The organism is Pseudovibrio ascidiaceicola, assembly GCF_900114245.1.
In the GTDB taxonomy this organism is placed as follows: domain Bacteria; phylum Pseudomonadota; class Alphaproteobacteria; order Rhizobiales; family Stappiaceae; genus Pseudovibrio; species Pseudovibrio ascidiaceicola.
In genome coordinates, this window is record NZ_FOSK01000002.1 from 1 (window position 1) to 56827 (window position 56827).

Here is a 56827-nt window from a genome sequence, read left to right on the forward strand (position 1 = left end):
AACTGACCGTTCGGATCATATTGGAATTTGCCATCAATAAGAGACACTTCACCTGTCGTGCCACTGGCATCAAACGTGATGGTGGCTGTATCGGATGCATCCGGGTCGATATAAGCGGGCCCGATCAGAACACTGTCATCTTCCGAGGTGGAAGCAGCAATATCAGAGACGACCGGAGCATCGTTGGTGCCGACGATAGTGACTGTTACCGGCCGGCTCGCAATCCCACCATTGCCGTCATCCAATGTCACAGTGAATGCAAGCTCAACCTGCTCACCTGCTGCCAGATAATCGAACACGGTGGAAGCAGCAGAGAAGGTCAGATCAATAGAGCCTTCCACACTTGAAGCCGAAGACGTAACTCCTGTAACGCTCAGCAGAGCTTTAAGATCATCGTCACTCAAGGATGACAGGCCGGAAGTGACACCGGTTGTGCTGACATCTGTGATGCTGGCGGTGTGAGCATCATCAGATACATCCACATCCGTAAAGATCAACTGAAGGCTCTGGGTAATCGGGGAAGTATCGGTGGTCTCCCACAACGCCAGTTCATTTGCAGGATGGGTGTAGTTGCCCAATGCATCGGGCTTGAACACATAGACGGACCCGGAGTTATAACCCTGGTCATCATCTCCTGGGGCACCAACCAGCACTGTACCATCCGAACTGATGGCAACGTGACTGCCAAAGGCATCTGTTGCAACACCATCAGGCGCAACAAGCTTGGTTTGGGTATAACCACCCTGCCCATCTGGCACATAAACATAGACAGAGCCTGCACCATAGGCCACCGCATCATCATTGCTGGCGCCGACAACGATCACACCAGCTTCATTCATGGCAATAGCATTGCCGAAACCATCCTGAGCGGACGCATCTGAGGCTGTCAGAGTGATCGGAGCTGCATATGCTCCTTCTGGAGTTGGTGCATAGATATAAACCGCTCCGGCATCACCATCGGCGCTATCAGCTCCCTTTGCACCAACAACGATGAGACCTGCTGCATTTACAGTAATAGAGCTGCCGAACTGATCGTAAGTCACCCCTTGCGGCAATGTCAGTTTGACCGGTACACCATAGTCTCCTGAAACATCTGGTTGGTAGACATAGACAGATCCACTCTGGGAGCCAAGATCATCATCACCAGGCGTTCCGACCACAACCAGTCCCGCGTCGTTTACCGAGACATGAGCACCAAACATTGCACCTGGGACACCATCAGGGGCACTCAAGGTCACATTGTCATAACTGCCGTCGTCATTGGGAATGAATACTTGCACAGCGCCTGTAACCGGCACACCATTCGCAGTGCTCTGAGGGGCGCCGCTGACAATCACTCCACTCTCGCTGATGGCAACAGAACTACCCAGCAGTTGCCCTGCAGCTCCTTCCGATGCAATCAACTTAACAGGCTCAGAGTAACCACCAGAACCATCAGGACGATAAACATAGATGGAACCTGAGTGAGATCCATTATCGTCATCAGCGGCAGCACCGACCACAATCACACCAGCTTCATTTATGCTGACAGACTTGCCAAACTGACCTGCATTGACACCATCTGGAGCGGTCAGCTTGAGTTCAGTAACACCGCCAGCTCCATCTGGCTGACGCACGACAACGGAACCGCTCGCATACAATGTGCCTTCAGTATCTCCAGGAACACCAACAACAACCGTCCCAGCTCCATTCACCGCAACACTGGAGCCATAACCATCCACTGCAGCACCCTGCGCATCAACAACATGAGTGACAGAGGAAACAACCTCGGAGGAAATAATAACAGGGGCAGTATTGGAAGTGTTTGTTGGAGCTTGGTCAGACATAGCGGCCTCAAAATGACGACAAATAATCAGGCCAAACTATGAGTGCATTAATCATGCAAAACAATTTAAAGTTTAATCAATTATATATATGCAACCTATTTTAGATTTTTCGATCTCCTCATACGTTAATTTCACTCAGCAACGCATCTATTAGATGAAAAAATGAAGAAGAACAAAAATACAAGAACCCTTAGCTTTGATTAGCGTCAAAATCTAATTAAGTTTAGTTTTTTATATCATCATATTTTAGTTGAAAACTTGCACTCAACATTTCTTTCGAACCGTATAGGACCGCTGAGCGACTTAGAATGCTCTCAATGACATTGCTTAGGCCGTTGCAAGCAAACCTTTTATCTGGTGTCACCAGAGAGTTTCTGCTTAGTGCCGTGTTTGAGGCATGTTGTTGAGACTGTAATCGTATGCTGGATCTAGATTTGGTAGTTCTTAACCAGCAACATAAAGCGTTCAACCAAAGGATTGAGGGTCTTCTTTCGCCAGAAGATGGTCATTTTCATCTCTGGCAATGGGGGCGTTGTGGGAATTGAGCAAACATCCGGTGTAAGCTCCATAGTACCAGGAACAATCATGCAAGCACCTGCACCAGACGCAGCTAGGCCGATTTGACCGCTAACGTTTGTCACTGCTGAGGGATAGATCTGCGGGATAGCTCCTAATTCCTTTAGAGCATCAATCTGAAAGGAATATTGGCGCGGGTGCGCACTTACCGGCAGCAGAATTAATGGAAGATCAGAGACATTCTGAGCGGTTAGCACCGATTTGTTGGCCATTTTGTGAGACTTCGCCAAGCATAACTCATAGTGGGCAGACCAAAAAACCAACTGTTTCAGGTTCTTGGGAAGCTCCAGAGGGGTCGGTTGTGACATGAATGCGATGTCAATCTTGTTCGATGCCAACGCTTCACACATCTCGACTGCTGTTAACTCAATCAGATGGGTGAAGATGCTCGGATAAGCCACCCTAAAACCTCTAAGCAACTCATCAATCTGTCTGAAATTCTGGTAGCTTGGAATACCAACTCGCAACTCCTGCTGTTGCGCCTTGCTGTGAATGTTCTCCAGCTCTTCGCTACAATCGTTGAGCAGAGATTGAAACAATCGCAGGCATTGCTGACCCTCAGCTGTAACTTGAAAGCCTGTCGTTGATCTGGAAAGCAGGGACAGTTCGAGATTTTCCTCCAATTGAGAGATCTGCTGGCTAAGGGTTGGCTGGCTTACTCCTAAACTCTCTGCTGCCTTGCGAAAGTTCATAAAATGGCAAAGCTCGCAGAAATAGAGAAGCTGGCGAAAACTGAGGCGCCTCAGCATCGCTGTCCATTTTGGCTGTATCTGGTTCAAGGGCCGAGAGTCCTGCATGATGCACTCAGTCTATTAAGATCTATCAGCGCAGTAGGTCATAGAAAATTTCTATGAGCAATAACTTACTCATATTATTCGTCGTTTCCCAAACAGTTTAGCCTTCTCACTATGAAAACCAATACGAGCATTGTTGTCGGAATAATGGGAGGCATCATTGCCATATAATACAAGCACAGTACTTGCAGAATGTTCATACGACATAGCGGATGTAAGCCTGGCACCAGAAGGCACCAAACGCATTCAATGGGCGAAGGCTCATATGCCTATTATGAACAGTATCATTGAACGCATGGAGCAGCAGAAACCTTTCAAAGACCTGACGATTGGTGTGTGCCTTCATGTTGAGGCGAAAACCGGTGTCTGGATGGAGGCACTTACCAAAGGTGGTGCAACGGTTGCCCTCACAGGCTCTCCCGGATCAACTCAGGATGAGACAGCAGCGGCCTTGGTGAAAGATTTCGGGGTTCATGTTTTTTCTCAAAGGAATGAGACCTTTGAAGATCATATGGAGTACTGCAAGCAAATCCTGCGCTTTAAACCAGACATCATTGCAGACAATGGCGCGGATTTGCATGAGCTAATTTTTACCGGTAACGAATTTGCAGATCTGCAATCAACTCTTCTGGGGGCAACAGAGGAAACAACGACAGGTGCAAACCGGCTCCGCGAGGACTTCAACTCCGACAAGTGGAGCACGCTCATCATCAACGACACCCAATCTAAGCGGATCATCGAAAACCGTTTTGGCGTGGGATCCTCTGTCGTTGACGGCATTATGCGGGCCACCAATGTGATGCTGCACGGTAAGAAAATTGTCGTTATTGGCTATGGATACTGTGGAGCAGGTACAGCACAGCGACTTCGAGGCATGGGCGCCCATGTCACGGTTGTTGAGAGTAACTCTCTTGTTCGTCTCGAAGCACATATGGAAGGCTTCTACACTTCCAAATTAGAAGCAGCTCTGCCTGATGCTGATATAGTTGTGACCGTAACAGGCCGTGATAACGTGCTTCGCAAGGAACATTTCCAGCTGATGCGCGATAAAACCATTATTGCGAATGCAGGACATTTCCAGCGTGAGATTGATGTACGAGCTCTGGCTGAGCTTAGCTCTTCTCACCAGCAAATCCGGCCACACATCACCGCCTATCAGATCCCAGATGGTGACAAGGAGCTGTTCCTTTTGTCGGACGCCAATCTGGTTAATCTATCAGCGGGTGATGGCAATCCAATCGAGATTATGGATCTGGGGCTGGCGTTGCAGACGCTGAGCATTGAGCGCATTGCAACAGCTGCTTCAACGTTGAGCAACACCCCACAACCAGTACCCTACGACATTGAGATGAAAGTAGCTGAACTGGCCTGCAAGTACTGGATCAACCATTAAATCCAGCAACTTAGCTCAATAATATCATGAAGAAATTAGGAATTTGAACATACTGCATATGCTTAGCTTGCTTGGTATTGGGTGCATCATTTCCATGAACCCAAAAGCATCAAGCTCAGGTAATCCTCGGTGCAATTCTCATTCAGTTTCTCCGTGGATGGCATTACCTTTCCATTTGGCGGTCGAGGTTTTGCCATGATGGGTACGAATGAGAATTACCAGAACGCAATCTCGTTTACGGCCGCTACTAGCTATTTGCATTGTGCTAGAGTTCAGGTTCTGGAGAAAACCAAACTCACGTACCAATTGTGTTGACTGGTATCTGCACCAACCTACATTAGACGCCTCACAAACAGAGTATCAGCTAACCATGCCTCAAATCCCCTCCCTAAAAAGCATACAGGCATTTGAAGTGGTTGTGCGGCGTTTGAGTTTTAAGGATGCGGCGGAGGAGCTACATGTAACGCCGACGGCAATCAGTCATCAGATTAAGAACCTTGAAGAGCATTTTGGGGTGGCGTTGTTCCATCGTCTGCCGCGGTCGCTTCGCTTAACGAAAGAAGGTGAGATCTACGCGCCTTTTATCCGGGACGCTTTTGAGAAGTTGAATGCCGGGTCTGCGGCTCTCTTGAATGATGACCTTGATGGCACACTGACGATAACCACCACCAACTCCTTTGCCTCAAACTGGCTGGTACCGCGGCTCAAGCGATTTTCAGAGCAGAACCCTTTGATTGCTGTGAAAGTTCTGGGCTCCGATGAGTTACTTACCTTTCCAAAAGACAACATCGACTTGGCAATCCGATATGGCGAGCCCGATCATGTTGACTTACACGCTGCCTGGATATTGGATGATTATGTTTCAGCTGTGTGTGCTCCAGATTATCTGCCTACTTCGCCAGAGCTATCAATGCTTCAGAAAGGCCAGTTGATACAATATGAGTGGACAGGATTTTCAGACAAAGACCCGAGCTGGGAAGGGTGGTTCCAAAATCAAGGTTTTGGGTTTGCTCCGCAAAAACCGGTCAATACGTTTTCCGAAGAGCATATGTGCATCTCAGCGGCCAGAGATGGGCATGGGGTTGCTTTGGTTAGTCTGATCGCAGCTGCACGCGACCTTGAAGAAAAACGCTTGGTTGCGCCATTCGATTATTCTGTCAAAAACAAAAGCTATTACTTGGTTTGTCCCAAGTCTTCAGCCAACAGGGCAAAAGTCCAGGTGTTTCAGGATTGGCTGCTGGATGAAGCAGATTTGTTTCGCGACAGCGTAATTGGTCAGCGTTTCTTTGAGAAGTAAATGATGCCCTGAATCTCATTCAGCCGTCAGCTGAAATCTCTGATGTTGTTCTCTGTTTTGTACTCAAGGTAGGACTGTGCCTGACCTTCTGATCTCTATGAGAGAGATACAGAGCCAATGGCAGAGGCAGTCCCATGCGGTCGCAAGATCAAATTCAAAAGCTAATCAATCAATACAGTTTTACTCTGGATTCCGGAGATCTGAAAGGGTTTGCCGCCTTGTTTAAAGAGGCAAGTTGGCACTTTGACAGCTCGGATCCAGTTCATGGCAGCAAGGACCTGTATGATCAAGTTCTAACGCGAGTAATCTTGTACAAAGACGGAACACCCCGCACCCGTCATATGTCCACGAACTTGGACATACGAGTTGATGAAGAAGCTGGGAAAGCTGAGTGCCAACGATATGTCGTCGTTGTTCAGCAAGCCGATGACTTTCCATTGCAGGTTATCTACTCAGGTGAGTATTTTGATGAGTTTATCCGCCAGCAAAACGGAGATTGGCGATACTCTAAGCTCACAATCCGCAAGCCGCTCTTTGGCGATTTAAGCCGCCATCTTCTGTCTCGGTTGAGTTAGGAGGATGACAGCTATGCAGTACAGTGATCATGATCAGATCCTGGAACTTCTCAATCGCTATAGCTTCACTTTGGATGGTGGAGACCTGGAAGGGTTTGCCGAACTCTTCACTGATGGCGAATGGGGCATGGAGGGCAGCATGCATCAAGGAAAAGAGGCCTTATTAGCAGGTGTCCTATCTACTGTTTTACTCCAGCCGGACGGGACACCTAAGACCCGTCACATCTCTACCAACATCCAGCTTGAGATTGATATGGAGGCCTGCATTGCAACCTGCAAGCGCTATGGCCTTGTAATACAGCAGACAGCTGATCTTCCCTTAAAGCCAATCTTCTCGGCGGATTACTTCGATACTTTTTCTAAAGTGGATGATGTCTGGTGCTTCAAGAAATGCGAGCTCAAGCGCGCATTTGTCGGAGACCTTTCGCACTTGTTCTCGCAGCAACTCGCATAACTTCCGGTGCACTCACGATCCAGAAAAGCAAACACAAGGAGACGTCTCTGATGACAACGCTTTTACAAATTGACGCCAGTATTCGGGGAAGCGAGAGCATTGTTCCAGAGTACAACTCCATCTCCCGCAGCATCTCAGCAACCTTCATGAAGGAATGGCAACAGCACAAACCAAATGACACAGTGATTTGCCGCGATGTTGGTATGCATCCACCAGATCATATAACTCAGGATTGGATCGCAGCGGTTTTCACTGCCCCAGAAAGCCGGAGTGACACACAAAATGCACTGCTTGCTCAGTCAGACAGTCTAATTGCTGAATTGGAGCAAGCCGACATCATAGTCCTGTCAACGCCGATGTACAATTATGGCATGCCAGCTGGTCTAAAGGCTTGGTTCGATCAGGTGATCCGTATCAACAAGACCTTCAGCTTCGATCTTAAACGTGGTGATTATCCGCTGGAACCAATTTTATTTGGCAAGAAGTTGGTTGCGATCACCTCTTCAGGAGAGTTCGGATTTGGGCCTGGTGGCATTCGTGAAAGCTGGAACCATCTCATGCCGCATATCAGAACCCTGAAAGGGTATCTTGGGGTTGACGAACTGTTTGAAGTCACAGCTGAATACCAAGAATTTAATGACAAACGACATAAGACCTCCGTGCAAGATGCGCATGCAAAAGCGAGAGATTTGGCCGCAAAGCTTGCTTTACTGGACTAGAGGTTCAGTCTAAGCAACAGCCAAAACTAAACCCACCATCTGGTGGGTTTAGAGCTGTCAGTTCCAGAAAAGATCGTGTTTGCTCTTCACTCAGACCCCACATGCTGGATGTGAAAAGTGTCTTTGAGCTCCTCACCTTCTTTCAAGGCGCTACCAAGCGTGTGCAGGTAACCATAGTTGACGTAAAGCTTGCCTTTCGCGACAACTCCAGTGGTTGGGTAAACATCACCCGTTTTGAATGTCTGCCCTATTGATGCAGAGCTCCAGTCATCATCAGAAACGAGCTGGAACACCGTGTTGGAGACAACTCCAGAAGCACGATTGGTGATTGCGATAAGCTCATCAGGGCCATTCAAGACGAGGCCATCGGTTCCAATGAGTGGCTGAGGCAATGCTACTTCAGTGAAGGCTGATGGATCATTTAGAGGGACTTTGAAAAGCGAACCATCACTTTTCATGGCCACAAGAAGATACCCATTCTTATGATACTGAATACCGTTCAAATTAAATCCATCACCACGAAACCTATCATGCGAAAGAAACACGCTGGCTTCGCCGGATGGCGTAACTTTGTAAATGGATGCAGCCAGGCTATCCGTGACGTAGACATTGCCATCCGCATCAACTGTTAGGTCATTTGCAAACTTTTTCTCAGCGGGCTTGAGATCTGACAAATCAATGAACTTTAGAGGGGCGCCTGTCGCTAAATCGTAGATCCCCAAGGCAACTGATGCGAACTTATCTGAGGGAGCGCTGCGCGTTGCTACGCCATAATCAGAACTGTTGACCAGCAATCGCCCTCTTTCTGCATCAACGCAAATTCCAACTACCGAACGAAGGCGTTCATCATCAACCAAACGAGTTGTAGTCCCATCCTTGTAAAGTGCGATAACTTCGCCTTTTCTTATTGAGCCAAGTAAAAATCGTTCACGCTTTGCATCATACTCCAGCCCTTCAGGATAAAGCGCTTTGCTTTTTACGGAAAGTCCATCACTCTCTTTTGCATCAAACTCCAAAGTCGTCTGCTGGGCTACCGCTGACGAAAACATTAAGAGAGACAGAACAGATGCTCTCCATAAAGTACGAACACAGTTACTCATAGATAATTACCTCATGTTGTTGCTCGTTTATGCTCATGAGGCTAAAGACGCAGGCTACTGCCCACAAACTCGTATAATTCATGCCGAAGCTGAAACTATCTTAGCTGAAACAACTCGTTGTGATGACTTCATGTAGTGGGAATGTGTGACCATTTGCGGACATTGGTGCGTAGTGTTGTTACGAAACGCCATGACTATTTTCAATTTCTGATTGCTTCTTTAGTCACTGTCTTTCTTGATGAGATGAGCGGCTTAAGCAAATGAGCGCAGTTCACTTGAGGCTACAGAGCGTGCTAAATCACCTACATATTTTTGACGCAGACAAATAGAAACATATTGCGTTTTTCGTTGTGGCTGCGGCAGAGTAGATCTTATGAAAAAACGGATTCTTCAACGTCAGCTGAGGTTCTGGGAAGGCCAAAAATCTTCCGTTGTCACCCTAGATTCTTTGAAAAGTGATAACCGATCACTGATCGTGCTTGGTGAAGCTGGTATGGGCAAATCTATGCTGCTCAAAAGCTTGGAATCTAAAAACAATATTGCTTATTGCACTGCCCGAGCATTTCTTAGAGCTCCTGATCCAAAACGCTTGATTGGTGATGCTAGTACGTTGGCGATTGATGCACTTGATGAAGTCCCAGCCTTGCACGATGGAGATGTGATCGACCGAGTTTTGGCCCGGTTAGTTGAACTGGGGTTACCGCAGTTCATTTTATCCTGCCGCGTCGCAGATTGGCGGAGCGCCACAGCCTTAGAAAGCATTCTCGAAGAATACGGTAGCGTACCTCTTGAGTTGCATCTGGAGCCTTTCTCAAGAGAAGACGCAGTCACTTTTTTATCAGATAAATTAAGCGACGAGGAGGCCGAGCTCACAGTCTGCCGTTTGGAGGAACTTGGGCTGAGCGGCTTATGGTGCAATCCTCAGACATTGGGCATGGTGAAAACAGTCGCCCAGCAAGGGAACCTGCCAAACTCTAAAGGAGATTTATTTTCTGAAGCAACCAAAATGCTGCGAAAAGAGCACCGTCAGGTAAAAGCTGATACTATTCTGGCAAACCTATCGGAAACGGAGGTTCTCGATGCTGCGGGAGCTGCTTTTGCCACATTAATTCTTACAGGTAAGGAAGCATTATCCCGCGATGTTGCCCCAAATGAGTTCGATATTCCTGTCGCAGAAATTTCTGTCTTGCCGGGCGCAGGCCAGATAAGAGATATTTTGGGCTCCCGCTTATTTGAAGCCCTTTCACCCAAGCGCTTTACATACACGCACCGTGCTGTTGCAGAGTTTCTGGGAGCCCGTTGGCTTGCAAAACAAGCAGATACTCCGCGTAAGAAACGAAGACTACTTCAGCTGTTTCACTGTCTGGCTTTAGTTCCAGCAAGCCTTCGAGGCCTTCATGCATGGTTGGCTTATCATTCAGGCGAACTGGCTAATCAAATCATTGCAGCAGATCCCATAGGCGTTTTGGAGTATGCGGATGCAAATTGGCTAGATGAATCAAAAAGCAGAGCACTACTAACTGCATTGCACAAACTTTCAGAAGAAAATCCTCGTTTTAAAGGCTGGTCAAAATATCGGGCTGATGGCTTGGTGCAACCAGGGTTGTTGCCCGAGATATGCAAGATCATCACAGATAGGTCGCATGAGTTTGGTTTCCGCTTGCTTATCTTGGAAGTTCTAAAGAGTTCTGACTTGGTACCAAAACTACAGAATAAGCTTTTGGGCTTATTGCGCGACGCAAACGAGGTGTATGCAATAAGGAGTGAAGCGGGAGATCGGTTAACAGAGCTCAATACTTCTATCGAATGGACCAGTATTGTTGCTGGATTGTTTAAAGAAGGTGGCGAAGACTGTGTGAGGCTTGGCGGTGAGCTGATGGACAGTGTTGGTTTCGAGCGCTTCAACGACACTGAAATCCTTGCTCTCGTTAAAGCTCACTATGTCCTTCCCGAGGACGGGGTCAACAATCTATTCAGTTTAGGCCGTAACCTCCCAGTTGACCGTATTCCAGCACTCCTTGACGGTATAGCGGGTATGCTAGCTGAAACTGATAGAAGTGAAGATCTTAAAGCAACGGGCGAACTTGCATTCGATGAACAAGGTGGCATTGAAGAGCTCACAGATTTAGTTTTTGAGTTAATTGCCAGATACCTTTTAAAGAAAGCGCCAACAGCTGAGAGACTTTGGCGTTGGCTGATGCCCTTTGACCCTGATCGTGGATTGCAGGACGCATCGAAAAAAGCCATTGCAGAAATTCTCCGCACCACGGATGATCTTCGCCGCGCCGTGCAACACTACGCGCTCTTGGAACTGAAAAGCGATCAGAACATCTGGCAGCGTGCTTGGCGAATGAGGGAATTCGGGCTTTATCCCAATGAAGACGATGTTCTTTGGCTGCTTAAGCAAATTAGGCATGGAGACCCGCGTTGGCGCGATTTGGTTCAGTTATCTCACCATGGCACAGAGGAAGGAAAGCCAATAAGAGATTTTGCTCTTCGGTTTGCTGGCGATAATGCGGAGGATAAAGCATGGCTTGATGAACTTGAGAGCCCCAAAGTCCCGCAATGGCAAATTGAACAAGAGCAGCGGAAGCAAACAGAAGCAGCTGAACGTGAAGAGACCCGCAAAAAAACACGCTCTGAATATGCAGATCGTATTGAAGAGGTGCGCAAGGGTGACTATGGCGGTATCGTTAATCCAGCGAAAGCCTATCTGAACTTATATAGAGATATTGGAGATGAAACCTCAAACGGGCCAGCGCGGGTTGAACAGTGGCTTGGGGCCGATCTACGCGAAGCAGTACTCGAAGGTTTTGAAACATTTCTGACCAAAGAAGAACCAAAACCAACTGCGACGGACATTGCTAGCAGTTATGCTGAAGGGCGAAGATGGGATGCAGCTTACATCATCGTTGCAGCTCTTGCTGAACGCTCACGCACTGGACGCGGGTTCGAGGGGCTTTCTGATGAGCGTTTAATGGCCGGCTACATTGAGCTTGAACAGCATCCAATTGCTGAAAAAGCTGGAATCTCAGGCCTTAATAGCAGGCTAGAGAATGAGTTACGCGCAATAAAGAGTTGGGAAGAGACACAACGGTTATTGATAGAGCCCAAACTCAAAGCCGGGCATCAACACGTCACTGGCCTTTATCACCTTATGCGTAGTGACGAAGATGTTGACTTGGCTGGTGAGCTTGGCTGCGAATGGCTTGAGAACATCTCAAATCTCTCAGAAGAAGCAGAAGCTGAGATTTTAGGCAGGCTCATAACGGTCCCAGCTGGCATTATGTTGGTCAAAAAACTAATGTCAGACCGTTTGCAAACGGCGATCAGTAACGAACTTCGTCGCACATGGGATGCTGCTGGCCTAATTGTAGATTTCGATGTAACACGAGAGAGGCTTGAGCGAAACCTCCCGATAGACCCAAAGTTACTATGGGAACTTCGTAAGCGGACTGGTCAATCAAACTTGTCATCACATCTTACTTCTGTGGGCTTGGAGCTACTAGCATGGACGTTTGCGACATTCAGAGCTGTTTTCCCGAAAACTGATTGGCCTCGGGGCATGACGCATGGAAATGAAAATCCATGGGATGCTTCAGATTACCTGATTTCTTTGATTAATCGTCTCGGAAACGATGTGTCTCCTGAAGCGACTGAGTTGCTGATAGAGCTCAAAGACTCCGTAGAGGATGGCTATACTGAATTCTTGCGTAATGTGCTTGCAGAGCAAAAGCGCAAACGAGTGGAGTCCGAATGGACTGCTCCTGACCTACCTACTGTTGTGAGCACTGTCACCGATAAAGCTCCTACAAAGGCTGAGCAGCTTCAAGAGGTAATGCTTGAAGAGCTGGTTGATGTGCAAAGAGCTGTTCATGGCAGCAGTTGCGACTGGTACAAAGATTTCTTTAATGGCAAGGAGCCCAAACAAGAGGATGAGTGTAGAGATACCATCCTGAAGATGTTTGACGGCAAACTTCCATTTGAAATTCTTGCGTCTCCGGAAGGCCATTTGGGAGATGATAAACGTTGCGATATTGAGTGTACACTTGCGAATTTAATGGTCCCAATAGAGCTTAAGGGACAATGGCACGAAGACCTCTGGACTGCAGCTGACCGGCAACTTGATCGCTTATACTCCAACGACAGGCGCGCAGGATACGGAATTTATGTCGTTCTGTGGTTTGGCGAGGATACTTCCAAAAAACTCCGTAAGCCGCCTAAAGGCATCGAAGTGCCGAAAACTGCTGAGGGACTTCGAAAAGCACTCATTGCGAACAGTGCTTCGGCACATGATGGACGGACTGCGATAGTTGTTCTCAATTTAACACGGCCATCATAGTGGAACGTGTTTACGCTCTCCAACAACTTGACGAGGCTGTTACGCGGAGCAAAGTTACGGTGGTTCAGGGGTTGCCTCGTGTTGGCCGTACATCCATTCTTGCTGAATGGAGACGTCAACGCCCTGATACCAAGCTTTGCCGTGAGATCGCAGACATCCTGTCAGGAACCGGCGTCTTTATTTTAGACCATGTAGATGCAAGATCGATTGACGCTATTAGCGCTAAGGTGCGCGAAGCCGACGAAGGTCGGCTACATGGACACTTAGTTGTTGCTCCAATTGACTTTGTCACTTCCGTGGGTTTGCGAAATGCATTGCCTGGCCTCGTGACAACGATTGATGTTAACCCTTTGCAGATTAACGAGACCACCGGTGAAGCAAGTGATTCATCTCTTTCAGCTGGACCGATAGATACCCCTCCCGAAGCATCAGCTCCAGTTAATGATCAAACGCCCGCACCTCATCAACATTGGCTTCGTGGCGGCTTCCCTGAAAGCCTTGAAGCGGAGACTGATGAACTTAGCATGAAATGGCGCGATGACATGTTGGGTATCCTCTTAGATCGTGATTACTCCTGTCTTGGGATTGCAAGAGGTCTCCCGTTAGATCAAATACTCCTTTGGCTAGCGAATAAAAATGGGTCTGAACTCAACGAGGATGGGTGTCCTCTTGTTACAAAACAGGAGTTTCGTGATGCGATTAGAGTATTTGTTCGGTTGGGTCTGGTGCGGCGCCTGCCTAGTTACCCTGCTCGCAGCAAGTTGAGCTTAACCCGAAATCAGAAGGTCTTTTTAAGGGATACTGGTATCCTACACACTCTGTTGGGTATCGAGACTTGGGAGCAATTGGATTTACAACCTGATACCGTTAAAGGGGCTAGCTTTGAGAGTTATGCAATTGAAGCTCTAATCCATGCTGCAAATGGTCGTTGTGAAGCTCAATTCTATCGCCACAAGAATGCCGAGATTGATCTTGTGCTTAACTTTCCAGCACAACGAAATCGGCTAGTTGCAATCGAGTGTAAAGTAAATTCTAGTCGCTCCTTGAAATCAGGTTTCTATACAGCGTGCGAAGCAATCAAAGTAGCTGATCAAGACCGGTTTATGGTTCATTCTGATGAAAGACCCTCCTATCACGGAGATGTCCCCAAACTAGACTTAAGAACAGCGATCAAACAAATCTCCAAGATCGCGCAAGAAAGGCAATAAATTCACTTGTTAAGTGAATAGCGTCTTCAACCCATGATGGAACCGCCCGAATGTCTGCTTCTGGCCCAAGTTTCTAGGCACTTCTGGCATGTAACAGCTATCTAACAGCGGACATTGACAGTCACCATCGTCGTCAGACGTTAACTCAAGGTTGAGCCCTTCCCAAATTCATCATTGATAATATCGCTAGTTTATCAACCCAAAGATCCAGCCCGCAGTCATGGAACCTGTTACGGCGAGGGTGAGGTAAAGGAGGAACGGTTTGATCTTCAGGACTGGGAAGATTGCCATTGCACCCCAGATGCTGACCACTCCGCCGGACACTAGAAATGCCATTGCTGCGCCAGAGGACATGCCGTGGTCCATGAGCGAGCGGGTTAACGGCAAGGCGGCGTAGCCATCCAGATAAGCCGGAGCACCAACAAACACTGCCAGTGGAATGGCCCACCAAACATCGCCGCCGACATATGCGGTCAGGGCTTCAGGTTCCAGCAGGCTTTGAAGCACGAACTCAGCGGCAAAGGCCGGGATCAGGCAGATCAGTACAAGTCGGGTGATTGCGATGAACTCCTCGCGAAAATGACGGCGATGTGCTGGTGAGCGCCAAATGGTCCATTGAACCTTTCCGGATTGACAGGTCTGGCCGAGGTTTCCGACGAGGGTGTTCTCACGCAGTACTGATTGAGCCCAGGGGCGTTTGCTGGCGAATGCGGTTATGGCCCCACCAAATAGGCCCAGTCCCATAGCGGCAATGGTTTTGCCAATGGCAAAGCTTATGCCCAGGGTGGCAGCCGTTGTGGCAAGCATTGCTGGGTCTGTGACAGGTGATGACAACCAGAAGGCCATAACCGGAGCGAGTGGCACACCGGCGGCCAGTAGACCGGCCATGAGCGGCCATGAGCGGCAAAACAGTGACACCACACACGGGTGTGACCGCGCCTATCAATGAGGCGGCCATAATGGTTTTCAGCAGATTGCCGTTAAAGACCTCAGCAATGTGGCGACTAGCACCGCTGGCGCTCACCCATGCGGCGATGAGTATGCCAGGAATAACCAGAGGTGAGACCTTAAGCAGGCTGATTGCAACAAATACGAGGGTTTCCTTGGCTTGGATAGGAAAAGCAATCGCGAGTGCTACCATGAGCATGAGTGCGATGGAGATCAGAATTTTCGTCTTTGAGATTGTGAGAGCGAGGGCGCTTTCGCTTGCCATGGAGCATCCTTTCTTAAGTTGCCGGCAAGGTAGCAACTTGAAAGAATTTAAAGAAACGAATAGCTTTAAATTCAGATATCAATGAAAGCGAAATCTTATCATGCCTCATCTGGATAGTGACTTGCTCAGAACGTTCCTTGCGGTCAGGGATACGGGCAGCATTTTGGCTGGTGCGGAGAGGATCCATCGCACCCAGTCTGCTGTCAGCGTGCAGATCCGAAAACTGGAAGAGCTGCTGGGCAAAGCTGTGTTTGTGCGCCATGGGCGCGGTGTGCGTCTTACAGCTGCGGGGGAACGGCTTGAGCCTGTCGCCCGAAAGGTTGTTAGGGAGCTCAACGACATTTTTGCTGAGCTCACCGGGGCAGAGCTTGCCGGGGTGTTGCGTATTGGAGTTCCTGATGATTATAGCTCCGAGCTGCTTTTGCAGATTATTGCCGAGTTTGCGCGGGATAACCCCAAGGTGGAGCTCAACGTTCAGCGTTCTTTGAGCACTGGATATTCGGCGGCTCTGGCCTCTGGGCAGATGGATATCGCGGTGCATGAGGTTGCTGAACTGGGGCTGAACATGGAGCCGTTAAAAAATGAGCAGGTCGTTTGGGCAGCCTCCCGCGCCCATGCAGTGCATGAAGCTGATCCTTTGCCCGTAGCGCTGTTTGATCGTGACTGTTGGTGGCGGGACATGGCGGTGAATGCGCTGAACGAGAGCGGGAAGACCTACCGGGTCGTCTATTCCAGCGAGAGCGCAACAGGTGTTGCGGCAGCAGTGCGCGCAGGTGTTGCTGTCGGAGTGCTGAGAGCAGGGATGTTAGGGGCTGACATCACGCCGCTTTCCGCTGAGCAGGGATTTCCGGCATTGCCCGCATCCAAGCTGGTGATTGAGTTTGGCTCGAACATCGACACCAAGACCTGCGGCGCGATGGCGGATGCTATTCGCAAAGCGTTTGCAGGCATGCGTTGACACATTTCATATTGAGGGCGGATGACTATCTTAATGATATCTACTTCGCAACGTACCCATTGCATTCAATGAGGATCGAGATTTAGTAGTCTCTGATCAGTAAAGAGTAATTGTAGAAGTTATCGGGCAAACCTCTCGCTGCCCATTGTAAAACACTTCAACGACTGCATATGGCGCCTCGGCGCTAGCTGATTGAGGTCACTCATTGGTACTCACGCGTGGTCCTAGATTAGTACCGTATATGATCAAATGTTGGATCTATCTACCTCAACATTCAATCTAACCACCAACTGTCTCGTCTCAGTTTATATGGCAATGTGCGGTCAATGCCTTTTTGCTTAAATAGGCGCTGATTTTGTCGCCAAAAATAACCGCTTTTGGTGAAGTTGATGTTCTCTAGCTTCTTGCGAAAACGTGTTAAAACCCCGGCTAAGACGATGAGCAGACTCGCAATGGCAACAAGATAAACTGCTCCAGAAGAATAGGAAGGATCAAACCAAGTTCGGACCAGCCAGAGGAAAGGCTCAAACGCCAGAATTGCTGAGGCCATACCAAACCAGAATGCCGCAAATTGATGGTGTGTAAGAATATGTTTCATGCAAATCGTTGTGCCACGCTATTTTGCAGAACCTATCCATCATCTGTGCAGATTTTCAGCATTTTGCGCAGGTGAGCTTAAGGCGCATGTTGTCGGGAATGAAACTGCTGCAGAAGGGTTGCTGCAAAAGCTGCAAAATGGCTTGCAATCTGAGGAGGTAAAAGCACAAAGCACTGTCTATCTAACCTGCAAATGGTCAGTTGAGCAATTCTGGTTCGTGAACTTGTTTATTTTAGAAGCCTTCGGCTGAGGATGTCTCAACCTCAGCTAGAACCACTCCAATGTCCGGTAATGGCCCCTCTGCTACTACATCAAAGCGTTTAATCCATCTCTTAAGCTTCTTCATAACTCCAAAGCATGACACTCCATATAAACCAGTAAGTTAGAAGATTCACTTTCGTTTCGCTTGACCCATTTAAATAAAATGGTACTCTCGACCCAATTCAAGAAGTGAGTCGAGCATGACTGGGAAGAGTGACACTTACAGCCGTACATATACGGCGTCCGAAGTTGCCAAGATCGTTGGGATGAATATCGAGACGTTGCGGGTCTGGAGGCGGCGGAAGCAATTGGTGCTTGAGGGCGAGCGCCAAGGCTGGACCCGATATACCTTTAATGATCTGATGGCCGTTGCCACCTACCACAACATGGTACGCTCTCATTGCACAAATACGATTGCAGAGCTGATTGCCGGGACTGTCTCACAGCAGCTCGCCAACAAATGGTCTGGTATTCTTGGCACAGAAAGTAGTGTTTTCTGCCTTTGCAACAATGCAATGGATGAGGAAAATATTCAGATAGAGATGCATCTCGGACTGGAAGAGCTTCTGGAGGCGATCACTCAGATTATGCGAAGCTCAAAACGTCAGCCTGCCTATCATATTGTCGATTGTGGCGCTTTGTTTTTGAAAGTGCTGGTGTCTTGCACAAAGGTTCGTGAGGAGAGCGAGTAATCGCTTTGGCTCATTAAATCACAGGCCCATGCTATCGGCATCAAAACTTCTATAGCCTGAAGATCGAGAGGGGATCGATATGGCGAGAGCGCAGTTGAACTTGAGTATCCAGCCGTATCGCATGCTGAAGAGAGCTGATGCGGCTTCCTATTGCGGACTAAGTGCAACCAGCTTCCTGGCCAATTGCCCGGTTCCCGCTGTTCTTCTTCCCGGAGGGCGCAAGGTCTGGGACGTCAAGGATCTGGATCGCTGGATTGAAGGCTTAAAGGAAGACAGCCGTCCATCGGATGATGATCTCCTCAATCAGCTGGGAGCCTGATATGACGATAATCCGGGTCAAAGGCTTTAAGATCTTCAATGACCAGCATGGCAAGCTGCGGTGTTATCATCGCAAGACTGGTGAGCCGATCAATCTGGAAAAAGCGCCAATTGGCAGTGCTGCCTTTCTGGCGGAATGCGAGCGACTGACAAGCTTGATGTCAATGGCTGATACCAGCAGGCCGGGCACGCTCGGCAATCTGATTGACAAGTATCGCGCCAGCTCTGCCTTTCTTGAGTTGGCTGAGCGCACCAAGTCGGACTACCAGAAGGTCTTTGATTATCTGGCGCCAATCAACAACACACCCCTCTCCCGCTTTACCTCACCCTTCATAGTCAAACTCAGAGATAAAGCAGAGGAACAGCGTAAGCGGCGCTTTGCTAACTATGTAAAACAAGTGCTCTCTGTTTTGTTTTCTTGGGGCAAAGAACGTGGGTTCGTCAAAGAAAACCCTGCTCTTGGGGTTAAATCCATTCGCAAACCTAAGAACGCTCCAATCGCCAACAGGCCCTGGACGGATGACGAGCGCAGGATCGTTTTAAAACACGCCCCTGCTCAGATGGTCCCTGCCCTTACCTTGATGATGTATACGGGACTTGGTCCGCAAGACGCGCTTACACTTGCCAAGCAACAATACCAAAATGGTTTCATCTCAACCCGGCGAGCCAAAACAGGGGCCCCAGTCTTTTGGCCTGTCATCGCACCTTTGAAAGCAGCTCTTGATGAAGCGCCAGATCACGAAGCGCCAACGCTTTGCGCAAACTCCAGAGGGCAATCATGGACTGTTTCGGGGTTCAGAGCATCATGGCGCAAACTACGCATCCAATTAGAAGACAAGAGCCTGATTGAGCCGGGCCTTACTCTTTATGGTCTGCGGCATACGGTGGCGACTATTTTACGGGAGATTGGGCTGAACGACAGAGACCTTGCCGCCGCACTGGGACATGAGACAGAAGCGATGGCACGGCTTTATGCCAAGGGAGCTGATTTGCGCAAAAGCATGTCGGATATTGCTGTCCGATTTGAGAAGGAAATCACTTTGCGCGGGGAAGAGTTCAGCAAGCGGTTGGAGCAAAAGTGTCAAACCATGCCGAAAAAAGTGTCAAACCTTGAGAAAGCTGAGCGAATGCTCGATTTATTATCTAGTAATTTCAAGGAGATAAGTGGTGCCCGGAGGCGGATTCGAACCACCGACACGCGGATTTTCAATCCGCTGCTCTACCAACTGAGCTATCCGGGCATTTCGCGTTGGGCAGTGTGCCCCGCTGAGGTGAGGGTCTTATAGGGTGCCAGATTTCTTCTGTCCAGCACCTCAATGAGTTTTCCCAAAGGCTTTTAGGGGGTTAAATCTTTTTTTTCGCAGAGTGTATTGCACGAAAGAAGTCAGGCCATAAAAAAGGGCGCTGTTCAAGCGCCCTTAATTCTCTCTCATTCTCAAAAACCTTAGACAGTGACCCAACTGGCCTGTTCGTGAGATTTGGCCATGGTCTGAACGAGACCCTCGATGAAGATACCGCGTTCGAAGTCGATAAGGTGACTGTCTTCACCCTGGAGGCTTTTCAGGATCTCGTTTACTTCAATAATCTTCAGATCGTTAAAGCCGAGACCGTGGCCCGGAGCCGGGATGAAGCGGTCGTATGGTGCATGGGCTGGCCCTGCCAGAACCGTGGTATAGCCCTGCCCTGCCACGTCACCTTCAGCTTTGTAGACGTGCATTTCGTTCATGCGTTCCTGATCATAAACGATAGACCCTTTTGAGCCGAAGATCTGCGCTGCAATACGGCCTTTACGGCCCCATGCAGAGCGGTTGAGCTGGAGGGTGCCGTTGCCGCCGTTTTCCAGTTCAAACAGCACGGTGGCTGCATCATAGGTCTCAACAGCTTTGTCGTTGCCTGCTGCGTCCTTACGGGTCGCATATGGTTTGGTCATGTGGCACATGACTTTTGAGATGCGCAGGTCCAGAGCCATGAGGAGAGACATGGTGTGCACGCCAAAGTCATCCAGTGCGCCAAAGCCGGAAGCTGCGCCGCTTTTGATGCCCCATTCATCATCCGGGTTGGCCATGAAGTCTTCGTCCATTTCCAGTCGGACTTGCAGCACTTCTCCGATTTCACCTGCATTCAACAGGTCACGGATGCGGCGCATCATGGGATTTTGGATGTAGTTGTACCCCAGGAAAGTTTTCTTGCCGGACTTTCGGGAGGCTTCCAGCATCTTCTGCGCGTCCGCGTAGGACGGAGCCATTGGCTTTTCGCAATAGACGTGCTTGCCAGCTTCCAGAGCTGCGATTGCCATTTCCGGGTGGAACTCATTCGGCGTGGTAATCGAGATAATGTGAATATCGGGATCTGCCAACATATCGCGCCAGTTGCCCGTTGACTTGGCAAAGCCGAAGTCTTTTGCACGTGCTGCTGCCAGCTCTTCATTCACCTCAGCAAGCGTCACCAATTCTGGCTTCAGCTCACCACCAAACACACCGGATACAGCATTCCATGCCAGAGCATGACATTTGCCCATGTATCCGGTTCCAATCAGACCTACGCCGATTTTTTCCATCTCAGTAATCCTGGAAGTGCCCCTAGAATAGAACGTGCTATGAGGCGGGGCATTGATAAAATGAAGGAGCGGCATGATCGGGCAATGCCGCTCCTCAGTGTCTCACTGAACATTCTGAATGTTGCGTATGCCTGACCCGAAAACCGATCTGCGATCTTCGGGAATACACATCAAACAGTGCCGCCCAGTGATGCCTCCAAACTGGCAAGCTCCTGCCCGCCAGCCATGAGATCTTGTAGTTCCTCAGCGGTGATTTCACCCTTCTTCGCAGTGCCGAGGGTTTTGCCCCTGTTCAGCACTGTGAAGCGGTCACCCACTGCCATGGCGTGGCGTACGTTGTGCGAAATGAACACGACGCCAACACCCTTTTTGCGGACTTTGTCCATAGTCGAGAGCACGTTTGAAGTCTGGCGTACGCCAAGAGCAGAGGTTGGCTCGTCGAGGATGAGGACCTTCGCGCCGAAGTAAACGGCTCGTGCGATTGCGACTGTCTGACGTTCCCCGCCGGACAGTGTGCCCACGGCCTGGTCTGGTTCACGCAGGTTGATACCCATCTTGGACATCTCTTCCATGGTCACTTCGTTTGCGTACTTGTGATCAAAGTAAGAGATTGGTCCGAACTTCTTAACCGGCTCGCGGCCAAGCCAGAAGTTGCGGGTGATGGACATGAGGGGGATCATCGCAAGGTCCTGATGCACCGTTGCAATGCCTGCATTCATGGCATCACGTGGGCTTTCAAAGACGTGCTTTTGACCATCCACGACGATCTCGCCCTTACTTGGCTTGTGCACGCCGGACATGGTTTTGATGAAGGTGGATTTACCTGCACCATTGTCACCAAGCAGACAATGCACTTCGCCGGGCATGACGGAGAACGAAACACCAGCCAAAGCAATGACAGAGCCAAAATGCTTTTCGATGTTCTTCATCTCAACAATAGGTGTCGTCATGATCAGCGCTCCCCTGTGACGCGCTTGCGGATCATGTTGTTAAACAACACCGCGATCAGCAGCATGGAACCGAGGAAGACCAGATACCAGTCCTGATCGATGTTGGTGTAGCTGAGGCCGATCAGCACCATTCCGAAGATGATGGAGCCGAAGAAAGCACCAATTGCGGAACCGTAACCGCCTGTCAGCAAACAGCCGCCGATCACCGCTGCAATGATTGCCTCAAACTCCTTCTGGAAGCCACGACGAGCATCTGTTGAGCCTGCATCCATAACAGTCAGGATTGCGACAAGAGCTGCACAGCATGCGGTGAACATGAACAGGTACATCTTGACCTTGCGCACTGGCACGCCGGAATTACTTGCTGCGTTGCTGTCACCACCCGCTGCAAAGATCCAGCTGCCAAATGGGGAGCGAAGCAGAACCCAAGTTGCCAGAAGTGCCAGCAGGACAAACCAGAGAATATCAACCGGGATGCCGTCTACTTTCGGCTTGCCGGACTTGAAGGTGTCGATCCAGCCAGCTTCGGCCAGCCAGTAGAAGAATGGTGTGAACGCTTCTCCACTGAAGAAGTCAGCAAGCCAGCTGCCTTCAAATTCTGCACGGATGCCGCGCAGCTGAGTTGAGCCGCCGGTTGCCGCTTTGAGGCCAACCAGAGACAGGCCGCGCAGGATAAACAGGAACGCAAGCGTTACAATGAAGGATGGCAGACCTGTGCGGATGACGATCTGTCCGTTTATGGCCCCCATCGCAGCAGCAGCCATGAAGGTGACGATGATCGCTGCATAGAGTGGCAGGTCAAAGGTGACCATTGCCGCGCCGAAAATCAGGCCTGTGAACGCAACCATGGAGCCAACGGAGAGGTCAAACTCACCGCCGATCATGAGAAGTGCCGCCCCAATTGCCAGAATGCCGAGTTGGGCAGCAGGCGTCATGAAGTTCAGGATCCCCGCGAGGGTGAACATCTTAGGGTCAGCAGTAAAAAGAAAGAAGATTGTTACGAGAGCAAGGCCAGCAATGGCGCCGAGTTCAGGACGCTTCATGAGCCGGGATATGAGCGAGACGTTTTTTACTCTTTCGTCCGCGCTCTCAACAGCAAGATCGGACATTTTATTTCCCTCAGTTTTGCATGAAATGAGAGGGATGCGTGCACCCCTCCCACAGCAAAGCTCCTTAGCGGATGCCTTGAGCGGACAGCTCTACAACCTGACCGGCTTTATCAGCGGTGATCAGGTTTGGACCGGATGGAACGTTGCCACCAGGGATAAGTCCGTACTCTGCATTGAGAGCCAGGAAGATAACGGGCAGGTAGCCCTGAAGGAACTGCTGCTGGTCGATTGCAAATGCTGCTTTACCGTCAGCGACTGACTGCAGGAAGCCTGCAGACATATCGAAGGTTGCAACATTAACTTCACCAGTGCGTCCAACTGCTTCAACAGCTGCCACTGCTGGCTCACCTACGAGAGATGCACCAAGACCCATGATGGTGTCGATGTCTTCGTTGGATTCCAGAGTTGCCTTGATCTTCGCTTCAACTTCAGCTGGATCGTTGTTGGTTGGAACAACAGTTACGTTGCCGCCAAAGCCAGCTGCAAAACCGTCACAACGCAGGTCAAGGGACACGTTGCCCACTTCCTGGTTTACGCAGATGCCGACTTTGCCGCCCATGTCAGCAAGCTTTTCGCCTGCTGCTTTACCAGCGTCATACTCATCCTGGCCCACGTGCAACAAAGCGCCAAAGCTTGCAGACACATCACTACCGGAGTTCATGGAGATGACAGGGATGCCAGCTTCTACTGCTTTGGTAATGGATGGGCCGAGCGCGTCACCATCTGGAATGGACACAACAATTCCGTCCGGCTCCTGAACGATCGCTGCATCGATCAGCTGGCTCATGGCCACCATGTCAAAAGTTTCTGGAGCACGGTAAGAAACGTTAGCGCCGCTGTCTTTTGCTGCTTTGTCTACACCGTTTTTAACAACAGACCAGAATGGGTCATTTGCCTGGCCGTGGCTCACAACAATGATGTCAGCAGCCATTACAGCAGGTGCAGTCATGATCGCAGCAGCAGCTACGAACGCGCGTAAAGTCATTTTCATATAAACCTCCCAAGATTGGCGTTTGCCAATTTTAAGTTAGGGTTTCCCCTAGAAGTCTGATGTTTATCTCGTCCACAAACACCAGAGTTCGAATGCGTTTCCGCACGAATTGTAGTGCTCAGCCGTCCCACGGGCAAAAGCACCCATCACCCCCCATTATATCAACGCAAGCCTGATTGCGGCAAATGCGTGCTGAATCAGCACTTTAAAAGGGTGATGGACAGAGCACGTGTAACCGGCCCTACAATCGTAGAATTCATCCAAATTTTAGCAATTCAGAAAATTCATTCCAAATTTATAGAACGTACATTGCGGTTTTTCAAGTTTTGGAATAGATTTTTTTCATGACACAGAATTTAGACGCAATTAGCCCAGACATTCCCTCGGATTACGAGAGCCTGAAAGCTCGAATAAGTACTCTTTCGGACAGCATGCCCAAGCGCCTTTTGCAGTGCGCAAGATATGCTTTGGCGAATCCAGACAGAATCGCTCTTGGCACTACAGCTGAGATTGCCAGTGCTGCAGGCGTGCAGCCTTCTACTCTTGTTCGCTTTGCTCAAACGCTTGGGTTTGACGGCTTCTCGCAGATGCAGCAGATCTTTCAGGGACAGTTGGTTGGCCGCAACTCTGAGTATACAGAGCGCCTGACGAAGATCCGCGAGAGTGGAACAAACACTCCGGGCAGCATTCTTGGCAACTTTGTAGAACGCTCCAAACAGTCGCTTGATGATCTTCTGCGCCAGGTCGACACAGTCGCTCTTGAGCGCTCCATTGAAGCGCTGTCAGCTGCAGAAAACATACACTTATTAGGCCTGAGACGTGCATACCCGGTCGTCAGCTACCTACACTATACATTGGGCAAGATGGGCGTGAGAACGAACCTTCTGGAATACACAGGCGGCATTCTGGAAGAGCGTGTTCAGTTCATCAATGAGAACGATGCTTTGTTTGTGGCGACCTTCAGTCCCTACTCTCCTGAGGTGGTTGAGTTTGCGAGCAAGGCCTTTGGTCGGGGCGTCTCTGTTATATCCCTGACCGACAGCGTTCTGTCTCCAATTGCCCGCGTTTCTTCAACCGTTCTGGAGGTTAATGAGGCCGAGCACGGCGCGTTCAGATCACTCTCCACAACCATGTGTCTTGCGACTTCTATCGCTGTTGCCGTTGGCGATGCGCGAAAGTGGACGTCCCTCTCCTAGAGTACCTCTAAGGAATCAACGGGAAGCCGGCAAAGGACTGAAATTGGAAAGGAGCCTGTTTAAAATTTTGGAACAAAGCTCATTCTATTTTGAACAGATATTCCACTTGTGATTATTTTTGGAATATGTAATCTTTCAGGAAATGCTAGTACCTGATTGGGAGAATCCGTTGAAATCACTTGATGTCATCACAATCGGCCGGTCATCGGTCGACCTGTATGGAACGCAGGTTGGCAGCCGACTGGAAGACATGTCTTCATTTAATAAGTATGTCGGCGGCTCACCAACCAATATGTCAGTCGGAACAGCCCGTCTTGGGCTGAAATCTGCCCTTATCTCCCGCGTAGGGGATGAGCACATGGGCCGCTTCATCCGCGAGCAGCTGGTTAAAGAAGGCGTTTGCGTTGATGGTCTTGTTACTGACAAGGACCGCCTGACCGCCCTTGTTATTCTTGGCATTCGCGACAAAGAGCAGTTTCCGCTGATTTTCTATCGCGAGAACTGTGCCGACATGGCGCTGTGCGAAGATGATATTGATCCTGAGTTCATCGCCTCAGCTGGCTGTGTGACTGTTACCGGTACCCACCTCTCGCATCCACGCACGGAAGCTGCTGTTTTAAAAGCGCTGCGTCTTGCGAAAGAGAACGGTTCCCGCACGGCTCTGGACATTGACTATCGCCCGAACCTTTGGGGTCTTGCGGGCCATGGTGATGGTGAAGAGCGTTTCATCGCCTCTGAAAAGGTGACTGCTGAGCTGCAAAAGCACCTGCACCTGTTTGATCTGATCGTTGGTACGGAAGAAGAGTTCCATATCGCAGGCGGTTCTACCAACACGCTTGAAGCGCTGAATGCCGTGCGCAAGGTCAGCAAGGCTGCTCTTGTTTGCAAGCGTGGCCCGATGGGCGCTGTGGTGTTTGAAGACGAGATTGGCGCGAGCCTTGATGATGGCAAGTCCGGTCCGGGCTTCCCGATTGAAGTGTTCAACGTGCTTGGCGCGGGCGATGGCTTTATGTCTGGCCTGCTGCGCGGCTGGCTGAAGGATGAAACCTGGGAGACCACCCTCACCTATGCGAATGCGTGTGGTGCGTTTGCTGTGTCCCGTCATGGCTGTGCGCCTGCTTACCCAAGCTGGGAAGAGCTGCAGTGGTTCCTTGATAACGGTTCCTCCGAGCATGCTCTGCGCAAAGACAAGAAGCTGGAGCAGATCCACTGGTCTACCAACCGCAAGGGTGAGTGGTCCAACATGAAGGTGTTTGCCTTCGACCATCGCTCTCAGCTGGAAGACATGGCAGCCAAAGTTGGCGCGTCCGAAGACAAGATCCCTGAGTTTAAAGAGCTTTGCCTCAAAGCTGCTCAACAGGTTCGTGCTGGCGGTGACGACTACGGCATTTTATGCGATGGCCGTCTTGGTGAGGAAGCTCTGTTCAAAGCAACGGGTTCCGGTCTTTGGATTGGCCGTCCGGTTGAACTGCCAGGCTCTCGCCCACTGGAGCTGGAGATCGGCCCAGACCTTGGTTCGCAGCTGGCGGAATGGCCGGTTGAGCATGTGGTCAAGGTGCTGTGCTTCTACCATCCAGATGACAGCGCTGAGATGAAGGCCCGTCAGGAAGAGACCATTTTACGCCTTGCGCATGCATGCCGTGAAAATAATCTGGAATTTTTGCTGGAAGTCATCCCGTCCAAGGTTGGACCGGTTGATGATGATACCACCGCGACTATTATTCAGCGCTTCTATGATCTGGGTGTTTACCCTGACTGGTGGAAGCTGGAGCCATTGAAGACTGACGCAGGCTGGCAGAAAGCTTGTGACGCGATCAAGTCAAATGATCCTTGGTGCCGCGGTATTGTTGTTCTTGGCCTTGATGCACCAGCTGAGGAGCTCGCTGCGAGCTTTGAGGTTGCAGGCAAGTATGACCTTGTGAAAGGTTTTGCTGTGGGCCGCACTATTTTTGCTGAAGCTGCTGAAAAGTGGCTTGGCGGAAACATTTCTGACGAAGAAGCCATCGCTAACATGGCTGCAAAATTTGAAGGCCTCGGATCTGTCTGGGAGCAGGCCCGAATGGATAAGAAAGAAGTTGCATGAGCACGATCAGATTAACAGCCGCGCAGGCTCTGGTTCGCTATCTAGCAGCCCAGAAGACGCCTGAGGGAGACAGCTTTATTGCTGGGGTCTGGGCTATTTTCGGTCACGGTAACGTGGCGGGTCTTGGTGAAGCGCTTTATCACGCTCAGGACACGCTGCCGACCTACCGCGGTCACAACGAGCAAGGTATGGCCCATGCGGCTATTTCCTATGCCAAAGCATCCAACCGTCGCCGTGCGATGGCTGTGACCACCTCTATTGGTCCCGGTGCGACCAACATGGTGACTGCTGCTGCGCTGGCTCACGTGAACCGCCTGCCGGTTCTGCTGTTGCCAGGTGACGTGTTTGCAAACCGTGCGCCGGACCCAGTACTTCAGCAGATTGAAGACTTTCAGGATGGCACCGTCAGTGCAAATGACACTTTCCGCCCTGTAAGCCGTTACTATGACCGCATCCAGCGCCCTGAGCAACTGCTGACTGCTCTGCCACGCGCTATGGCGGTTATGACTGATCCGGTTGAGTGCGGTCCTGTAACTCTGGCCATGTGTCAGGATGTGCAGGCAGAAGCATTTGACTGGCCACTGAGCTTCTTTGAAGAGCGCACCCTGCACTTCCGCCGCCCTGCACCAGATGCGCTGGAGCTGGAAACTGCGGTTGCTGCTATCCGCGCTGCGAAGAAGCCAATGATCATTGCTGGTGGTGGTGTGCACTACTCTCTGGCAACGGATGATCTGAAGAGCTTTGCTGAGACACACAATGTACCGGTTGCTGAAACGCAGGCTGGCAAGTCCGCTCTGCCATGGGATCATGAGCTGAATCTGGGCAGTATTGGTGTGACCGGTTCTGCTGCTGCGAATGCGATTGCGGAAGATGCTGATCTGATCATCGCAGTTGGCACACGCCTGCAGGACTTCACGACAGGCTCCTGGGCACTGTTTAAGAACCCGGATCGTCGTATCTTGCAGCTGAACGCCGCGTCTTATGACAGTGGCAAGCACAATGCGCTTCCGCTGGTGTGTGATGCGCGTGTTGGCTTGCAAGCTCTCAGCCAGAACTTAGGCGACTGGAAGGCTGCGACCGAGACTGCGTCTCACCTTGCGACCTGGCTCTGCGCCGTTGAGAATGCAACAGCTGCCCCTGAGGGCGGCAATGAGCTGCCAACTGATGCGCAGGTGATTGGCGCTGTTCAGCGTGCCTCCAACGCTGACACCACTGTTGTGTGTGCGGCTGGCGGCCTGCCGGGCGAACTGCATAAGCTTTGGAAGACCGACAAGCCGGGTGGTTACCATCTGGAATACGGCTTCTCCTGCATGGGCTACGAGATTGCCGGTGGTCTTGGCGTGAAGATGGCCAAGCCTGAGAACGAAGTGGTCGTCATGGTTGGCGATGGCAGCTACATGATGATGAACTCCGAGCTGGCGACTTCTGTCATGCTGGGTCACAAGATCATTCTGGTGCTGCTGGACAACCGCGGTTACGGCTGCATCAACCGTTTGCAGATGGCAACCGGTGGTGACAACTTCAACAATCTGTTGGATGACGCTTACCACGTTGAGCCATCCAACATTGATTTTGCTGCTCATGCGGGTGCAATGGGGGCAACCTCTGAGCACGTGAAAAGCATTGATGAGCTGAGTGAAGCTCTGGAGCGTGCAAAAGCCAGCACCAAGTCCTACTGCATTGTGATCGACACCGATCCGCTGCCAACCATGCCGGAAGGTGGCCACTGGTGGGATGTTGCTGTGCCAGAAGTATCAAAAAGAAAAGAAGTTAATGAAGCTCGCAAGGGCTATGAGCATGCGCTGATCAATCAGCGTTTGGGGGACTAAGGCCAATGATCCGTTACGGAACCAACCCAATTGCGTGGAGCAATGACGACGACCGTACTCTTGGTGCGCACATTTCTCTGGAACAGTGCCTGAGCGAGGCTGGCAAAATCGGCTTTGACGGCATTGAAAAGGGCCACAAGATGCCAACCGAGCCAGCTGCTTTAAAAGCTGCGCTCGACCCGCATGGTCTTGCCTTTGTTTCCGGCTGGCATTCCCTGAACCTGTTGGCGCATAGCGTTGAAGAGGAAAAGAAGGCGATCCAGCCGCACCTCGACCTGCTCAAAGCCATGGGCTGCAAGGTCTGCATCACTTGTGAAACTTCCAACGCGATCCACGGTGCTGATGACACACCGCTGGCAGACAAGCCTGTGCTTGCTGACGACCAGTGGGCAAAGTTTGGCGCTGACGTTGAAGCGGTTGCTGCTTATTGTGCTGAACAGGGCATCTCGCTCGTTTACCATCACCACATGGGTACTGTGGTACAGAGCGGTGAAGAGATTGATCGCTTTATGGACGTGACCGGACCGAACACCTACCTGCTGCTGGACACTGGCCATGCATGGTTTGGTGGTGCAGATCCGGTAGAAGTTGCCAAGAAGCATATGGCTCGTGTGCGTCATTTGCATGCGAAGAACGTTCGCCCGACTGTCCGTGCACAGGTTGAAGGCGAGCGCCTGAGCTTCCTGGAAGGCGTCCGCCGCGGTGTGTTCACCGTTCCTGGCGATAAAGAAGGCGGCGTTGATTTTGAACCTGTGCTGAAGGTTGCAGCCGAGCATGGCTATGAGGGCTGGCTGGTGATTGAAGCAGAGCAGGATCCTGATCAGCGTAATCCGTTCACATACCAGAGCATGGGCCTGATAGCACTGCGCGAGATGGCTGTTAGCGCTGGTCTTGATAAGAAGGTAGTCGCATGAGCAAGCTTCTCGTAAAACCCAATGGTAAAGAGGGCAAGGTGCATGACATCACGCCTGAAAGCGCCGGTTGGGGCTACGTTGGCTTTGGCCTTTACCATCTGGAACCGGGCGCAAGCGCCAAGGAGCTGATGAAGGGCAAAGAAGCCATTCTGGTTATCGTGGAAGGCAAAGCGTCCATCACCTCCGATGGTCAGGACTTTGGCACACTTGGTGAGCGCAAGAACGTGTTTGAGCGCATCAAGCCATGGTGTGTGTACGTTCCTGCCGGAGCTGAGTGGAGCGCAACCGCTGTTACCAAGCTGACACTGGCTGTGTGTACTGCCCCTGCAAAAGACGGCAGCTATCCTGCCCGTGTGATTGGCCCGGATGATATTCCAAGTGTTGAGCGCGGCGTTGGTGCCAACACCCGCTACATCCACCCGATTGCCATGGAAGACCAAGACTTTGCAGAGAGCCTGCTGGTGACTGAGGTTTATACCCCTCAGGGCAACTGGTCCTCTTATCCTCCGCATCGTCATGATGAAGATAACTTCCCGGAAATGACCTATCTGGAAGAGACGTATTATCACCGTCTCAACCCGGACCAAGGTTTCGGCTTCCAGCGTGTGTTCACTGAAGATGGTGAGCTGGATGAGGCGATTGCCATGTCCAGCGGGGATGTTGTGCTTGTACCAAAAGGTCACCATCCGTGTGGCTCCCCTTATGGCTACGAGATGTACTACCTGAATGTGATGGCTGGCCCGATGCGCAAATGGCGCTTCCAGAACCACCCTGACCACGACTGGATTGCTCAGCGCGACGCTAAACCTGCGGACGCCTAAGGCACCTGATATCCGCATGTTCCCAGAGCTATTTTGCTGGGAACATGCGTTTAATAAACGCGTAGGTTCTCCGGAAACCACCAGGCATTCGTTGGAAATGCGCGATATAAACGCTGTTGTGAAAGATAAGCTATGACTGTTTCAATTGGCCTGTTGGGAGCTGGCCGTATTGGCAAGACCCACGCAAAAGCTGTGAGCCAGCTTGAAAATGCCAAGCTGGCTGCTGTGTTCGACCCGTTTGAAGATGCTGCAAAAGAGATCGCAGCTCAGACAGGTGCACGTGTTGACGGCCTTGATGCCATCATGAATGACCCGGCTATTGATGCTGTGATCATCGCGACCCCAACTGATCTGCACGCTGAGCAGATTGAGCAGGCTGCGCGTGCTGGTAAGGCAATCTTCTGCGAAAAACCAATCCATCTGGATGGTGACCGTGTGCGCGAATGCCTGAAGGTTGTTGAAGAGACCAGCGCAAAGCTGATGGTTGGCTTCAATCGTCGTTTTGACCCGAACTTCGCTGAAGTGAAGCGCCAGATTGAAGCTGGTGTGATTGGTGACGTTGAGATGGTTCAGATCACCTCTCGTGACCCTTCCCCGCCACCAGTCGACTACGTGAAGCGCTCCGGCGGTCTGTTCAAAGACATGATGATCCATGACTTTGACATGGCTCGCTTCCTGCTTGGCGAAGAAGTTGTTGAAGTGAACGCAATGGGCAGCGCGATCGTTTCTGAAGAGATCGGCGCAGCTGGTGACGTGGACACGGCAACTGCAACTTTGAAAACGGCAAGCGGCAAGATCTGCACCATCACCAACTCCCGCCGCGCAACATACGGTTACGACCAGCGCGTGGAAGTGCACGGCTCTAAGGGCATGGTGTCTGCAGAAAACATGCGTACCACCACTGTGACTGTTGCAAACGGCGAAGGTTACACTGCTGAGCCTCTCATGGACTTCTTCATGGAGCGCTATGAAGCAGCTTACCGCATTGAGCTGGCTGCCTTCGTTGACGCTTTGACCAGTGGTTCCGAGATCTCTCCAAACGGTTTCGACGGTTTGAAAGCTCTTGAGCTGGCAGAAGCAGCAACTGCAGAAGTTGCTAAAGCACGCGATCTCGCAAACGCTTAAGCTGCTTTCAGATTTTAGTATGAAAAGGGCCGATGCATTGCACCGGCCCTTTTTTGTTTCCAAAACTTCGGCTTATGCCATGGCTGCCTGACGGCGGACGGTGGCGATGCGGAAGCGGTTGGCGACGTAGGCGCCGTCTGTGAGGCTGGCGTTGCCTGCCGGGTTGGCGCCGGTGACGTGGAAGTCAGAGTAAGCTGCTGACTGGTTCACATAGATGTTGCCAGTGAGGTTCACAGAAAGCGGTGCGCCTGCCCATGCGTAGGCGTCAGTGGCCTGATCAATCACCTCTTCCTTTGTTGAGTACAGCGCTGCGGTGATTGCACCGTGGCTCTTGGCTGAACCCGCTGCTCGGGCGATGGCATCGTCAATGTCATCACAGGCAATGATGAAGGAGATCGGGCCGAAGCGCTCCTGCATGTAGGCTTCTTCTTCTTTGGAATCGACAGCCACAACAGTTGGCGTTGCAGAGCGTGCGCCGTTCATGCCTTCCACTGGCTCGGATGAGCGGATCACTTTGCCCAGTTTTCCTGCTGCAAAAATGCGTTCCAGTGTGGACGGGTTCTGCACGGCACCAAGGATTGCAGCTGCGCGGGCCGGATCGCCGAGGAGCTTGTCCAACGAGATCTTGATGGCTTCTGCCACTTCCTCAAAGCTCTTCTTGCCATCATTGGTTTCAATGCCATCACGGGGAACGAAGATGTTCTGCGGTGTGGTGCACATCTGACCAGAATAGAGCGACAGGGAGAACGCGATGTTGCTGGCCATGCCGCGCAGGTTGTCGGTCGATTCAATCGTAATCGCGTTGACGCCTGCTTCCTCGGTGTAAACCAATGCATCGCCTGCATTTTCACGCACCCATGCACCAAAGGCATTGGAGCCGGTGAAGTCGATGATTTTTACAGCATCATTGGTAACAAGCTCTTTGGTCTTTGGCGCGTCCGCGGTGTCAGCAGCCAGCATCATCACGTTTGGATCAAAGCCTGCTTCTTTCAGCACGTCCCGGCCAATCTGAATGGAGATGGCCATTGGCAGGATCGCCATTGGGTGCGGTTTGATGATGACCGGATTGCCAGTAACGAAGCTTGCGAACATGCCCGGATAGGTGTTCCAGGTTGGGAAGGTTGCACAGCCGATAACCAGCGCAACACCGCGTGGCACAACGCGGAATTTCTTGTCGAGCACGATCGGGTCATGCTTGCCCTGCGGCTTTGTCCAGGTCACCTCAGTTGGTGTCTGGGTCATTGCGTCATAGGCATAAGCGACGGCTTCCAATCCCCTATCCTGCGCGTGTGGACCACCTGCCTGAAACGCCATCATGAAGGCTTGACCGGAGGTGTGCATCACCGCGTTGGCGATGAGGAAAGACTTTTTGTTGATGCGAGCCAGCATTTCCAGCGCAACGCCAACGCGCTCTTCAACGGTGGCCTTCGCCCAGCTCTTGCCTGCTTCTGAGGCTGCTTTGACCAGCTCTGCGGGATCAGCATCTTCATAGGTGACGCCCAGCTCTTTGCCATAGGGAGACGATTCTGCGCCTGTCCAGTTGCCGTTGGTTGGCTGGCCCAGTGCGAATGGCTTGCCAAGAATCCCCTCAAATTCTGCAAGCTGATCGTCTTTTGCTGTTTCACCATAGATCTTACCGGATGCGATCTCAGGATAAGCAGACCAGTAGTCTCTTGATTTACTTGTCTTTATTGCTTGAAAGAGCGTGTCTTTGTGCGTTTCAAAAAAGTTACTCATTGTTCCTCCTCGAAAAACCTGCGCCTACCGCAGTGCTTCTTCGACCAATGTGTGAGTTGAATTCCAATTGACAGCGGTTTCACTTCCAGACAATAATTTACCGACCGGTCAGTCATTTCAAGCAAAAAGTGCTAGAACCATCGACCAGCCTACGAAGTGATTAGGTTTTCCAGAGGGCTCTCCTCATGAATTTGGAAGTTCATTGAAGGAGATTCGGTGGTTCACTGGGGAGTGATGATTGATCTATTTGGAGGGAGAAACCATGAGCGAGACCACTGTCATTTCCGAGCAGAGCATTTTGGTGGATGTGCATGACACCTACCACGTGATTACGCTGAACCGCCCTGACAAGCTGAACTCGTTCAATGACGAGATGCACGGTGCGCTGTACGCGGCGCTGGAAGCTGCGGACGCAGATGACAACTGCCGCGCCATTTTGCTGACAGCAGCTGGCAAAGGGTTCTGCGCAGGTCAGGACCTTGGTGACCGTGTTAAGCCAACAGCGGACTCTCCTCCACCCGATCTTACTCAGACTATCGGCGATTTTTACAATCCCCTCATCCGCAAGCTGAAGTCGATCAACCTGCCAATCGTGTGTGCGGTCAATGGCGTGGCAGCTGGTGCAGGCGCCAACATCGCCATGGCGTGCGATATCGTGATCGCCTCTGAGAAAGCCAAGTTTATTCAGGCCTTTGCCAAAATCGGGCTGGTGCCGGATTCTGGCGGCACCTACTTCCTGCCACGTCTTGTCGGCTCTGCCCGTGCGCGCGGCCTTGCCATGCTGGGTACGCCGATCACCGCTGCACAGGCTGCGGAATGGGGCATGATCTGGAAGTGCTCTTCTGCCGAGACATTCCTTGAAGAAGCCACTGCCATGGTTCAGGAGCTTTCTGTCGGTCCAACTGTTGGGCTTGGCTTGATCAAGCAAGCGCTGAATGCTTCAGAAGGCAACACACTGGATGAGCAGCTTGATCTTGAGCGGGATTATCAGGGTGAAGCGGGCCGTACACCGGATTATCTGGAGGGTGTGACTGCCTTCATGGACAAGCGGGCTCCAAAGTATTCAGGCAAGCGCTGATGAACAAGCAGGACTTGGCGGAGGCCGTTGCGGCCTCCATGTGGGACGAAGATGAAGCAACGCAAGCGCTTGGAATGACGCTGGACGAGATAGCACCCGGACGGGCTGTGATTTCCATGAAGGTGTTAGAGCGCATGACCAACGGGCACAAAACCTGTCATGGTGGATACATTTTTACCCTTGCGGACAGCGCCTTTGCGTTTGCCTGCAACAGCCACAACCAGCGTGTTGTCGCCTTTCAGTGTTCCATCACGTATCTCGCCCCAGCCTTTGAGGATGATGTTTTAACGGCAACTGCCGAGGAACTTACCGTGCAAGGCCGATCCGGCATTTACGACATTCATGTGCGCAATCAGGACGGCGCACATATTGCAGAATTTCGCGGAAACTCGAGGACCATCAAAGGGACTCATATCGAGTTAAGCACCTAGTTTTTATGGATAACCAGCATTTGAGGAGGAGAAAATGTTGGAGGTTGAAGAACGCAGGCCCGATCTGGAGCCTATTGAAACGGCTGCGCGGGAGGACCTCGCAGCGCTGCAACTGGAGCGCATGCGCTGGTCAGTGCGGCACGCCTATGAGAACGTAAAGTTCTATAAAGACAGTTTTGATGCAGCTGACGTGCATCCTGATGATCTGCAAAGCCTTGCTGATCTGGCGAAGTTTCCATTCACCACCAAGCAGGATTTGCGCGACAATTATCCGTTTGGGATGTTTGCTGTTCCGGAAGAGGATATCTGCCGTATTCATGCATCCTCTGGCACCACTGGCAAGCCTACCGTTGTCGGCTACACCAAGAAAGACATTGAAACCTGGGCTGGTGTGGTTGCGCGTTCCATTCGTGCGGCAGGCGGTAAGCCGGGTGACAAAGTGCACATCGCTTATGGGTACGGGCTGTTTACGGGCGGTCTGGGTGCGCACTACGGCGCGGAAGCGCTTGGCTGTACCGTTATTCCAATGTCAGGCGGTATGACAGAGCGGCAGGTACGGCTCATTGAAGATTTCAAGCCTGAGATCATCATGGTCACCCCGTCTTACATGCTCTCCATTTTGGATGAGTATCGCAAAGAAGGCCTTGATCCGCGCAAGAGTTCCATCAAGATCGGCATCTTTGGAGCTGAGCCATGGACCAACTCCATGCGCGAAGAGATTGAGCAAGCCTTCGACATGCATGCGGTTGATATCTATGGGCTTTCAGAGGTTATGGGTCCGGGTGTGGCGCAGGAGTGTGTGGAGACCAAGGACGGTCTACACATCTGGGAGGATCACTTCTATCCGGAAATCATCGATCCGGTAACTGGTGAGGTTTTGCCGGATGGATCGGAAGGTGAGCTGGTGTTCACCACGCTGACGAAGGAAGGTCTGCCGATCATCCGCTATCGCACCCGTGACCTGACCCGTCTGATGCCGGGTACGGCCCGCAAGATGCGGCGTATGGAAAAGATCACCGGTCGCTCTGATGACATGATGATCGTACGCGGTGTGAATGTGTTCCCGACCCAGATTGAAGAGCAGATGCTGCGCTGTGACGGGCTCTCCCCTCACTACCAGATCCAGATTGCCCGCAAGGGGCGCATGGATCAGTTGACCGTCAACGTGGAAGCCGCTGCACATGCAACGTCTGACGCTGATCGTTTGGCAAGCGCCAAGGAACTGGCGGTTCATGTGAAAAACAACATTGGAATTTCGGTTGGGGTAGACGTGGGCCTGCCAAATTCCATAGAACGAAGCCAAGGCAAGGCCACACGGGTTATCGACCTGCGGCCTAAAGAAGACTAACGGAATTAATAAGCATGGCGCGCACCAGAGCAGCGGATTATGACGACAAACGCAAATCCATCTTAAAGTTATCGGCGCGCGCCTTCGCGCAGCAAGGCTATGACAAAACCTCGATGGCACAGCTCGCCAAGATCTGTGGTTTCTCCAAGGCTTTGCTCTATCACTATTACGAGAACAAAGAGACGCTGCTGATTGACATCATCAGCGCTCACCTTGAAGAGCTGGTGGACGCGGTGGAAAGTGTTGCTCAGGCAGAGCAGGACCCGTTGGAGCGCTTACGCGGCCTGTGCCGTGCTTTACTGCTGGCTTATGAGGACGCAGATTCTGAGCATAAGTTGCAGATCAATGAGCTGTCCTTTCTTCCAACAGAGAAGAAGCAGGACATCATTGAGCTGGAGCGCAAACTGGTTGCCATCTTTGCCAAGGCGGTTGCGGCCACAAACCCGCAGTTTGGCGATGGAAGTGCTTTGATCAAGCCCGTTACCATGAGCCTGTTTGGCATGCTCAACTGGTCTTATCTGTGGTTTAAGCCGGGCGGCGACCTGACCCGCGAAGGTTACGCGGATCTGGTGGTGCAGTTGTTGCTGAACGGTTCGCAGTCCATACAGGGGAAACTGGCGAGCTAAGCCTCGCCTGCCGCTCTTATGATTTCACCAGCGCCTTTGCGGTGAGCTGCTGCATCATGTCTATGTAGCGGGCTTGCGTCCAGTTGCAGTCGATACGCAGCTGTTCCCAATTGCGGACGGAGAGGATGGTGAGAAGCATATCGGTTGCTTCTTCTTCACTCATGCTGTCCGTCAGTGCGCCATCTGCCTTGAGCGCTTGAACCGCTTTTTCGCAGCCATCACGGATGGCGCAGATTCGGTCGTTCCAAGCAGCAGCTGCCTCTTCATCGGTCTCCTGCATGGCCATCAAAGCTTTGGCCACACCAAAAATCGTTGGGATGTAATTGCCCCAGGTTTCGACCCAGATCTCCAGTCTTTGCGTACCGGATGCAGCGCTTCGGCTTTTAGCCAGCTTGGCATCTATGTCGTGCACCTCATCCAGATAACGCGTTGTAGCAGTGAGCAAATCTGCCCGGTTGGGAAAGTGCAGATAGAGCGCCTGACGGCTGATTTTTGCAGCTTTTGCGATGTCTGACATGCGCACAGCACTGCCATTTCCGGCCTCCAACAACTGCCATGTGGATTTGAGGATGCGATCACGAGTGGGAATATTCTGACTTGACATGATGTCAATATAGGTGCGATTGACACGATGTCAACTTGACACCACGTAAAGCTGAAAGGATAGAGCCATGAAAGTTATCGTATTTGGTGCAACAGGCACTGTTGGCAAACTCGCCACGCATAAGATGCTGGCAGATGGACATGAGGTGACGGCCTTTGCCCGCAGCCCAAGCAAGTTACAGATTGAACATGAAAACCTGACGCTCCGGGCTGGTGATGCAGCATCCCGCGATGCAGTTGCCGCCGCGGTTGAGGGACAGGATGCCGTGGTGATTACGCTTGGCGCGGGGATGTCGCGCAACAGCACCATCCGGTCTGCTGGTACGCGCAATGTCATTTTGGGAATGCAGCAACATGGGGTGAAGCGGCTGGTCTGTCAGTCCACTCTGGGTGCTCATGAAAGCTGGCCGAACCTCAACTTCTTCTGGAAGCGGGTCATGTTTGGTGGGTTATTGAGGCCTGTGTTCAAAGACCATGAATTACAGGAGGAACTGGTTCGTGTCAGCGGTTTGGACTGGACTATCGTGCGGCCCAGCGCGTTTGCACCAGCTCTTGCAACTGGCGGCTACAAAGAGAACTTCCCAGCTTCTGAACGTAGCCTTTCCCTAAAGATTGCCCCTTCCGATATTGCCGGTTTTCTCAGTCGCCAGCTTTCTGAGGCGCAGTACCTTCACCGCGCTGTGGGGATCTCCAATTGAGGCTGTGGGTTTTGCCAAATGACAGGCAGGCTTTGCGGTGTGCGATGCCTGCCTTTTTCTCAAATGCCTTATTGCAGTAAAATGCAGCTTGCAAGACTCTTCTATTTTTCCGAGAGTTACCAGAAGACTCAAGGAATAGACCCACCATGAAAACAGAACGCGAAAAGATGGAAGCAGGTGAATGGTACACCTGCATCGATGACGAGCTGGAGACGCTGCGGCAAGCGGCTTATCACGCTGTACATGAGCATCGGACCCTGCACCCAAGCAAGCGCGGGTGGATCAGCCCTGCCCTGCGCGCTCTGCTTGGCAGTTCCACTGACAGCACAATCATTGAAGCACCCTTTCACTGCGCGTATGGCATCAACATTCATTTGGGCGAGCGGGTTTTCCTCAATGCAGGCTGCACGATTTTAGATACTGCGCCTGTCCACATTGGTGACCAGACCATGCTTGGCCCCAATGTGCAGATCTACTGCGCCCAACACCACAAAGACGCTGAGAAGCGCTGCGCAGGGCTGGAGTTTGCCAAGCCCGTGACCATTGGCAAGCGAGCGTGGATTGGCGGTGCTGCGATCATCATGCCGGGCGTGACCATTGGCGATGAAGCCATTGTTGGTGCAGGGAGCGTGGTGACCAAAGACGTACCAGCCGGAGCCACCGTGGTGGGCAACCCCGCACGGGTGAAAGGCTGACCCTCAAAAGAGAGGCACTGGCTGCCGGTTTTCCCATGCAGCCAGTTTGGATCGGGTCAGACTTCCAGCGTTTGTTGCCCGGCCTCTGCCTGCGAAGCTGCTTGTCTCTTTCCAAACCACATTCTGCTGATGAGACGATCTCGCAGGATAAACTGGTGAAACGCCCATCCACCAACATGCAGCACAATCAGAGCAGTCAGCACGTTTGCGATGACACCATGGGCGACACGTGCAGGATATACTGCAAGATCTGCCGGGAGTGGGTCTCCGGAACCGCCCAGCGTTATTGCGAAGAGGTCTGCGTTGTTGGCCATGACGAGACCAGAGAGCACCATGCCTGCGACCAGCGCATACATGGCCCAGTGGGTCAGCCCAGCGGCCGTGTTGAGCGCGGTTTTTCCCGTGTTTGCTTTTGCAGGCTTCATTGTCACGAAACGAGTGATAAGGCGCAGGAGCAGGAGTACCCCAACGACCATGCCCCAGATGATATGTCCGGTCATGCCAGTGAGTTTTTGCGGGTCGGTGCTTTCCATAGCTGCCATGATGGGCCCTCCCACCACCAAAGCCATAAATATCATAAGGGCCAGGATCCAGTGCAGGGCTACTAAGACCGGGTGATAGCGTGTTGTCATCGGGTGCTCCAATCATCAATCGTAAAAGGAACCGACGGCGGGTTCCTGATTATGTCTGGAGTGCATTTTACGTTACACAAAGAGAACAAGAATGATATGATAAGAAACATCGTATTACTATAATGTAACAAAAGAGATACCATGAGGTCATTGGACTGGGAGCTGTTGCCGTCTTTTCTTGCTGTTGCGCGGGCGGGCAGTTTGCGGGCGGGCGCTGAGTTGCTTAGGACCAACTATGGCACTGTGAACCGCAATATTCAGGCTCTTGAGGCCAGTTATGGGGTGGCATTGTTTAGTCGTTCCACCAAAGGCTTCAAACTGACTGATGCCGGCGAAGCCGTTCTGCCGTTTGCTGAGCAGGCTGAACAGGTGATCATCAATGCGCGCAAACGCGTTGAGGGGCTGGACAAGAGCGAAGCAGGGACGCTCCGCTTTTCTGTTACGCCCACCTTTGCCTATGATGTGATTTCTCCGATCATCAGCAGGTTTCAGGAGGCCTATCCTGATATTCAGGTGGAGCTGAGACTGACTTCTGCCGTTGAGGAGATCAACAAGGACGAGACAGATGTTTCTCTGCGTGCGGCCTATGAAGTGAGCGAGGATGTGGTTGCCCGCAAACTCTACCCCATGACCGTCGGCATCTATGCAAGCCAAACCTACATTGACACCGTGTTTGCACAGTCCGGGCCGCAAGGCTCCGGTCTTTCGTGGATTGGGTGGCCGGGAGACACACAGGCGGCCAACTGGGTCGCTCAAAGCCCCTTCCCTCACGCTGACATCCGGCACATGGTGTCCGACGGGTATATGCGCCTTCGGCTATTGAGAGAGAACTGCGGTATCTCTTACCTTCCCGTTGTGTTTGAAAAGTTCTTCCCTGATCTTTGCCGCGTCCCCGGTACAAAAGCTGAGTTAGGACAATCGCTTTGGATCGTGCTTCATGCTGATTTACGCAAAACCGTGCGGATTCGCCGTTTTGTGGATTTTCTCGCAGATGAACTCATGGATTTGAAGCGCGACATGCAGGGAGAGCTTTACCGGCGTTAGGACTGCCGACTTAAGTGCAGGTCACAATAACCTCAATTGCGGGTTGGTGAAGCTGCGTATAGTCTGTGGGCATCTGATCATTCCAGCGAACATAAGTGACCTATGAAACTGTTTTATGCCCCCGGCACGATCTCGATTGCCGTTGCCATTGCTCTTGAAGAATCCGGCGTACCCTACACCACGCACAAAATTGATTTTAGGAACCCTGACGTCAGCCGTCCGCAGCTGTTAGAGGTGAACCCGAAGGGCCGTGTTCCTGTTCTGGTGACAGACCATGGTATTTTGACAGAGGCTGGCGCGCTGCTCGACTATGTCGCTGATCTTGCTCCAGATGACAGCCTGAAGCCTTCTGATCCCTTTAAGGCCGCCAAGATGCGTGAGGCCATGTACTATCTGGCCTCCACCATGCATGTGAACCACGCCCATAAGCTTCGTGGTGCCCGTTGGGCAGATAAGGAAGCGAGCTGGGAGGACATGCGTGCCAAGGTGCCAGAGACCATGACAGCCTGCTGCGCCTATGTGGAAGAGAACATCATCACAGGCCCATACGTGCTTGGCGAAACCTTCTCCATTGCAGATGCCTACCTTTACGTGGTGAGCACATGGCTCAAGGGCGATGGTGTGGACATCACTCCGTTTCCAAAGTTCAACGCCTTCCAGAAGCTGATGGAAGAGCGAGATTGCGTGAAAGCGGTGAAAGCTGCAGGGATGCTGGGATAAGCTTCAGAACCAAAGTGTGCAGCTGCCGCATCCTATTTGGGGCAGCTGCTTTGCATTGGCTCAGCACCAATTGGGTGTTTTAGTTTGCCATCTCAAATGCAATCTCTCCGCTATGGAGAAAGCACGACTTGGTGAAGACAGTCAGGTCGACCGGGTTTGGAAGACGAATATCCGACAGGTCTGGTAAGGATTTACTCGCAAGATCGAAGTCCCTTTGCACCTGCGATATCAATGCGATGATAATGCCTGTTTTCCGTGCAAACTCTTTGAGCACATTGAGCTGGGATGAGAGTTCCGGGTTTTGCCGTTTCTGATCAAGCAGCTGCAAGTAATCAATGACAACAAGCGTCTTATGGGGCGCATCCCGAAGTTCATTGATGATGTAGCTGGCGCAAATCTCATCTGAGCAATCCAGATGGAAAGCATCCCTCATCTCAGCAGGATTATAACCAAGTTGGGATACACGCTTCAAAACATCTGCAGGCGTGTATTCAAGGGTAAAGAAGTAACTCTCGCCCCCTGCTCTGCTGGCTTGAATGGCCAGTTCCAATCCAAACAGGGTTTTGCCTTGACCCGGCCGTGCTGCGATCAGAACAAGATCTCCGCCGTCCAACTGGCGCAAGCATTTTTGAGCCCGACCAGACCGGGAGCCTGAGACCGACAGGTGGCTCCAGCTGCTATAGCCTTCTTGTTGTGCAAGCTGATCCAGCGCCGCATGCAACGGCATGCCACTTTCGCGCGCGGTGAGCTTTGCTTGTCTTTTCAGCTGGTGAACAGGACTGGATAGTTTCATTGAAGAACCCTCTCTTCAGAGCACAAATTGCAGTCCCTCCTTATGCGCTTGCTCGAACAGTATGGTTCTGGTCCTGAAGTCCTACATGTAAAATGCTTCCCGAGTTGGAGGCCGGAGGCTTGGACTTAGCCTTGTTGCAAGGATAGAAATCTAGCTTGCTGCAATCAAGAGCCAGTTGTGCTTTTCAACATGCTGCTAAGAAGACCCAGCCTCTGCCGGTTGCTCAAAGATCAAGCCGATACACAACTTGCTGCTCGCCAAATCGTTCAAGTTGCCGGGTTTGTTGCATGCCCAGCTTTTGTAGCAGGCGGATGGAGCGACTATTTTGGAGTTGGGTTTCAGCGAGAATGGATGTCAGGTTCAGCTCCTGCATCGCGAATGGCAGGAAAGCATTGAGGGCTTCCTCTGCATATCCCTGCCCCCAGTGTTCCGGCAGGAACTCGTAGGAAACTTCCATGTCTTCTCCTTGATGGTAAGGAGCTAAACTGAGCAGGCCGAGGAACTCATTGGCTCTTCTGGATCGCACTGTGGCATGATACACTCCCGTTTCAGAGATCACCTTTGCACATCGGATTTCGATAGATGCAGGGCTTTGCTTTCCACCCAGAAACATTCTCGTTTGCTCATTGGTGAATAGTCCTCGGAGTGCCGATTTATCTGCGTGCATTGGCTGGGAGAGTAAGCAACGCCGCGTTACAAGTGGTTTTCTCATTGCACTGATCCCCTCACCTTCCTTTATGCGTTGCGCTGTTTTCTTCAGCTCAATTTCTCTCAGATCAAATGCAATATTGAATAGAGTATCTCGGCCACCTTTATTGGCATGGTAATACTACTTAGCCTTCTTTGGTTTTGTTATTTCAGCAGAGACGTCCCCGAGTCATAATTGGTCAGTTGATTAAGATTGTCGGCAAGAAGGGCGAGCTTATGGCTCCTGGCAACGATAGGGAACAACAACCCAACGAAAACCCTGCTCCAGACCATGAAAACTGGGTTCAGGCGATGGGGCAAGAGCTCAATCTGCAGTTTGGACCTGACGGTGAAGGTGAGCAGATCCCTGTTGGTGGTCCTGAGAACCAAGTGCGGCCAGAGGTTCGGGTCAATGATGCTGAGGTTCAGCCGCCAGATGCGCCACAAGATCCGCCCGCGCAAGGTATGCCGAATATGCCTCCGCTTGCGGTTCCAATGCAAGATCGCCTCAATGAGCAGCCTAAAGCCGGCAGCCGGATGCAGGTGGAGTATAAAGAAAATGGCACGATGGTCATTGATCCTTACTCTGTGCCCCGCACAATCGCGACAGGCCATGGCGCTGGCTTGGACGGTGTCCGCCACGCGGTTTATGCACCCACCCGATTGTCTACGGATGTTGAAGGCAAAATAACACCACCTCTTCAGGGTGACGCGTTGGCTCAACAGGCCCTTGGGCGTGGTGGTACGGGATATTTGCAAACCTATCCAGATATGGAAGACGCCGTCATCAAGCGCCCTTACAGCTTTGGTGAGGGAGAAAACCAGCAGTTTCTGGGGATGGAGTCCATCATTCACGAGACGACTATCCTATCCGCCCTCGGTGAGTTTGAAGGCGCCAAGGGCGTTGAGAATATCATCAAGGTGAAGGGCTCCGGCGTGACTGGTGATGGTGAGCCTTTCGTGATCATGGAAAACCTTAAGGGGGGCACGCTGGACGATCGCATCGCGAATGAAGGTCTTCCTCCAGCACAACTGGATCAGTTTGCAGAAGGTTTGCTCTCCGGGATTTCCTTTCTGCAAAACCGTAATGTGATCCATCAGGATCTGAAGATCGATAACATCATGTTCCGCGAACAGGACAGTGTTGAACCGGTGATCATCGACTTTAATGCTGCCTCCGCCACAGAAGGTATTGCCGCAACCACAGATGACTACGAAGAATTCCGCTATGAGCGGGATGGTGAGCCGAACATGCAGCCACCAGAGAAACAAGGCAACGAGATTAATCTGGCGAAGATCACCCCCAAAGCAGATTCCTGGACCGGCGGCCTTTGTCTTGCCGCAGCTGTCATTGGCAAGCGAAGCCAGCAACAGCTGGTTCAAGAAGCCAGACTAGCCGGTGAAGATCAGGCAGCGGTTGATGCAGCCCTTGATGCCCGGCTGGGTACGGCACCGGAACACATCAAGGTGGCCATCAAAGGCATGATGCGGGTTGATGTGGCTGAACGTTTGACGGCTGAGCAAGCGCTTGCGCTGATGCAGCAGAACAATCCGAACTTTGTGCCAGAGGAACAGCCGCAACCACAGGTACCTGAGCCAGAACCCCAAGAGCCGGAGCGGGTTTATAACGAAGAGCCCAAGGAAGGCAGCCCTATCCGGGTTCAGAGAAAACGAAATGGCACACTGGTGATTGAGCCGGACAGCGTGCCAACCGGCGTGCAGATGGTGCAGCAGCGCCGAGGACGTGATGCCGGTGCTCGTGGCAATGTTTATGGACCGACACGGCATAGCTTGCGGGTGAACCAGCATGTTCCACCCCCAATCGTGGATGGAAACCATGATCAACCCGGTGTGCTTGCCCATGGCGCCACAGGTGTGCTGCAAGACTTTCCGCATATGGAAAATGCCGTTTTAAAACGACCGAACGCGGTGCAAATTGAAGAGGGAGAACCACTGACTTTCATTGGGGTTCCTCAGATTCTGCGTGAAGCTAAAATCCTGACTGCCCTCTCAGATTTTGATGAGGCGAAGGGCTACGAGAATATTCCGCAGATTAAAGGGACCGGCATCACAGATGAGCAAGAGCCCTTCATGGTGATGGAAAAGCTCAAGGGCGGCAATCTGGCAGAGCGCATACCAGAAGACAAAGGCCTGCCAGAAGAACAGGCCGAGGCCTTTGCCAATGGCCTGCTGAATGGGTTGGACTTTCTGCACAAGCGAAACATCGTTCATCAGGACCTGAAGCCCAACAACATCATGTTCCGTGAGGAAGGTGATGATGTGCCGGTGATCATTGATTACGACCTTGCAACCGCGCATGAAGGTGTTGCGACAGGAACTGGCGATGGCGAGCCCGATGGATTTGATCTGAGCGGTACACCTGACATTATGCCGCCGGAAGCGCGCAACCCCGGCCCCAACAATGAGAACCTGAGTGAGAAGATTGACGCATGGTCTGCTGGTCTTTTGCTGGTGACAGCCGTTGCCGGAAGCTCAGCCTCCGATCTTTTGAAACGAGATCTGATTGACTTCCGCAATGGTGCCAACACAGACTCCACTCAGCTGCGCGTGTTGCTGGAGCGGCACTTAGCGGGTGTTCCGCAAAACATGAAGGAGGCCATCATCGGCTTGCTCAAGCTGAACCCAACAACCCGCCTTTCCGCAGAACAGGCCCTCACCCTGATCAACCACGCCAAGGGTCGTCCGGGCGGATAAGTTTCCTCTCCTACACGCCTAGCTTCACAACCACGTTGAGGAGTGTGTCGCGGAGGGATTGGACTTCTTCTTTGGTGAGGTTCTGGTAGATCACGCGGCGGTCGCCGGCCATCACGCTCTCCATGGCTTTTTCGACAGTGGCTTTCCCCGCCTTTGTTAGACGTACGATCTTGCTGCGTTTGTCGGTGTCGTGGTCAATACGTGTCACGAGACCATCCGCTTCCAGCTGCTTGAGGATTTTGGTCATGCCGCCTGATGTCATCAGCAGAGCGCGGTACAGATCACTCGGGGACATTTCCCATGGCTCAGGACAGCCTCGCAGTGCCACCAGCACCTCAAAAGCGCCATTGGTCAGACCGTAGACTTCCAACTCTTTCGTGCAGTTCTGGTCGAGGATTTCGGCGAACCGGTTCATACTGAGAAACAGCTCTGTTTCAATAGAGACAGCTTCCGGCCAGTTCTGGCGCATTTGCTCAAGGGCTTTGCCCATTGGGTAGGCTTTCGACATGAGATCCTCATCACAGTTTATCGGATTTCTAAATTAAACCTTGCCAGAAAGATAGTTTGAATATATCTATCCAGAAAGCTACTTAGAAAGATAGGTGTGACATGAGAAGTTTCTGGGACAGAGTTCGGCACTCCGTGTTGTTTGAAGGGATCGCCCTTTCAATCGTCGCAGTGTTCGGAAGCTGGATTACGGGTCATTCCCTTGCAGAAATCGGTGTTCTCGGACTGATCATGTCCCTGATCGCCATGGGCTGGAACTTTGTTTACAACTGGCTCTTCGACAATTGGTATGTGGCCAACCGCGGTACCCAGCCAAGAACCATCGCTCTGCGCGTTGTGCACGCCCTTCTGTTTGAGGGCGGACTGCTCGGGTTCGGCATCGTTGTAATCATGTGGTGGTTGCAGATGAATTTCGTTCAGGCATTGTTGCTTGATATCGGCTTTGCGGTGTTCTTCCTGATCTACGCCTTCGTCTACAACTGGGTTTACGATCTGGTGTTCCCGATTCCAGTGCCAAAGCTGTCTGAGAGTGCTCAGCAAGCATAAGAACGCAAAAAAAGCCGGAATAACGCAAATTCCGGCTTTTCCTTTCAAACCAACGCAAACTGGCTGTTTGATAGATCAGATGTCGTCGTAATCGACTGTTACATCATCCGTTTTCGGTCTGGACTGGCAAGTGAGCACGTAGCCTGCCTCAATCTCCCATGGTTCCAGCGAGTAGTTAACGGCCATGTCGACTTTCCCGGAGACCACCTTGGCGCGGCAGGTGCAGCACATTCCGCCCTTACAGGAGAACGGTGCTTCTATGCCCAACCGCAGGGCACCATCAATGATGGTTTCACCCGGCTCCAAAGTGACGTCGTGGCGTGCACCATCAACGATCATGGAGACCTTGGCCTTATGGTCTACAGCGCTGGAATCCTTAGCTTTATGAGCTGCGTGCGGATCACTGCCATCTGCAGGTACAAACAGTTCGTTATGGATGTGCTCCAAAGGAATACCATGGCTTTGGCAGACTTGTTTGGCGGCCTCGATCATGTCACCCGGACCACAAAGGAAGACGTGGTCGATGCTACTCTCGCCAACGGTCTTTGTGATGAATTCCTCAATTTTTTCAGAGGTTAAGCGACCATTGAAGAGGCTCAGTTCCTGCTCTTCACGAGACAAAATATGGTAGACACTCAAACGATCGAGGAAGCGATCCTTCAGGTCATCAAGCTGGTCTTTGAAGATCACACTCTGAGAATTCTTGTTGCCGTAGAACAGGAAGAAATGACTGTTCGGCTCGTCTTCCAGCACAGCTTGCACCATGGACATTATTGGCGTGATGCCAGACCCTGCTGCAAATGCGGCGTAAACCCTTGCATCTTCAGTGGTTCCTCTTGGCAGATTGAAGCGGCCCATTGGGGTCATCACGTCAATCTCATTGCCAACAGAGACATGATCCAGAGCAAAGCTTGAGAAGCGGCCACCCTCCACTTTCTTGATCGCAACGCGGATGTCATCATCCTTGGGAGACGAGCAAATGGAGTAGGATCGGCGTGTATCTTCGCCGTTGATAAATTCGCGCAGGGTGAGGTACTGCCCTGGAATAAAAGAATAATCTGACTTCAAGTCCGCAGGAATCTCAAAGGCGATAGAGACAGCTTCCTCTGTTTCCTGATGGACTGACTTGATCTTCAATCTATGAAACCGTGGCGACATGGTTTCCTCCCTTACATCTACCGGTGCCTTCAGGCGAACGGGTCAGATGCACTTGAAATAGTCAAAAGGCTCGGAGCAATCATTGCAGCGGTAAAGCGCTTTGCAAGCGGTCGAGCCAAACTCGGAAATACGTCTGGTCTTGGCAGAGTTGCACTTGGGGCAACGGACTTGTTCCTCACCAAACAAGGCCCGGCGTGATGCCTTGCCGTTTGGAGGTGCAATGCCGTAAACCCTTAGCTTTTCACGCGCTTTTTCTGTGAGCCAATCGGTGGTCCAGGCTGGAGTGAGGACGGTCTTGACATCCACCCTCTCAAAACCTGCAGAGAGCAAAGCCGCTTCAATATCGAAAGCGAACATGCTCATGGCCGGGCAACCTGTGTAGGTTGGTGTGATGCTCACTTGCACAGAGCCATCAGTCTGCACGTGCACATCGCGCAGAACACCCAGATCCTCAATAGTGAGCACCGGCACTTCGGGATCGGGCACATCGCACACCGCATCCCAGGCCTTTTGGTCCAACTCAGATCTCAGAATTTTCGCTGCAACTGCCATGGGTTAGCTCCCGATCACCACTGGGCTTGCGGGAAAGAGCGCTGCAGATACTGCATTGGCGACAGAATATGTCCCAGATGCTCGCTGTGCTCACCTTTACGGCCACCCGTCTGCATCCAGCTTTCTGTTGGACGTTCCAGATTGGCCCGGACCAGAACCGTGTTCACCGTCTCGTCCCATAAGTGCTTGATAGACATAGGGTCTATGGCAACTTCTTCGGCAACCAACGATGATACAACCTCGTCACACTCAAACATCTCGCCGGTGTACATCCAGAGGAACTCCAGCGCGTTATTGATACGATTGTGGCTTTCCTCGGTGCCGTCGCCCAGACGGATCACCCACTCTGCAGAATGGCGCAGATGGTAGGTTGCTTCCTTTTCTGCCTTTGCGGCCAGACCTGCCAGTTGTTCGTCTTTCGAGCTCATCATTGCTTCCCAGAAAGGAAGCATAAACGCAGAGAAGAGGAACTGGCGCATGATGGCATACGCGAAGTCATCGTTGGGCTGTTCGACAAGCAGAAGGTTGTTGAACTCCCGCTCAACCCTATGGAAACACAGGGCATCTTCGTCACGGCCCTTGCCTTCGATCTGACCTGCGTAGGTGTAGAGCTCGCGGGCGTGACCAATGAGATCGAGCGCGATATTGGTGAGTGCGATGTCTTCTTCCAGATGAGAAGCGTGACCACACCACTCGCCCAGTCGCTGGCTCAGGATTGCGGAATCGTCAGCCAGCCGCATGCAATATGTAAATAGTGCCGTATCTGTCATCATGGCCTCCTTACATATTCGCGACTTCGTCAGGCAACTCATAGAATGTCGGGTGGCGATAGATCTTTGAAGCTGTTGGCTCAAACATCTCGCCCTTCTCGTCCGGATCATTCGCGATGATAGCTGCTGACGGGACAACCCAGATAGACAGCCCTTCTCCGCGGCGTGTGTAAACGTCTCGCGCTGCTTGCAATGCCATTTCCGCATCAGCTGCATGGACAGAACCGGCATGTCTATGGGACATGCCATTGCGTGCTCTGATAAAAACTTCCCAAAGTGGTGTTGCTTGTTCGCTCATGTTCCGCCCTCCCTTAAGCAGCTGATTTCTTTGCGGCTTGCTTTGCAGCGTACGCCTGCGCAGCCTCACGCACCCAGGCACCGTCCTCATGCGCCTTGATGCGGTCTTTCATCCGCTGCTTGTTGCAGATGCCATTGCCTTTAATGGTGTTGTAAAACTCGTCCCAGTCCGGCTCACCATGCTCCCAGTGCCCAGTTTCTTCGTTGAGCTTGAGATCTGGATCCGGCAGAGAAATGCCAAGAACCTTTGCCTGAGGCACAGTGGCATCGACGAACTTTTGACGGAGTTCATCGTTGGTGAAGCGCTTAATCTTCCACTTCATGCTATCAGCTGAGTGCTTGCTGTCCTTGTCGGACGGGCCAAACATCATCAGTGCAGGCCACCAGAGGCGATTGACAGCGTCCTGAACCATCTCCTGCTGCTCCGCTGTGCCTTTCATCATGGCAACCAGAAGATCGTAACCCTGACGCTGGTGGAAGCTCTCTTCCTTACAGATGCGGATCATCGCGCGGGAATAAGGTCCGAAAGAACAGCGACATAGCGGGATCTGGTTCATGATCGCGGCGCCATCGACCAGCCAGCCGACAGCACCAACATCAGCCCAGTTGAGGGTCGGGTAGTTGAAGATGGAAGAGTATTTGGCTTTGCCGCTCAGCAACTGATCGACCAGTTCTTCGCGGGAAACGCCCAGAGTTTCTGCGGCAGAATAGAGGTAGAGGCCATGTCCACCCTCGTCCTGAATCTTGGCGAGCAAGATGGCTTTGCGCTTCAAGGACGGAGCACGCGTCACCCAGTTGCCCTCTGGCAACATGCCAACCACTTCGGAGTGCGCATGCTGAGAGATCTGCCGAACCAACGTCTTGCGATAGGCTGCTGGCATCCAGTCGTTGGGCTCAATCTTCTCTTCACGATCAATGCGAGCTTGAAAAGCAGCAAGCTTCTCTTCGTCCTCAACACCAGCTTCAACAGCCGGGTTGTTCAATGCTTGCGTATACATAGGTAAGGTCCCTCCCAAGAGCACACCAATGTTCGTTTCCGCTTCAATATGTCACAGAATATCATTCTCACAAGTATTTTCTGTAACATTTAAGAGTGCATTTTAGGACAATTCTAAATTCGCTAATGATTACAAAGGTTGGAACCGTTCAAAAAAAGCGGGCTCAGGAGGTGGCAGCGTGCCTTCTGCATTCTTGGCGTTAGAATCAAGCCAGATCTCACCGTGGTCTCTGAGAGTGTTGTAGATGCCTGCTGCAAGCTCTCGTGCAACACTTCCCGCCCACTTTTCTGGCAGGGCTTGCAGAGGCAATTCCGGATCTCTGAGAACCAGTCGCCGAAGGTCATGGATCAGTATGATACGGATGATCAGAGCTGTTTCCGGCGCAATAGGAGCGCGCGCGCCGCACTCAAGAAGCGCTTGCAGGCCGCTGTAGTTCTCAATGAACTCGTGATAGCCCTGTTGCAGGCTTTCCAGATTCCAGGCCTGCCGGGCAAGCTGCACGGCTCTTTCTGGCGGTGCCGTGGATTGCATAAACACGATCTTGTCGGAAGACTTGGGCAGTTGCTGTCCGATGTTTGGTTTGATCAACACGTTCGGTGCAATCACGCCAAAGCCCTGATCTGTCAGATGTTCCCGGCGTTCAGCACGCCCCTCTCCCTCACTCAAAATTGCTGTGATCCAACTGCCATTACCTTTGGCAGGACCACGAGCATAAATGCGGGGCGTTGCCTGATCAAAGGTCTCGCGACCCATTTTGGTCAGGCGATAAAACGAGTTGCGGCCAATGCGTGTGCGCTCCAACCAGCCATCGTTGGCCAGACGAGACATAGCCGTGCGGACCACACCTGAGTTGACCCCAACCATCTGCATGATCTCGGTGATGTTCCCCATCCAGAGCTCAGCACCACGCGGCGCAACGCAATCTCCAAAGATCGAGATGATCATCGACCATGAGCGGATTGGCTTTTGCGCGTGAAAACGATCAATGAGCCTTTGTTGTTCCGTTTCGAGAATGCTCACGTTCACACGCCTTTTGAGATTTTGAAGCTGCATATTTGTAAGGGGTCAATGCGCTTTTGTGCAAGCCTCTGTTTAAAAAGAGCAATAATGAGCAAGACAAAGAAAAGCCGGAGGCGTGTGCCTCCGGCTTAATTTCATCTGCTCAACAAGATCAGCTTATTTTGCAGTTGCGTCAGTGATGCGACCAGCCAGTTTAGGCTCATATGCACCGCCCTGCGCTTTCAGGAAGTCAGCAAGTACGAACTCAAGGCCTGGACCGTAGTCGTATGCATTTTTGCCTTCTGCGGAGAAGATCTTGTAACCGTCACCACCGTTACGAACGTAGTTGTTGGTTGCAAGCTTGTAGACCTTGTCTGCTTCGATTGCAGAACCGTCTTCCAGAGTTACTTCAACAATACGCTCACCAGCAGGCTTGGACGCATCGAAGGTGAACTTCAGACCAGCAACCTGTGGGAAGCGACCAGCGCCTTCTTCGATCTTGGACAAACCGTTTTCCAGAGCGGTTTTGATGAACTTACCTTGAAGTTCAAAAGTCGCCAGAGTGTTCTGGAAAGGAAGAACTGCCAGAGCTTCACCCATGGTTACTTCGCCAGCGTCGATGGAAGCACGCAGACCACCACCGTTGGTGATTGCAATCTGAACACCTTTATCTTTGGTTGCTGCAAGCATAGCGTCAGCTACGAGAACACCCATTTCACACTCACGTGCGCGGCAAGACTTGCGGTCACCATCTACTGGTGCTGCAGTTGCGCCGATAACTTCGGTGCGGATTTCGTCAAGCGGACCAGCAAGTTCTTTGATGCGTGCTTTGATTGCTTCGTTTTCAGCAACCTTTGCATCCATGATGATTGGCTCACCAACGGCTTCAACAACGTCGCCGTTGTCGTCAAACTTCACGTTCAGCTCACCGAGGAACTTACCGTAAGCGTATGCAGATACGATCGCAGTTTTCTTTCCGTCCGGACCTTCAACCCAAGTTGGGTATGGGCCTTCAGCGCGGTCAGAGGTGTTGGACAGGAATGTGTTGGTGTGACCACCAACGATCACGTCGATGCCAGCAACAGCAGCAGCAACTTTCTTGTCAACGTCATAACCGGAGTGAGACAGAACAACGATCTTGTTCACGCCTTCAGCCTGCAGGTTTGCTACCTGAGTGGTTGCTGCCTGGATTGGGTCGAAGAAGTGAACATGCTCACCTGGGCTTGCAAGGTCGCTGGTGTCGTCTGGAGTCAGACCGATCAGGCCGATCTTTTCGCCATCGCGCTCAACAATCGCGGTTGGCATCAGAACGTCAACGAGTTTCGCTTCTTTAGAAACGTCAGCGTTTGCAAGCAGAACAGGGAACTCAACAGCATCCATGAAGCCACGGAGAACTTCTGGGCCATCGTCAAACTCGTGGTTACCGACAGTCATTGCGTCGTAACCAAGAGTGTTCATGAATTCAGCAGCAGCCTTACCTTTGTAGTAAGTGTAGAACAGAGAACCCTGGAACTGGTCACCCCCATCCACGAGGATAGAGTTTTTCGCAGCCGCACGGCGCTCTTTAATTGCTGTTTCCAAACGGGCAGTGCCACCCAAACACTTGCCTTTTGCATCATCCTTTGCGGAACAGTTCGAGTCGTACTTGTTGATTGGCTCAATGCGGGAATGGAAATCATTCGTATGCAAAATGGTCAGATCAAATTCTGCCATAGCCGGCGCGGAAACGCCAAAAGACAACAAAAGCGCAGTTGCGCCCAAGAGATGCTTTTTCATAGGTCTTGCCTTTATTCAATTGCCCCAAGCAATTTAACGAGACGGCTACGCGAGAATCTCTATATCCGCGCAAACCTCCCAAGAACACGCTCGGTACAATTGCCCATAACTGTGACAGGCACAAGACTAAAGGAGATATATTTCGCCATCTAACTGAAAAAAAATTCAGAGCCTGACTTTTTTATCGCGAGCCTTTTTAGCATCCATTACAAGGGGTGGGATTGTTGAGAATCCTTATAATATATCAACTTGTTGGCTCAATAAATCAGAGGTAGAAAACGCCCTAATTTGGTAAAATTTATCGAAAAAACCCTTAGATTCTCGAAATATTTATCCCCAAATGCTCAGTGCAGAATACGTGAATTTTCTAGGTCAGAGATATCAGTTTCAGAGAACTCTTCCTCAACTGCGGGTACGGAATAGTGACCACTCAACCACTTGTTGAGATCCACTTGTTTACACCTGTCTGAGCAAAACGGCTTTGTTGCCTCTTGTGCTGGTTTCTCGCAGATCGGGCATTTTGCTGATGGCTTCTTCATCATCTCTCTCAACTGCTAGTTTTGATCTTCGACGACATGACTGTTCGCCTATCCGGCTCAGCAGAGCATCTGCCAGTGCCTCTAGCCAGAATTACGCAGGACATCAAGAGATAAAAACAGATCATTTTGACGGTTTTGCCGAATTAAGAGTAACGATGCGTCACCCACCTCTTCACAACTGGAAATTATCTCCTAAATTTAAGGTGTTAAACAGTTTAGGTGCAAACAACTTTGCAGCGATTAAAGTTCAGACTAATATTACTCACAGGCAGGCACTTTTGAACATGTGCGTATCCTTATTCGAAAACCAGAACCACTTTTCAGGGATACGCTCTGAGTTCTGTATGAGTTTGAGAGTATCTCGCGAAAACCGGGGAAGCGTATAATGAACAATGAAGTTTCTTGGATTCTAACAGCGCACCTGGCCACCGCAGAACCAAAAGTCTTTGAAGGACTGATGGTGGAGATGGTGAAAGCAGTCCAGCAGATGCAGGGTGATACCACAGCCTATGTCTGGTACCTGAGTGAAGATGGTCAATCCTGCGAGATTTTTACGAGCTTTAAGGACAGCAATTCGGCAATGCTGCACCTGACGTGGTTCTCCAACACATATGCAAAGCAGTTTATGGACACACTGCACCCGACAGGTATGACAGTTTACGGCAAGCCAACACAGGAGCTGCGCAACGCGCTCGCAAGCCTATCACCACGGTACGTGCAAACTGTGGGTGGGTTCGCGCGTTAGCTTTAGCCTTCTCCTGCCTATGCAGCAGGAACGGCGTCTTCGTCCCATGTCTTTTGAGTTGGATAGCCAGCTGACTGCAAGAGGCTTGCGGTCTCCAGTAGAGGCAAACCGACAACACTTGGGTAAGACCCGATCACACGTGCGATAAACGCACCAGCAAGGCCCTGAATAGCGTAGCCGCCTGCTTTGCCACGCCACTCCCCTGAGGCGAGGTACTTTTCCGTGTCATGAGAAGACAGACGACGGAACCTCACACGGGTTTCAACCAGTTTTGTGCGAACCACACCATCAGGCATGTTCACGCAAACGCCGGTGTAAACCTTGTGCATGCGACCAGAAAGCAGTTGAAGGCAGACACTTGCCTGCTCCTTGCTCTCGGCCTTTGGCAGGATGCGGCGACCAACTGCAACAACCGTGTCAGACCCCAGGATGAGGGAATGCGCTTTTTCGTCATCCCGGTCGATCAGAACACGTGCAGCGGCGGCTTTGCCGCGTGCAAGTCTTTGAGCCAGCGCGCGCGGGCTTTCCCCACGCACAGGCGTCTCATCAATGTCTGCGGGCAAGAGGAATTCCGGTTCTATACCAATCTGCTGAAGCAACGCCAGACGACGTGGTGACCCGGAGGCCAATACTAACGGCAGTTCTTTGGTCATATGCCAGTTCCCCGATAAATTTACAGACCAGAGCTCAACTAAGGCAGGTTCATCATGAACCCGCGCTCAGTGGATCGCTTATTTGTAGCGATAGGTGATACGACCCTTTGTCAGGTCATATGGTGTCATTTCCACGAGCACTTTATCGCCAGCCAGAACGCGAATACGGTTTTTACGCATACGACCAGCAGTGTGAGCGATAATTTCGTGATCGTTTTCAAGTTTCACACGAAAAGTCGCATTAGGAAGGAGTTCGACGACGACGCCTGGAAACTCCAGCATTTCTTCTTTAGCCATTAGGATTCCTGATTTGTTAAATGGAATTTTCGCGGAACCTACCGGATAACTCGTCAAAAGTGAACAGGCTACCACCATTTCTTGGAGGGCAGTTTCACGAGTTTTACCGCATATTCCATGTTTTGGGGTGGAAAACACATGCAAAGGCCACGCGTAGAGCATTTTCAGCAGCTTATTGCATACGTTGTTCTATCTTTCTCTTAAGCGTATCACGCACCGCTCTGTACGCATCCATGATCTGTGAACGGCTTCCTGTGGCTACCGTTGGATCGATCGTTGGCCAGTACTCAACATCCACATGCTGCGTACGTGTCAGCTCCAATGCCTTATGATGTGCTTCCGGCGCGAGTGTAACGATAAGATCGAACCCGTCCTCAGCCAGATCCTCAAATGTCTTGGGATGGTGATTGCTCAGGTCCATCCCAAGTTCATCCATAACAGAATCGACAAACGGATCACGTTCGCCTGCAAAGACGCCACAGGAGCGTGTATAGACCTGTTTGGGATAGAGCAGCTGGGTCAGCCCCTCTGCCATCGGAGAGCGTACGGCGTTCATTCTGCAGATAAACAGGATGGAACTTGGCCGTGACATAAACTCGGCCATACTTACCCCCGGTGCTGCAAGGCGCAAATGAGCGTAAACAGTCGTCGGGCGGTTTGATGGTCGATGGTGATTTTCCCTTTCAGGCGTTCTTCCAATATGCAGGCCCCGTCGTCATGCAGTCCACGACGCCCCATATCGATTGCTTCAATCTGCTTGGGAGAGGCACTACGAATTGCATCGTAGTAACTCTCACAGATCATGAAGTAGTCTTTAATGATCTTCCTAAAAGGGGTGAGCGAGAGGATATGGGTTGCTATTTCGCTTCCCATTTCATCGCGGATTCCCAATACAAGCTTGCGCTTGATCATAGCAAGATCCAGTCGGTACGGGCCCTGATCGGGCCCGACCGGAGAAAACATGTTTTCCTCGACCAGATCAAAGATCGCAATTTTTCGCTCCCGCTCGACGTCTTTGTCGGCGCGCACAATAGAATCCGGATCAAGGACCACCTCAAAAAGGCGTTCTATTCCTTGTTGTCTCTGTTCTTCGTTTACAGGGACTTCCTTGTGCATCAAGCGATCTTTTCCTTACTGGATCAGTTAACTAGTGGTTTAAGCGGATGGAGACTGAACGTCCATGCGCCTGCAGGCCTTCCACTTCTGCCAGCATGACGGCTGCGGGGCCGATCTGTGCCAGATTTTCCGGGTTACAGCGCAGAAGCGAGGTTCTCTTCACGAACT

Annotated in this window: 56 protein-coding genes, 1 tRNA gene and 1 pseudogene (1 of these 58 cut by a window edge); 29 read left to right on the top strand and 29 right to left on the bottom strand. The window is 51.5% G+C overall.

The window, feature by feature from the left end:
• The coding region (locus BM231_RS04225; RefSeq protein ID WP_093517113.1) for a VCBS domain-containing protein at positions 1-1826 on the bottom strand (1826 nt) is incomplete at its 3' end.
• A gap of 428 nt (positions 1827-2254) precedes the next feature.
• Positions 2255-3181: a LysR family transcriptional regulator gene (locus tag BM231_RS04230; protein WP_159437948.1), complete on the bottom strand. Its 927-nt coding sequence runs from the start codon at positions 3179-3181 to the stop codon at positions 2255-2257.
• A 175-nt stretch (positions 3182-3356) separates the two neighbouring features.
• Between BM231_RS04230 and BM231_RS04235 the strand changes: the two genes are divergently transcribed.
• From BM231_RS04235 to BM231_RS04255, 5 genes are all read left to right on the top strand, one after another.
• Complete coding sequence (locus BM231_RS04235) at positions 3357-4589, top strand: adenosylhomocysteinase (RefSeq protein WP_093517115.1); 1233 nt, start codon at positions 3357-3359, stop codon at positions 4587-4589.
• A gap of 370 nt (positions 4590-4959) precedes the next feature.
• Positions 4960-5886 carry a LysR substrate-binding domain-containing protein gene (locus tag BM231_RS04240; protein ID WP_093517116.1) on the top strand — a complete coding sequence of 309 codons (927 nt, stop codon included), beginning with the start codon at positions 4960-4962 and terminating at the stop codon, positions 5884-5886.
• Between the two features lie 134 nt (positions 5887-6020).
• The gene (locus BM231_RS04245) at positions 6021-6461 is read left to right on the top strand and encodes a nuclear transport factor 2 family protein (protein ID WP_093517117.1); all 441 of its coding nucleotides are present in this window, start codon (positions 6021-6023) and stop codon (positions 6459-6461) included.
• A 13-nt stretch (positions 6462-6474) separates the two neighbouring features.
• A complete protein-coding gene (locus BM231_RS04250) occupies positions 6475-6915 on the top strand; it encodes a nuclear transport factor 2 family protein (RefSeq protein ID WP_159437949.1) in 441 nt (146 codons plus the stop codon).
• 50 nt (positions 6916-6965) lie between these two features.
• A complete protein-coding gene (locus tag BM231_RS04255) occupies positions 6966-7634 on the top strand; it encodes an FMN-dependent NADH-azoreductase (protein WP_093517128.1) in 669 nt (222 codons plus the stop codon).
• 86 nt (positions 7635-7720) lie between these two features.
• On the opposite strand, the gene BM231_RS04260 is transcribed toward BM231_RS04255, so the two are convergent.
• Positions 7721-8734, bottom strand: coding sequence for a hypothetical protein (locus BM231_RS04260; protein WP_208860081.1), 1014 nt, complete (start codon positions 8732-8734; stop codon positions 7721-7723).
• A gap of 373 nt (positions 8735-9107) precedes the next feature.
• Here BM231_RS04260 and BM231_RS04265 point away from each other — a divergent pair, with 373 nt between their 5' ends.
• Entirely contained in the window at positions 9108-13076 is a 3969-nt protein-coding gene (locus BM231_RS04265) for an NACHT domain-containing protein (protein WP_093517132.1), read from the top strand.
• The gene (locus BM231_RS04270; RefSeq protein WP_093517134.1) at positions 13076-14284 is read left to right on the top strand and encodes a DUF4143 domain-containing protein; all 1209 of its coding nucleotides are present in this window, start codon (positions 13076-13078) and stop codon (positions 14282-14284) included. The genes BM231_RS04265 and BM231_RS04270 overlap by 1 nt, the downstream gene beginning before the upstream one ends.
• A 186-nt stretch (positions 14285-14470) precedes the next feature.
• Here BM231_RS04270 and BM231_RS04275 read toward each other — a convergent pair whose 3' ends face one another.
• Positions 14471-15172, bottom strand: a complete 702-nt coding sequence (locus BM231_RS04275) for a permease (RefSeq protein ID WP_208860082.1) — start codon at positions 15170-15172, stop codon at positions 14471-14473.
• 8 nt (positions 15173-15180) lie between these two features.
• On the opposite strand from BM231_RS04275, the gene BM231_RS27115 reads away from it, so the two are divergent.
• On the top strand, positions 15181-15582 hold the full coding sequence (locus BM231_RS27115; protein ID WP_208860083.1) for a hypothetical protein: 402 nt from the start codon (positions 15181-15183) through the stop codon (positions 15580-15582).
• A gap of 15 nt (positions 15583-15597) precedes the next feature.
• Positions 15598-16455 (top strand): LysR family transcriptional regulator, encoded by an 858-nt coding sequence (locus BM231_RS04280; protein ID WP_093517136.1) that lies wholly within the window; start codon positions 15598-15600, stop codon positions 16453-16455.
• A gap of 274 nt (positions 16456-16729) precedes the next feature.
• On the opposite strand, the gene BM231_RS04285 is transcribed toward BM231_RS04280, so the two are convergent.
• Entirely contained in the window at positions 16730-17053 is a 324-nt protein-coding gene (locus tag BM231_RS04285; RefSeq protein ID WP_093517138.1) for a hypothetical protein, read from the bottom strand.
• A gap of 461 nt (positions 17054-17514) precedes the next feature.
• Between BM231_RS04285 and BM231_RS04295 the strand changes: the two genes are divergently transcribed.
• The 3 genes and pseudogenes from BM231_RS04295 to BM231_RS27520 form a co-directional block, all read left to right on the top strand.
• Complete coding sequence (locus tag BM231_RS04295) at positions 17515-18006, top strand: MerR family transcriptional regulator (protein WP_075700502.1); 492 nt, start codon at positions 17515-17517, stop codon at positions 18004-18006.
• A gap of 79 nt (positions 18007-18085) precedes the next feature.
• Positions 18086-18325 carry a hypothetical protein gene (locus tag BM231_RS04300; RefSeq protein ID WP_208609212.1) on the top strand — a complete coding sequence of 80 codons (240 nt, stop codon included), beginning with the start codon at positions 18086-18088 and terminating at the stop codon, positions 18323-18325.
• Between the two features lie 580 nt (positions 18326-18905).
• Positions 18906-19295 (top strand): annotated as a pseudogene (locus BM231_RS27520) (tyrosine-type recombinase/integrase); the annotation flags it as partial.
• 194 nt (positions 19296-19489) lie between these two features.
• Here BM231_RS27520 and BM231_RS04310 read toward each other — a convergent pair.
• From BM231_RS04310 to BM231_RS04330, 5 genes are all read right to left on the bottom strand, one after another.
• Positions 19490-19565: transfer RNA gene (locus BM231_RS04310), tRNA-Phe, on the bottom strand.
• Positions 19566-19768: 203 nt separating this feature from the next.
• Positions 19769-20881: a Gfo/Idh/MocA family protein gene (locus BM231_RS04315; protein ID WP_063301766.1), complete on the bottom strand. Its 1113-nt coding sequence runs from the start codon at positions 20879-20881 to the stop codon at positions 19769-19771.
• A 170-nt stretch (positions 20882-21051) separates the two neighbouring features.
• Positions 21052-21831: an ATP-binding cassette domain-containing protein gene (locus BM231_RS04320; protein WP_063310046.1), complete on the bottom strand. Its 780-nt coding sequence runs from the start codon at positions 21829-21831 to the stop codon at positions 21052-21054.
• A 2-nt stretch (positions 21832-21833) separates the two neighbouring features.
• Entirely contained in the window at positions 21834-22940 is a 1107-nt protein-coding gene (locus tag BM231_RS04325; protein ID WP_093517142.1) for an ABC transporter permease, read from the bottom strand.
• Positions 22941-23004: 64 nt separating this feature from the next.
• Complete coding sequence (locus BM231_RS04330; RefSeq protein WP_093517144.1) at positions 23005-23931, bottom strand: sugar ABC transporter substrate-binding protein; 927 nt, start codon at positions 23929-23931, stop codon at positions 23005-23007.
• A gap of 344 nt (positions 23932-24275) precedes the next feature.
• Between BM231_RS04330 and BM231_RS04335 the strand changes: the two genes are divergently transcribed.
• The 6 genes from BM231_RS04335 to iolG all read left to right on the top strand — a co-directional run bounded on the left by BM231_RS04335 (position 24276) and on the right by iolG (position 31899).
• Positions 24276-25127 carry a MurR/RpiR family transcriptional regulator gene (locus tag BM231_RS04335; protein WP_063287371.1) on the top strand — a complete coding sequence of 284 codons (852 nt, stop codon included), beginning with the start codon at positions 24276-24278 and terminating at the stop codon, positions 25125-25127.
• A gap of 142 nt (positions 25128-25269) precedes the next feature.
• Positions 25270-27210 carry a bifunctional 5-dehydro-2-deoxygluconokinase/5-dehydro-2-deoxyphosphogluconate aldolase gene (locus BM231_RS04340; RefSeq protein ID WP_167550266.1) on the top strand — a complete coding sequence of 647 codons (1941 nt, stop codon included), beginning with the start codon at positions 25270-25272 and terminating at the stop codon, positions 27208-27210.
• Positions 27207-29039 carry a 3D-(3,5/4)-trihydroxycyclohexane-1,2-dione acylhydrolase (decyclizing) gene (gene iolD / locus BM231_RS04345; protein ID WP_093517148.1) on the top strand — a complete coding sequence of 611 codons (1833 nt, stop codon included), beginning with the start codon at positions 27207-27209 and terminating at the stop codon, positions 29037-29039. The genes BM231_RS04340 and iolD overlap by 4 nt, the downstream gene beginning before the upstream one ends.
• A 5-nt stretch (positions 29040-29044) precedes the next feature.
• On the top strand, positions 29045-29953 hold the full coding sequence (gene iolE / locus BM231_RS04350; protein ID WP_093517149.1) for a myo-inosose-2 dehydratase: 909 nt from the start codon (positions 29045-29047) through the stop codon (positions 29951-29953).
• Positions 29950-30774, top strand: coding sequence for a 5-deoxy-glucuronate isomerase (gene iolB / locus BM231_RS04355; RefSeq protein ID WP_093517150.1), 825 nt, complete (start codon positions 29950-29952; stop codon positions 30772-30774). The genes iolE and iolB overlap by 4 nt, the downstream gene beginning before the upstream one ends.
• 132 nt (positions 30775-30906) lie before the next feature.
• The gene (gene iolG / locus BM231_RS04360; protein ID WP_093517151.1) at positions 30907-31899 is read left to right on the top strand and encodes an inositol 2-dehydrogenase; all 993 of its coding nucleotides are present in this window, start codon (positions 30907-30909) and stop codon (positions 31897-31899) included.
• 72 nt (positions 31900-31971) lie between these two features.
• Here the strand turns inward: iolG and paaN are convergent, their stop codons facing one another.
• Positions 31972-33636, bottom strand: coding sequence for a phenylacetic acid degradation protein PaaN (gene paaN / locus BM231_RS04365; RefSeq protein WP_093517152.1), 1665 nt, complete (start codon positions 33634-33636; stop codon positions 31972-31974).
• Positions 33637-33898: 262 nt separating this feature from the next.
• Here paaN and paaG point away from each other — a divergent pair, with 262 nt between their 5' ends.
• Genes paaG through BM231_RS04385 form a run of 4 tightly spaced genes read left to right on the top strand, consistent with a single transcriptional unit; the run spans position 33899 to position 37119 of the window.
• The gene (gene paaG, locus BM231_RS04370) at positions 33899-34714 is read left to right on the top strand and encodes a 2-(1,2-epoxy-1,2-dihydrophenyl)acetyl-CoA isomerase PaaG (RefSeq protein ID WP_208860084.1); all 816 of its coding nucleotides are present in this window, start codon (positions 33899-33901) and stop codon (positions 34712-34714) included.
• Positions 34714-35145, top strand: a complete 432-nt coding sequence (gene paaI, locus BM231_RS04375; RefSeq protein ID WP_063292135.1) for a hydroxyphenylacetyl-CoA thioesterase PaaI — start codon at positions 34714-34716, stop codon at positions 35143-35145. The genes paaG and paaI overlap by 1 nt, the downstream gene beginning before the upstream one ends.
• Before the next feature lie 34 nt (positions 35146-35179).
• Positions 35180-36493, top strand: coding sequence for a phenylacetate--CoA ligase PaaK (gene paaK / locus BM231_RS04380; RefSeq protein ID WP_093517153.1), 1314 nt, complete (start codon positions 35180-35182; stop codon positions 36491-36493).
• Between the two features lie 14 nt (positions 36494-36507).
• The gene (locus tag BM231_RS04385; protein WP_063295684.1) at positions 36508-37119 is read left to right on the top strand and encodes a TetR/AcrR family transcriptional regulator; all 612 of its coding nucleotides are present in this window, start codon (positions 36508-36510) and stop codon (positions 37117-37119) included.
• A gap of 16 nt (positions 37120-37135) precedes the next feature.
• Here BM231_RS04385 and BM231_RS04390 read toward each other — a convergent pair whose 3' ends face one another.
• Positions 37136-37723, bottom strand: coding sequence for a TetR/AcrR family transcriptional regulator (locus BM231_RS04390; RefSeq protein WP_093517154.1), 588 nt, complete (start codon positions 37721-37723; stop codon positions 37136-37138).
• A gap of 67 nt (positions 37724-37790) precedes the next feature.
• On the opposite strand from BM231_RS04390, the gene BM231_RS04395 reads away from it, so the two are divergent.
• Positions 37791-38420, top strand: coding sequence for an NAD(P)-dependent oxidoreductase (locus tag BM231_RS04395; protein ID WP_093517155.1), 630 nt, complete (start codon positions 37791-37793; stop codon positions 38418-38420).
• A gap of 146 nt (positions 38421-38566) precedes the next feature.
• Complete coding sequence (locus tag BM231_RS04400; RefSeq protein WP_093517156.1) at positions 38567-39115, top strand: sugar O-acetyltransferase; 549 nt, start codon at positions 38567-38569, stop codon at positions 39113-39115.
• 56 nt (positions 39116-39171) lie between these two features.
• Here BM231_RS04400 and BM231_RS04405 read toward each other — a convergent pair whose 3' ends face one another.
• Positions 39172-39747 carry a cytochrome b gene (locus BM231_RS04405; protein WP_093517157.1) on the bottom strand — a complete coding sequence of 192 codons (576 nt, stop codon included), beginning with the start codon at positions 39745-39747 and terminating at the stop codon, positions 39172-39174.
• A gap of 141 nt (positions 39748-39888) precedes the next feature.
• Between BM231_RS04405 and BM231_RS04410 the strand changes: the two genes are divergently transcribed.
• Complete coding sequence (locus BM231_RS04410) at positions 39889-40791, top strand: LysR family transcriptional regulator (protein ID WP_093517158.1); 903 nt, start codon at positions 39889-39891, stop codon at positions 40789-40791.
• A 102-nt stretch (positions 40792-40893) separates the two neighbouring features.
• Positions 40894-41511 carry a glutathione S-transferase family protein gene (locus BM231_RS04415; RefSeq protein ID WP_063310035.1) on the top strand — a complete coding sequence of 206 codons (618 nt, stop codon included), beginning with the start codon at positions 40894-40896 and terminating at the stop codon, positions 41509-41511.
• A 79-nt stretch (positions 41512-41590) separates the two neighbouring features.
• Here BM231_RS04415 and BM231_RS04420 read toward each other — a convergent pair whose 3' ends face one another.
• Both BM231_RS04420 and BM231_RS04425 read right to left on the bottom strand, forming a co-directional pair.
• Positions 41591-42304, bottom strand: coding sequence for a DNA helicase (locus BM231_RS04420; RefSeq protein WP_093517159.1), 714 nt, complete (start codon positions 42302-42304; stop codon positions 41591-41593).
• A 223-nt stretch (positions 42305-42527) separates the two neighbouring features.
• Complete coding sequence (locus BM231_RS04425; protein ID WP_093517160.1) at positions 42528-43016, bottom strand: GNAT family N-acetyltransferase; 489 nt, start codon at positions 43014-43016, stop codon at positions 42528-42530.
• A 212-nt stretch (positions 43017-43228) separates the two neighbouring features.
• On the opposite strand from BM231_RS04425, the gene BM231_RS04430 reads away from it, so the two are divergent.
• Positions 43229-45706, top strand: coding sequence for a protein kinase domain-containing protein (locus BM231_RS04430; RefSeq protein WP_093517827.1), 2478 nt, complete (start codon positions 43229-43231; stop codon positions 45704-45706).
• Between the two features lie 10 nt (positions 45707-45716).
• Here the strand turns inward: BM231_RS04430 and BM231_RS04435 are convergent, their stop codons facing one another.
• Positions 45717-46214, bottom strand: coding sequence for a MarR family winged helix-turn-helix transcriptional regulator (locus tag BM231_RS04435; protein WP_093517161.1), 498 nt, complete (start codon positions 46212-46214; stop codon positions 45717-45719).
• Positions 46215-46315: 101 nt separating this feature from the next.
• Here BM231_RS04435 and BM231_RS04440 point away from each other — a divergent pair, with 101 nt between their 5' ends.
• Entirely contained in the window at positions 46316-46759 is a 444-nt protein-coding gene (locus tag BM231_RS04440; protein WP_093517162.1) for a PACE efflux transporter, read from the top strand.
• 75 nt (positions 46760-46834) lie between these two features.
• Here BM231_RS04440 and paaE read toward each other — a convergent pair whose 3' ends face one another.
• The 8 genes from paaE to yacG all read right to left on the bottom strand — a co-directional run bounded on the left by paaE (position 46835) and on the right by yacG (position 53851).
• A complete protein-coding gene (gene paaE / locus BM231_RS04445) occupies positions 46835-47917 on the bottom strand; it encodes a 1,2-phenylacetyl-CoA epoxidase subunit PaaE (RefSeq protein ID WP_093517163.1) in 1083 nt (360 codons plus the stop codon).
• Positions 47918-47959: 42 nt separating this feature from the next.
• Positions 47960-48469 (bottom strand): 1,2-phenylacetyl-CoA epoxidase subunit PaaD, encoded by a 510-nt coding sequence (gene paaD, locus BM231_RS04450; RefSeq protein WP_093517164.1) that lies wholly within the window; start codon positions 48467-48469, stop codon positions 47960-47962.
• A 14-nt stretch (positions 48470-48483) separates the two neighbouring features.
• Positions 48484-49242 carry a 1,2-phenylacetyl-CoA epoxidase subunit PaaC gene (paaC, locus tag BM231_RS04455; RefSeq protein ID WP_093517165.1) on the bottom strand — a complete coding sequence of 253 codons (759 nt, stop codon included), beginning with the start codon at positions 49240-49242 and terminating at the stop codon, positions 48484-48486.
• Positions 49243-49249: 7 nt separating this feature from the next.
• Positions 49250-49537: a 1,2-phenylacetyl-CoA epoxidase subunit PaaB gene (gene paaB / locus BM231_RS04460; RefSeq protein WP_054664467.1), complete on the bottom strand. Its 288-nt coding sequence runs from the start codon at positions 49535-49537 to the stop codon at positions 49250-49252.
• A gap of 13 nt (positions 49538-49550) precedes the next feature.
• A complete protein-coding gene (gene paaA / locus BM231_RS04465) occupies positions 49551-50534 on the bottom strand; it encodes a 1,2-phenylacetyl-CoA epoxidase subunit PaaA (protein ID WP_093517166.1) in 984 nt (327 codons plus the stop codon).
• 129 nt (positions 50535-50663) lie between these two features.
• Positions 50664-51554, bottom strand: coding sequence for a PaaX family transcriptional regulator (locus BM231_RS04470; RefSeq protein WP_093517829.1), 891 nt, complete (start codon positions 51552-51554; stop codon positions 50664-50666).
• Positions 51555-51710: 156 nt separating this feature from the next.
• Positions 51711-53309 (bottom strand): bifunctional metallophosphatase/5'-nucleotidase, encoded by a 1599-nt coding sequence (locus tag BM231_RS04475; protein WP_093517167.1) that lies wholly within the window; start codon positions 53307-53309, stop codon positions 51711-51713.
• A gap of 344 nt (positions 53310-53653) precedes the next feature.
• Positions 53654-53851, bottom strand: coding sequence for a DNA gyrase inhibitor YacG (yacG, locus tag BM231_RS04480; RefSeq protein ID WP_063310024.1), 198 nt, complete (start codon positions 53849-53851; stop codon positions 53654-53656).
• 382 nt (positions 53852-54233) lie between these two features.
• Between yacG and BM231_RS04485 the strand changes: the two genes are divergently transcribed.
• Positions 54234-54593, top strand: coding sequence for a hypothetical protein (locus BM231_RS04485; RefSeq protein ID WP_057464984.1), 360 nt, complete (start codon positions 54234-54236; stop codon positions 54591-54593).
• 17 nt (positions 54594-54610) lie between these two features.
• Here the strand turns inward: BM231_RS04485 and BM231_RS04490 are convergent, their stop codons facing one another.
• The 5 genes from BM231_RS04490 to hisD all read right to left on the bottom strand — a co-directional run.
• The gene (locus tag BM231_RS04490) at positions 54611-55246 is read right to left on the bottom strand and encodes a Maf family nucleotide pyrophosphatase (protein WP_063310022.1); all 636 of its coding nucleotides are present in this window, start codon (positions 55244-55246) and stop codon (positions 54611-54613) included.
• 78 nt (positions 55247-55324) lie between these two features.
• On the bottom strand, positions 55325-55543 hold the full coding sequence (infA, locus tag BM231_RS04495) for a translation initiation factor IF-1 (RefSeq protein ID WP_008549604.1): 219 nt from the start codon (positions 55541-55543) through the stop codon (positions 55325-55327).
• Between the two features lie 172 nt (positions 55544-55715).
• Positions 55716-56147, bottom strand: a complete 432-nt coding sequence (locus BM231_RS04500; protein ID WP_208860086.1) for an arsenate-mycothiol transferase ArsC — start codon at positions 56145-56147, stop codon at positions 55716-55718.
• Between the two features lie 2 nt (positions 56148-56149).
• On the bottom strand, positions 56150-56659 hold the full coding sequence (locus BM231_RS04505; protein WP_093517168.1) for a UPF0262 family protein: 510 nt from the start codon (positions 56657-56659) through the stop codon (positions 56150-56152).
• Between the two features lie 31 nt (positions 56660-56690).
• A protein-coding gene (gene hisD / locus BM231_RS04510) for a histidinol dehydrogenase (protein ID WP_093517169.1) crosses the window boundary here: on the bottom strand, positions 56691-56827 show its 3' portion. 1159 nt of this gene lie beyond the right edge of the window; only the last 137 of its 1296 coding nucleotides appear in the window; its start codon lies beyond the right edge, outside the window; it ends in the stop codon at positions 56691-56693.

Bases quoted from the DNA above. Each gene is read 5' to 3' on its own strand.
- BM231_RS04240 (WP_093517116.1), top strand. From the start codon at position 4,960: ATGCCTCAAATCCCCTCCCTAAAAAGCATACAGGCATTTGAAGTGGTT.
- BM231_RS04245 (WP_093517117.1), top strand. From the start codon at position 6,021: ATGCGGTCGCAAGATCAAATTCAAAAGCTAATCAATCAATACAGTTTT.
- BM231_RS04250 (WP_159437949.1), top strand. From the start codon at position 6,475: ATGCAGTACAGTGATCATGATCAGATCCTGGAACTTCTCAATCGCTAT.
- BM231_RS04255 (WP_093517128.1), top strand. From the start codon at position 6,966: ATGACAACGCTTTTACAAATTGACGCCAGTATTCGGGGAAGCGAGAGC.
- BM231_RS04260 (WP_208860081.1), bottom strand. From the start codon at position 8,734: ATGAGTAACTGTGTTCGTACTTTATGGAGAGCATCTGTTCTGTCTCTC.
- BM231_RS04265 (WP_093517132.1), top strand. From the start codon at position 9,108: ATGAAAAAACGGATTCTTCAACGTCAGCTGAGGTTCTGGGAAGGCCAA.
- BM231_RS04275 (WP_208860082.1), bottom strand. From the start codon at position 15,172: ATGGCCGGTCTACTGGCCGCCGGTGTGCCACTCGCTCCGGTTATGGCC.
- BM231_RS27115 (WP_208860083.1), top strand. From the start codon at position 15,181: ATGAGCGGCAAAACAGTGACACCACACACGGGTGTGACCGCGCCTATC.
- BM231_RS04280 (WP_093517136.1), top strand. From the start codon at position 15,598: ATGCCTCATCTGGATAGTGACTTGCTCAGAACGTTCCTTGCGGTCAGG.
- BM231_RS04285 (WP_093517138.1), bottom strand. From the start codon at position 17,053: ATGAAACATATTCTTACACACCATCAATTTGCGGCATTCTGGTTTGGT.
- BM231_RS04295 (WP_075700502.1), top strand. From the start codon at position 17,515: ATGACTGGGAAGAGTGACACTTACAGCCGTACATATACGGCGTCCGAA.
- BM231_RS04300 (WP_208609212.1), top strand. From the start codon at position 18,086: ATGGCGAGAGCGCAGTTGAACTTGAGTATCCAGCCGTATCGCATGCTG.
- BM231_RS04315 (WP_063301766.1), bottom strand. From the start codon at position 20,881: ATGGAAAAAATCGGCGTAGGTCTGATTGGAACCGGATACATGGGCAAA.
- BM231_RS04320 (WP_063310046.1), bottom strand. From the start codon at position 21,831: ATGACGACACCTATTGTTGAGATGAAGAACATCGAAAAGCATTTTGGC.
- BM231_RS04325 (WP_093517142.1), bottom strand. From the start codon at position 22,940: ATGTCCGATCTTGCTGTTGAGAGCGCGGACGAAAGAGTAAAAAACGTC.
- BM231_RS04330 (WP_093517144.1), bottom strand. From the start codon at position 23,931: ATGAAAATGACTTTACGCGCGTTCGTAGCTGCTGCTGCGATCATGACT.
- BM231_RS04335 (WP_063287371.1), top strand. From the start codon at position 24,276: ATGACACAGAATTTAGACGCAATTAGCCCAGACATTCCCTCGGATTAC.
- BM231_RS04340 (WP_167550266.1), top strand. From the start codon at position 25,270: ATGCTAGTACCTGATTGGGAGAATCCGTTGAAATCACTTGATGTCATC.
- iolD (WP_093517148.1), top strand. From the start codon at position 27,207: ATGAGCACGATCAGATTAACAGCCGCGCAGGCTCTGGTTCGCTATCTA.
- iolE (WP_093517149.1), top strand. From the start codon at position 29,045: ATGATCCGTTACGGAACCAACCCAATTGCGTGGAGCAATGACGACGAC.
- iolB (WP_093517150.1), top strand. From the start codon at position 29,950: ATGAGCAAGCTTCTCGTAAAACCCAATGGTAAAGAGGGCAAGGTGCAT.
- iolG (WP_093517151.1), top strand. From the start codon at position 30,907: ATGACTGTTTCAATTGGCCTGTTGGGAGCTGGCCGTATTGGCAAGACC.
- paaN (WP_093517152.1), bottom strand. From the start codon at position 33,636: ATGAGTAACTTTTTTGAAACGCACAAAGACACGCTCTTTCAAGCAATA.
- paaG (WP_208860084.1), top strand. From the start codon at position 33,899: ATGAGCGAGACCACTGTCATTTCCGAGCAGAGCATTTTGGTGGATGTG.
- paaI (WP_063292135.1), top strand. From the start codon at position 34,714: ATGAACAAGCAGGACTTGGCGGAGGCCGTTGCGGCCTCCATGTGGGAC.
- paaK (WP_093517153.1), top strand. From the start codon at position 35,180: ATGTTGGAGGTTGAAGAACGCAGGCCCGATCTGGAGCCTATTGAAACG.
- BM231_RS04385 (WP_063295684.1), top strand. From the start codon at position 36,508: ATGGCGCGCACCAGAGCAGCGGATTATGACGACAAACGCAAATCCATC.
- BM231_RS04390 (WP_093517154.1), bottom strand. From the start codon at position 37,723: ATGTCAAGTCAGAATATTCCCACTCGTGATCGCATCCTCAAATCCACA.
- BM231_RS04395 (WP_093517155.1), top strand. From the start codon at position 37,791: ATGAAAGTTATCGTATTTGGTGCAACAGGCACTGTTGGCAAACTCGCC.
- BM231_RS04400 (WP_093517156.1), top strand. From the start codon at position 38,567: ATGAAAACAGAACGCGAAAAGATGGAAGCAGGTGAATGGTACACCTGC.
- BM231_RS04405 (WP_093517157.1), bottom strand. From the start codon at position 39,747: ATGACAACACGCTATCACCCGGTCTTAGTAGCCCTGCACTGGATCCTG.
- BM231_RS04410 (WP_093517158.1), top strand. From the start codon at position 39,889: ATGAGGTCATTGGACTGGGAGCTGTTGCCGTCTTTTCTTGCTGTTGCG.
- BM231_RS04415 (WP_063310035.1), top strand. From the start codon at position 40,894: ATGAAACTGTTTTATGCCCCCGGCACGATCTCGATTGCCGTTGCCATT.
- BM231_RS04420 (WP_093517159.1), bottom strand. From the start codon at position 42,304: ATGAAACTATCCAGTCCTGTTCACCAGCTGAAAAGACAAGCAAAGCTC.
- BM231_RS04425 (WP_093517160.1), bottom strand. From the start codon at position 43,016: ATGAGAAAACCACTTGTAACGCGGCGTTGCTTACTCTCCCAGCCAATG.
- BM231_RS04430 (WP_093517827.1), top strand. From the start codon at position 43,229: ATGGCTCCTGGCAACGATAGGGAACAACAACCCAACGAAAACCCTGCT.
- BM231_RS04435 (WP_093517161.1), bottom strand. From the start codon at position 46,214: ATGTCGAAAGCCTACCCAATGGGCAAAGCCCTTGAGCAAATGCGCCAG.
- BM231_RS04440 (WP_093517162.1), top strand. From the start codon at position 46,316: ATGAGAAGTTTCTGGGACAGAGTTCGGCACTCCGTGTTGTTTGAAGGG.
- paaE (WP_093517163.1), bottom strand. From the start codon at position 47,917: ATGTCGCCACGGTTTCATAGATTGAAGATCAAGTCAGTCCATCAGGAA.
- paaD (WP_093517164.1), bottom strand. From the start codon at position 48,469: ATGGCAGTTGCAGCGAAAATTCTGAGATCTGAGTTGGACCAAAAGGCC.
- paaC (WP_093517165.1), bottom strand. From the start codon at position 49,242: ATGATGACAGATACGGCACTATTTACATATTGCATGCGGCTGGCTGAC.
- paaB (WP_054664467.1), bottom strand. From the start codon at position 49,537: ATGAGCGAACAAGCAACACCACTTTGGGAAGTTTTTATCAGAGCACGC.
- paaA (WP_093517166.1), bottom strand. From the start codon at position 50,534: ATGTATACGCAAGCATTGAACAACCCGGCTGTTGAAGCTGGTGTTGAG.
- BM231_RS04475 (WP_093517167.1), bottom strand. From the start codon at position 53,309: ATGAAAAAGCATCTCTTGGGCGCAACTGCGCTTTTGTTGTCTTTTGGC.
- yacG (WP_063310024.1), bottom strand. From the start codon at position 53,851: ATGATGAAGAAGCCATCAGCAAAATGCCCGATCTGCGAGAAACCAGCA.
- BM231_RS04485 (WP_057464984.1), top strand. From the start codon at position 54,234: ATGAACAATGAAGTTTCTTGGATTCTAACAGCGCACCTGGCCACCGCA.
- BM231_RS04490 (WP_063310022.1), bottom strand. From the start codon at position 55,246: ATGACCAAAGAACTGCCGTTAGTATTGGCCTCCGGGTCACCACGTCGT.
- infA (WP_008549604.1), bottom strand. From the start codon at position 55,543: ATGGCTAAAGAAGAAATGCTGGAGTTTCCAGGCGTCGTCGTCGAACTC.
- BM231_RS04500 (WP_208860086.1), bottom strand. From the start codon at position 56,147: ATGGCCGAGTTTATGTCACGGCCAAGTTCCATCCTGTTTATCTGCAGA.
- BM231_RS04505 (WP_093517168.1), bottom strand. From the start codon at position 56,659: ATGCACAAGGAAGTCCCTGTAAACGAAGAACAGAGACAACAAGGAATA.